This is a genomic window from Streptomyces endophyticus, assembly GCF_035798155.1.
Lineage (GTDB): Bacteria > Actinomycetota > Actinomycetes > Streptomycetales > Streptomycetaceae > Streptomyces > Streptomyces endophyticus.
Map to the genome: position 1 here is coordinate 54,805 of NZ_JAOZYC010000108.1, position 56,512 is coordinate 111,316.

At 72.1% G+C, this 56,512-nt stretch carries 52 protein-coding genes (2 of these 52 running past the window's edge); 23 read left to right on the forward strand and 29 right to left on the reverse strand.

Annotated features, from left to right (window positions below; translation table 11 throughout):
• The 5 genes from OKJ99_RS16430 to mdlC all read right to left on the reverse strand — a co-directional run.
• On the reverse strand, positions 1-1,522 hold the 5' portion of the coding sequence (locus OKJ99_RS16430) for an MFS transporter (RefSeq protein ID WP_326016968.1). 41 nt of this gene lie to the left of the window's left edge; the window shows 1,522 of its 1,563 coding nt (coding positions 1-1,522); its start codon is at positions 1,520-1,522; the stop codon falls past the left edge of the window.
• Positions 1,523-1,622: 100 nt separating this feature from the next.
• A complete protein-coding gene (locus tag OKJ99_RS16435; protein ID WP_326016969.1) occupies positions 1,623-2,108 on the reverse strand; it encodes a GNAT family N-acetyltransferase in 486 nt (161 codons plus the stop codon).
• Between the two features lie 67 nt (positions 2,109-2,175).
• On the reverse strand, positions 2,176-3,405 hold the full coding sequence (locus OKJ99_RS16440) for an MFS transporter (RefSeq protein WP_326016970.1): 1,230 nt from the start codon (positions 3,403-3,405) through the stop codon (positions 2,176-2,178).
• Between the two features lie 110 nt (positions 3,406-3,515).
• Complete coding sequence (locus OKJ99_RS16445) at positions 3,516-4,973, reverse strand: benzaldehyde dehydrogenase (protein ID WP_326016971.1); 1,458 nt, start codon at positions 4,971-4,973, stop codon at positions 3,516-3,518.
• Positions 4,974-4,975: 2 nt separating this feature from the next.
• Positions 4,976-6,559: a benzoylformate decarboxylase gene (gene mdlC / locus OKJ99_RS16450; RefSeq protein WP_326016972.1), complete on the reverse strand. Its 1,584-nt coding sequence runs from the start codon at positions 6,557-6,559 to the stop codon at positions 4,976-4,978.
• Between the two features lie 134 nt (positions 6,560-6,693).
• Between mdlC and OKJ99_RS16455 the strand changes: the two genes are divergently transcribed.
• Positions 6,694-7,602 (forward strand): LysR family transcriptional regulator, encoded by a 909-nt coding sequence (locus OKJ99_RS16455; protein ID WP_326016973.1) that lies wholly within the window; start codon positions 6,694-6,696, stop codon positions 7,600-7,602.
• A 37-nt stretch (positions 7,603-7,639) separates the two neighbouring features.
• On the opposite strand, the gene OKJ99_RS16460 is transcribed toward OKJ99_RS16455, so the two are convergent.
• The 4 genes from OKJ99_RS16460 to OKJ99_RS16475 all read right to left on the reverse strand — a co-directional run bounded on the left by OKJ99_RS16460 (position 7,640) and on the right by OKJ99_RS16475 (position 11,827).
• Complete coding sequence (locus tag OKJ99_RS16460) at positions 7,640-9,928, reverse strand: FtsX-like permease family protein (protein WP_326016974.1); 2,289 nt, start codon at positions 9,926-9,928, stop codon at positions 7,640-7,642.
• The gene (locus tag OKJ99_RS16465) at positions 9,925-10,620 is read right to left on the reverse strand and encodes an ABC transporter ATP-binding protein (protein WP_326016975.1); all 696 of its coding nucleotides are present in this window, start codon (positions 10,618-10,620) and stop codon (positions 9,925-9,927) included. The genes OKJ99_RS16460 and OKJ99_RS16465 overlap by 4 nt, the downstream gene beginning before the upstream one ends.
• Positions 10,620-11,141 (reverse strand): PadR family transcriptional regulator, encoded by a 522-nt coding sequence (locus OKJ99_RS16470; protein WP_326016976.1) that lies wholly within the window; start codon positions 11,139-11,141, stop codon positions 10,620-10,622. The genes OKJ99_RS16465 and OKJ99_RS16470 overlap by 1 nt, the downstream gene beginning before the upstream one ends.
• A gap of 98 nt (positions 11,142-11,239) precedes the next feature.
• Entirely contained in the window at positions 11,240-11,827 is a 588-nt protein-coding gene (locus OKJ99_RS16475; RefSeq protein ID WP_326016977.1) for a TetR/AcrR family transcriptional regulator, read from the reverse strand.
• Between the two features lie 115 nt (positions 11,828-11,942).
• Between OKJ99_RS16475 and OKJ99_RS16480 the strand changes: the two genes are divergently transcribed.
• Entirely contained in the window at positions 11,943-12,728 is a 786-nt protein-coding gene (locus OKJ99_RS16480) for an SDR family oxidoreductase (RefSeq protein WP_326016978.1), read from the forward strand.
• 206 nt (positions 12,729-12,934) lie between these two features.
• Positions 12,935-13,429, forward strand: a complete 495-nt coding sequence (locus tag OKJ99_RS16485) for a hypothetical protein (RefSeq protein WP_326016979.1) — start codon at positions 12,935-12,937, stop codon at positions 13,427-13,429.
• Positions 13,430-13,472: 43 nt separating this feature from the next.
• On the opposite strand, the gene OKJ99_RS16490 is transcribed toward OKJ99_RS16485, so the two are convergent.
• Entirely contained in the window at positions 13,473-15,869 is a 2,397-nt protein-coding gene (locus OKJ99_RS16490) for an excinuclease ABC subunit UvrA (protein ID WP_326016980.1), read from the reverse strand.
• 347 nt (positions 15,870-16,216) lie between these two features.
• Between OKJ99_RS16490 and OKJ99_RS16495 the strand changes: the two genes are divergently transcribed.
• A complete protein-coding gene (locus tag OKJ99_RS16495; protein ID WP_326016981.1) occupies positions 16,217-17,092 on the forward strand; it encodes an SGNH/GDSL hydrolase family protein in 876 nt (291 codons plus the stop codon).
• 22 nt (positions 17,093-17,114) lie between these two features.
• Here OKJ99_RS16495 and OKJ99_RS16500 read toward each other — a convergent pair whose 3' ends face one another.
• Positions 17,115-18,326 (reverse strand): alpha/beta hydrolase, encoded by a 1,212-nt coding sequence (locus OKJ99_RS16500; RefSeq protein ID WP_326016982.1) that lies wholly within the window; start codon positions 18,324-18,326, stop codon positions 17,115-17,117.
• A 282-nt stretch (positions 18,327-18,608) separates the two neighbouring features.
• Here OKJ99_RS16500 and OKJ99_RS16505 point away from each other — a divergent pair, with 282 nt between their 5' ends.
• The 5 genes from OKJ99_RS16505 to OKJ99_RS16525 all read left to right on the forward strand — a co-directional run bounded on the left by OKJ99_RS16505 (position 18,609) and on the right by OKJ99_RS16525 (position 24,316).
• Positions 18,609-20,807, forward strand: a complete 2,199-nt coding sequence (locus tag OKJ99_RS16505; protein WP_326017031.1) for an FUSC family protein — start codon at positions 18,609-18,611, stop codon at positions 20,805-20,807.
• 96 nt (positions 20,808-20,903) lie between these two features.
• Positions 20,904-21,671 carry a nucleoside phosphorylase gene (locus OKJ99_RS16510; RefSeq protein ID WP_326016983.1) on the forward strand — a complete coding sequence of 256 codons (768 nt, stop codon included), beginning with the start codon at positions 20,904-20,906 and terminating at the stop codon, positions 21,669-21,671.
• A complete protein-coding gene (locus tag OKJ99_RS16515) occupies positions 21,668-22,960 on the forward strand; it encodes an amidohydrolase (protein WP_326016984.1) in 1,293 nt (430 codons plus the stop codon). Before OKJ99_RS16510 ends, OKJ99_RS16515 begins: the two co-directional genes overlap by 4 nt.
• Entirely contained in the window at positions 22,957-23,568 is a 612-nt protein-coding gene (locus OKJ99_RS16520) for a sulfite oxidase-like oxidoreductase (RefSeq protein WP_326016985.1), read from the forward strand. The genes OKJ99_RS16515 and OKJ99_RS16520 overlap by 4 nt, the downstream gene beginning before the upstream one ends.
• On the forward strand, positions 23,561-24,316 hold the full coding sequence (locus tag OKJ99_RS16525) for a ferredoxin reductase (protein WP_326016986.1): 756 nt from the start codon (positions 23,561-23,563) through the stop codon (positions 24,314-24,316). Before OKJ99_RS16520 ends, OKJ99_RS16525 begins: the two co-directional genes overlap by 8 nt.
• A 3-nt stretch (positions 24,317-24,319) precedes the next feature.
• Here OKJ99_RS16525 and OKJ99_RS16530 read toward each other — a convergent pair whose 3' ends face one another.
• From OKJ99_RS16530 to OKJ99_RS16540, 3 genes are all read right to left on the reverse strand, one after another.
• Complete coding sequence (locus tag OKJ99_RS16530) at positions 24,320-25,642, reverse strand: S28 family serine protease (protein WP_326016987.1); 1,323 nt, start codon at positions 25,640-25,642, stop codon at positions 24,320-24,322.
• Positions 25,643-25,805: 163 nt separating this feature from the next.
• Positions 25,806-26,297 carry a peptidylprolyl isomerase gene (locus OKJ99_RS16535; RefSeq protein WP_326016988.1) on the reverse strand — a complete coding sequence of 164 codons (492 nt, stop codon included), beginning with the start codon at positions 26,295-26,297 and terminating at the stop codon, positions 25,806-25,808.
• A gap of 112 nt (positions 26,298-26,409) precedes the next feature.
• Positions 26,410-26,913, reverse strand: coding sequence for a DUF4188 domain-containing protein (locus OKJ99_RS16540; protein ID WP_326016989.1), 504 nt, complete (start codon positions 26,911-26,913; stop codon positions 26,410-26,412).
• Between the two features lie 76 nt (positions 26,914-26,989).
• Here OKJ99_RS16540 and OKJ99_RS16545 point away from each other — a divergent pair, with 76 nt between their 5' ends.
• Together OKJ99_RS16545 and OKJ99_RS16550 are read left to right on the forward strand one after the other, a co-directional pair.
• Positions 26,990-27,631, forward strand: coding sequence for a MerR family transcriptional regulator (locus OKJ99_RS16545; RefSeq protein ID WP_326016990.1), 642 nt, complete (start codon positions 26,990-26,992; stop codon positions 27,629-27,631).
• A 76-nt stretch (positions 27,632-27,707) separates the two neighbouring features.
• Positions 27,708-27,992, forward strand: a complete 285-nt coding sequence (locus OKJ99_RS16550; protein ID WP_326016991.1) for a zinc-ribbon domain-containing protein — start codon at positions 27,708-27,710, stop codon at positions 27,990-27,992.
• A 189-nt stretch (positions 27,993-28,181) separates the two neighbouring features.
• On the opposite strand, the gene trpS is transcribed toward OKJ99_RS16550, so the two are convergent.
• The 3 genes from trpS to OKJ99_RS16565 form a co-directional block, all read right to left on the reverse strand.
• Complete coding sequence (trpS, locus tag OKJ99_RS16555; protein ID WP_326016992.1) at positions 28,182-29,249, reverse strand: tryptophan--tRNA ligase; 1,068 nt, start codon at positions 29,247-29,249, stop codon at positions 28,182-28,184.
• Positions 29,250-29,442: 193 nt separating this feature from the next.
• The gene (locus tag OKJ99_RS16560) at positions 29,443-30,666 is read right to left on the reverse strand and encodes a cytochrome P450 (RefSeq protein WP_326016993.1); all 1,224 of its coding nucleotides are present in this window, start codon (positions 30,664-30,666) and stop codon (positions 29,443-29,445) included.
• 78 nt (positions 30,667-30,744) lie between these two features.
• Positions 30,745-31,785: an NAD(P)-dependent alcohol dehydrogenase gene (locus tag OKJ99_RS16565; protein ID WP_326016994.1), complete on the reverse strand. Its 1,041-nt coding sequence runs from the start codon at positions 31,783-31,785 to the stop codon at positions 30,745-30,747.
• A 322-nt stretch (positions 31,786-32,107) separates the two neighbouring features.
• On the opposite strand from OKJ99_RS16565, the gene OKJ99_RS16570 reads away from it, so the two are divergent.
• Entirely contained in the window at positions 32,108-33,103 is a 996-nt protein-coding gene (locus OKJ99_RS16570; protein ID WP_326016995.1) for a Dyp-type peroxidase, read from the forward strand.
• 5 nt (positions 33,104-33,108) lie between these two features.
• The gene (locus OKJ99_RS16575; RefSeq protein ID WP_326016996.1) at positions 33,109-33,933 is read left to right on the forward strand and encodes a family 1 encapsulin nanocompartment shell protein; all 825 of its coding nucleotides are present in this window, start codon (positions 33,109-33,111) and stop codon (positions 33,931-33,933) included.
• Between the two features lie 4 nt (positions 33,934-33,937).
• Here OKJ99_RS16575 and OKJ99_RS16580 read toward each other — a convergent pair whose 3' ends face one another.
• The 5 genes from OKJ99_RS16580 to OKJ99_RS16600 all read right to left on the reverse strand — a co-directional run bounded on the left by OKJ99_RS16580 (position 33,938) and on the right by OKJ99_RS16600 (position 38,882).
• Positions 33,938-34,441 (reverse strand): FBP domain-containing protein, encoded by a 504-nt coding sequence (locus OKJ99_RS16580; RefSeq protein ID WP_326016997.1) that lies wholly within the window; start codon positions 34,439-34,441, stop codon positions 33,938-33,940.
• Positions 34,442-34,497: 56 nt separating this feature from the next.
• Positions 34,498-35,376: a universal stress protein gene (locus OKJ99_RS16585; RefSeq protein ID WP_326016998.1), complete on the reverse strand. Its 879-nt coding sequence runs from the start codon at positions 35,374-35,376 to the stop codon at positions 34,498-34,500.
• Between the two features lie 30 nt (positions 35,377-35,406).
• Positions 35,407-36,699: a polysaccharide deacetylase family protein gene (locus OKJ99_RS16590; protein ID WP_407700711.1), complete on the reverse strand. Its 1,293-nt coding sequence runs from the start codon at positions 36,697-36,699 to the stop codon at positions 35,407-35,409.
• A gap of 206 nt (positions 36,700-36,905) precedes the next feature.
• Positions 36,906-38,291, reverse strand: a complete 1,386-nt coding sequence (locus OKJ99_RS16595; protein WP_326017000.1) for an FAD-binding oxidoreductase — start codon at positions 38,289-38,291, stop codon at positions 36,906-36,908.
• A 141-nt stretch (positions 38,292-38,432) separates the two neighbouring features.
• The gene (locus OKJ99_RS16600; protein WP_326017001.1) at positions 38,433-38,882 is read right to left on the reverse strand and encodes an ATP-binding protein; all 450 of its coding nucleotides are present in this window, start codon (positions 38,880-38,882) and stop codon (positions 38,433-38,435) included.
• A gap of 166 nt (positions 38,883-39,048) precedes the next feature.
• On the opposite strand from OKJ99_RS16600, the gene OKJ99_RS16605 reads away from it, so the two are divergent.
• From OKJ99_RS16605 to OKJ99_RS16615, 3 genes are all read left to right on the forward strand, one after another.
• On the forward strand, positions 39,049-41,007 hold the full coding sequence (locus tag OKJ99_RS16605; RefSeq protein WP_326017002.1) for a hypothetical protein: 1,959 nt from the start codon (positions 39,049-39,051) through the stop codon (positions 41,005-41,007).
• A 92-nt stretch (positions 41,008-41,099) separates the two neighbouring features.
• On the forward strand, positions 41,100-42,632 hold the full coding sequence (locus OKJ99_RS16610; protein WP_326017003.1) for an SDR family oxidoreductase: 1,533 nt from the start codon (positions 41,100-41,102) through the stop codon (positions 42,630-42,632).
• Positions 42,633-42,695: 63 nt separating this feature from the next.
• Positions 42,696-44,057 carry a cryptochrome/photolyase family protein gene (locus tag OKJ99_RS16615; protein WP_326017004.1) on the forward strand — a complete coding sequence of 454 codons (1,362 nt, stop codon included), beginning with the start codon at positions 42,696-42,698 and terminating at the stop codon, positions 44,055-44,057.
• Here OKJ99_RS16615 and OKJ99_RS16620 read toward each other — a convergent pair.
• Complete coding sequence (locus OKJ99_RS16620) at positions 44,032-45,048, reverse strand: MerR family transcriptional regulator (protein WP_407700712.1); 1,017 nt, start codon at positions 45,046-45,048, stop codon at positions 44,032-44,034. The two genes, OKJ99_RS16615 and OKJ99_RS16620, sit on opposite strands and share 26 nt — an antisense overlap.
• Before the next feature lie 152 nt (positions 45,049-45,200).
• On the opposite strand from OKJ99_RS16620, the gene OKJ99_RS16625 reads away from it, so the two are divergent.
• The gene (locus tag OKJ99_RS16625) at positions 45,201-45,803 is read left to right on the forward strand and encodes an RNA polymerase sigma factor (protein WP_326017006.1); all 603 of its coding nucleotides are present in this window, start codon (positions 45,201-45,203) and stop codon (positions 45,801-45,803) included.
• 173 nt (positions 45,804-45,976) lie between these two features.
• Positions 45,977-47,209, forward strand: a complete 1,233-nt coding sequence (locus OKJ99_RS16630; RefSeq protein ID WP_326017007.1) for a GNAT family N-acetyltransferase — start codon at positions 45,977-45,979, stop codon at positions 47,207-47,209.
• Between the two features lie 23 nt (positions 47,210-47,232).
• Here OKJ99_RS16630 and OKJ99_RS16635 read toward each other — a convergent pair whose 3' ends face one another.
• The 4 genes from OKJ99_RS16635 to OKJ99_RS16650 all read right to left on the reverse strand — a co-directional run bounded on the left by OKJ99_RS16635 (position 47,233) and on the right by OKJ99_RS16650 (position 49,052).
• Positions 47,233-47,601, reverse strand: coding sequence for a peptidase inhibitor family I36 protein (locus OKJ99_RS16635; protein ID WP_326017008.1), 369 nt, complete (start codon positions 47,599-47,601; stop codon positions 47,233-47,235).
• Between the two features lie 22 nt (positions 47,602-47,623).
• A complete protein-coding gene (locus OKJ99_RS16640; protein WP_326017009.1) occupies positions 47,624-48,142 on the reverse strand; it encodes a hypothetical protein in 519 nt (172 codons plus the stop codon).
• 7 nt (positions 48,143-48,149) lie between these two features.
• Positions 48,150-48,521 carry a hypothetical protein gene (locus OKJ99_RS16645; RefSeq protein ID WP_326017010.1) on the reverse strand — a complete coding sequence of 124 codons (372 nt, stop codon included), beginning with the start codon at positions 48,519-48,521 and terminating at the stop codon, positions 48,150-48,152.
• A 96-nt stretch (positions 48,522-48,617) separates the two neighbouring features.
• On the reverse strand, positions 48,618-49,052 hold the full coding sequence (locus OKJ99_RS16650; protein WP_326017011.1) for a hypothetical protein: 435 nt from the start codon (positions 49,050-49,052) through the stop codon (positions 48,618-48,620).
• Between the two features lie 245 nt (positions 49,053-49,297).
• On the opposite strand from OKJ99_RS16650, the gene OKJ99_RS16655 reads away from it, so the two are divergent.
• Complete coding sequence (locus tag OKJ99_RS16655) at positions 49,298-49,798, forward strand: mycothiol transferase (RefSeq protein ID WP_326017012.1); 501 nt, start codon at positions 49,298-49,300, stop codon at positions 49,796-49,798.
• A gap of 169 nt (positions 49,799-49,967) precedes the next feature.
• A complete protein-coding gene (locus OKJ99_RS16660; RefSeq protein WP_326017013.1) occupies positions 49,968-51,665 on the forward strand; it encodes a chitinase in 1,698 nt (565 codons plus the stop codon).
• 40 nt (positions 51,666-51,705) lie between these two features.
• Here OKJ99_RS16660 and OKJ99_RS16665 read toward each other — a convergent pair whose 3' ends face one another.
• Together OKJ99_RS16665 and OKJ99_RS16670 are read right to left on the reverse strand one after the other, a co-directional pair.
• Positions 51,706-52,233: an OsmC family protein gene (locus OKJ99_RS16665; protein ID WP_326017014.1), complete on the reverse strand. Its 528-nt coding sequence runs from the start codon at positions 52,231-52,233 to the stop codon at positions 51,706-51,708.
• Between the two features lie 250 nt (positions 52,234-52,483).
• A complete protein-coding gene (locus OKJ99_RS16670; protein ID WP_326017015.1) occupies positions 52,484-52,975 on the reverse strand; it encodes a cupin domain-containing protein in 492 nt (163 codons plus the stop codon).
• A 210-nt stretch (positions 52,976-53,185) separates the two neighbouring features.
• On the opposite strand from OKJ99_RS16670, the gene OKJ99_RS16675 reads away from it, so the two are divergent.
• The 3 genes from OKJ99_RS16675 to pgm all read left to right on the forward strand — a co-directional run.
• On the forward strand, positions 53,186-54,220 hold the full coding sequence (locus tag OKJ99_RS16675) for an aldo/keto reductase (RefSeq protein ID WP_326017016.1): 1,035 nt from the start codon (positions 53,186-53,188) through the stop codon (positions 54,218-54,220).
• A gap of 63 nt (positions 54,221-54,283) precedes the next feature.
• Positions 54,284-55,027: a Clp protease N-terminal domain-containing protein gene (locus tag OKJ99_RS16680; protein WP_326017017.1), complete on the forward strand. Its 744-nt coding sequence runs from the start codon at positions 54,284-54,286 to the stop codon at positions 55,025-55,027.
• Positions 55,028-55,114: 87 nt separating this feature from the next.
• Positions 55,115-56,512, forward strand: partial view of a phosphoglucomutase (alpha-D-glucose-1,6-bisphosphate-dependent) gene (pgm, locus tag OKJ99_RS16685; protein ID WP_326017018.1) — the 5' portion only. The gene runs 237 nt beyond the window's last position; the window shows 1,398 of its 1,635 coding nt (coding positions 1-1,398); it begins with the start codon at positions 55,115-55,117; its stop codon lies off the right edge, out of view.

Genomic DNA, 56,512 nt, shown 5'->3' on the forward strand with positions numbered 1-56,512 from the left:
CCGCGGCCTCGGCCTCCGGCTGCGCCGCCTGTTCCGCGCGGCGCAGCAGCGTGGCCGCCACCAGGCCTCCGGTCAACACGGCGGCCGCGCCCACGAGTTGACCGGTCTCCAGGGCGGAGCTGAAGGCCTGTGTCACCGTGTGCCGTTCGGCCGTCGAGTCGGTCGCGGCGAGGGCTGCGGGCAGCGAGGCCGCGGCCACCGGCACGAGCGCGGCGAAGCGGGCGCTGAGCACGGCGCCGAGAACGGCGACGCCGAGGCCGCTGCCGAACTCGGTGACCGTGCCCTGGATTCCGGCACCCGCGCCCGCCTTCTCCCGCGGGATGGAGCCCATCACGGCGACGGCCATCGCCGGGTTGGCGAACGCGCAGCCGACCCCCATGAGGACGAGCCCGACGAGCAGGCCCCCGTACCCGTCCACGACCCGCCCGGCGAGGGCGACCGCGGCGAGTCCGCAGGCGAGCAGGGTCATGCCGACGGCCACGGACCCCGGAATGCCGAGCCGCTTGCTCAGCCGGGCCGACACTCCGGTGAAGTTGAGCAGCACGACGGTGAGCGCGAAGGGCGCGGTGCGCAGTCCGGCCTCCAACGGCCCGTAGCCCAGGACGAATTGGAGCTGCTGCGTGAGCAGGAACAGCGCTCCCCCGCTGCCGAAGGTGATCAGCACGGCTCCGATCACGGCGCCGGTGAACGTCCGGTTCCGGAAGAAGCTCATGTCGAGCATGGGGGCGGTGACGCGCCGCTCCCACACCACGAAGGCGGCCAGCGCGCACACTCCGAGACCCGCGCCCGCGAGCACGTACGGGGAGGACCAGCCGTGGTCGGGCCCCGAGATGACGGCGTAGACGAGCGATGCCATCGCGACCGTCGACAGGAGCGCGCCGAGCAGGTCGGGGCGGTGACTCTGCTCGACCCTGCTCTCCGGCACGAGGACGCTGACGGCGCACAGGCCGAGCAGCACGACGGGCACGTTGACCATGAAGAGGGAGCCCCACCAGAAGTGCGCGAGCAGGACGCCGCCGACCAGCGGCCCCGCCGCGAAGCCGAGGGCGTTGACCGCGGCCCAGACACCGATGGCGCGGACGCGTTCGTCGTCGTCGAAGACCTGCACGGCCACCGCGAGGGTGGTGGTCAGCAGGAGGGCGCCGCCGACGCCCATGCCGGCGCGCGCGGCGATCAACTGGCCGGTACTGTGGGCGAGTGCGGCGGCGAGCGAGCCCGCGCCGAACAGCACGAGACCGGTCAGGAGCAGCTTCTTGCGGCCGTAGCGGTCGGCGGCGGCCCCGGCCGAGAGCAGCAGGCCCGCCTGCACCAGCACGTACGCGTTGATGATCCACTGGACGTCGGCGGTGCCGGCGCCGAGGTCGGCGGTGAGGGTGGGGACGGCGACGTTGAGGATCGTGTTGTCGAGGATGACGACGAGTTGCGCGAGGCAGATCACGCCGAGGATGAGCCAGCGGCGCGGGTCCCTCGGCCTGGTGAGCGCGGGGGCGGTGGGCTGCTCGGCGGCGGGCGTCGCCGTCATGCGGGCTCCTTGTGGGCAGGCGGAGAACACGGGGACCACCCCGCTGGTTAGGCAACCCTAACTCAACGGGTGACCCGCGTCCGCCCTACCCCACCTGGGCCTATAGCGCGCGGTGCATGATGTGCAGTCCGACCCTGCCGTGTCGCGGGTGGTCGTACGCCTCGGGCACCGTGCCGAGGATCGTGAAGCCGAGCGAAGTCCACAGCCGTACGGCCGGGTTGGTCTCGACGACGGCGTTGAAGACCATGGCGCGGTAGCCGTCCTGTTCGGCCACGGTCAGCACGTGTTCGGCGAGCGCGCGGCCGTGGCCGTGGCCGCCGTGGTCGGGGTCGACCATGAAGCCGGCGTTCGCGGTGTCCCGTGCGGGACCGCCGTAGTTGGGCTTCACGTAGGCCGTCGCGACGACGGTGCCCGCGTCGTCCTCCATGACGAGGACGCGCTTGCCCGCGCCCTCGGTCCACAGGGCGCGGGCCTCGGGCTCGCTGGTGTCGGGGTCCCAGGCGTAGGTCTCGCCCTCGCGCACGATCCGCCGCCAGAACGGCCAGATCCGCTCCCAGTCCCCGTCCCGGATGTCTCTGATCTTCATGGGGACGAGTCTGGCACGGGGTCCGGCCGCCCTGTCGGGGACGCCCAGTTGGTGAACTCGGGGCCGGTCAGCCGGTGAGCGCCGCGCTCGGTGTCCTGGCCCGGTCGTCGGTAGCCGGCGGGGCCAGGAGCAGCATCGCGCCGAGTCCGAGGGCCGCGACGCCCGCGAAGAACCAGAAGCCCCAGGGGTGGGCGATGCCCGCCGTGACCAGGGCTCCGGTGACGATCGGTCCGGTGATCGAGCCGAGTCGGCCCACCGCGGAGGCGAGGCCGAGTGCGGTGCCGCGGGTGCGGGCCGGGAAGACCTGGGCCACGTACCCGTAGATGAGGACCTGCGCGGAGAACACGAAGACGCCGGTGAACAGCACCAGTGCATTGAGCAGCAGGCTGCTCTCGATGCGCAGGCTCAGGACGGCGAGCAGCACGGCGCCCGCCGCGAACCAGATGCGGGCCACGCGCCGGATGCCGTACTTGTCGGCGACGATCCCGGCGACGATGAGCCCGATGACGGCGCCGACGTTGAGGATCAGCAGGAGCGCGATGGAGCGGGAGATGGGATAGCCCGCGCTGCGCATGAGCTGGGGCAGCCAGGTGTTGAGGCCGTAGACGAGCAGCAGGCCCATGAAGGAGCCGCCCCACACGGCGAGCGTGGTGCGGCGCACGCGCGGGCCGAGCAGGTCGCGCATGCCGATGCGTTCGGCCTCGGGCTGCTGCTTGGCGGCGAGGTACGCGGCGGACTCCGGCAGCTTCCACCACATCAGCGGGACGACGAGCAGGCCCGCGACTCCCCCGCCGTAGAACAGCCAGTGCCAGTCACCGGCCACGGCGAGCGCGAGCACCGAGGTGAGCACCGCGCCGACGTGGTAGCCGGTCATGGTGAACGTGCTGGCGCTGGCTCGGCGGCGTTCGGGCAGGTTCTCCGACATGACGGTCAGGGCGACCGGCATGCAGGCGCCGAGGCCGAGCCCGGCGAGGAAGCGCAAGCCGCCGAACACGGCCACGTTCGGGGCGAGCGGTGTCACCAGGGTGAACACCGAGAACAGCAGCACCGAGCCGATGAGCATGCCGCGCCGGCCGAAGCGGTCGGTGAGCGGGCCGAGCCCCGCGGCGCCGACCGCGACCCCGACGAGGGAGACGGTGGCGACCGCGGTGGCATCGGCGGCCGTGAAGCCGAGGTGGTGCGTCTTGAGCAGGGTCGGGATGGTGGCGCCGAGCGCCACCAGGTCGTACCCCTCGAGCAGAACGGTCAGCCAGCACAGCACCGCCGTGCTGGCTGCCCGCGTGGGAGACGTCGTCATTGGCGTGCTCCTTGCCGGATGAGCGGATGGGGACGGGGACAGGGACGGGGGACGCGCTGCTCCTGGGGGACGGGGGGACCTTCCGAAGGGACCGGCCTCTTCTGCGGGGATCAGAAGGGGTACGGCGCGATCTGCGGGCGCACGGTCACCCACTGCGTCTCGGTGAAGGCCTCGATGTTGGCCTGCGCGCCGCCGAACCGGGATCCGTTGCCGGAGTCGCCGACGCCGCCGAAGGGCGCGGCGGGCTCGTCCATGACGGTCTGTTCGTTGATGTGCACCTTGCCGGAGCGGATCCGGTCGGCGAGGGTCATCGCGGTGCCGACGTCGCCGAGGATGCCGACGGACAGGCCGTACGGCGAGGCGTCGACGATGCGGGCCGCCTCGTCGAGGTCGCGGTAGCTGCGCACGGGTGCGACGGGCCCGAAGATCTCCTCGCGCCAGGCCGGGCTGTCGTCGTCGAGGCCGGTGAGCACGGTCGCCGGGTAGTACGGGGCGTCGGCCTTGCCACCGGCGACGACCTGCGCGCCCGCGGCGACGCTGTCGGTCACCACCTTGTCGATGTGGGCGAGTTGCCGGCTGTCGATGATCGGGCCGAGCGCGACGTCGCCGGCGGCGGGGTCGCCGACGGGCAGCCGGTTCGCCTTCTGGGCGAGCAGCGCGACGTACTCCTCGACCTGCGACTCGTGGACGAGGTGGCGGCCGGTCGCCATGCAGATCTGGCCCTGGTGGAGGTACGAGCCGAACGCGCCGGCCGAGGCGGCGGCCGGGAGGTCGGCGCCGGGGAGGACGACGAGCGCGTTGTTGCCGCCGAGTTCGAGGTGGACCTTCTTGAGGTTGCGGGCGGCGGCCTCACCGACCTTGCGGCCCGCGGCGGTCGAGCCGGTGAAGGAGACGACGGAGACCTCGGGCGCCTCGACGACGGCGGCGCCGACGCTCGCGTCGCCGGGCAGCAGATGAAGCAGCCCCTCGGGCAGGCCTGCCTCCTCGAAGATGCGGACGATGGTGACGCCGCCGCACACGGCGGTGCGCGGGTCCGGCTTGAGGAGCACGGCGTTGCCGAGGGCCAGCGCGGGCGCGACGGAGCGGATGCCGAGGATCAGCGGGAAGTTGAACGGTGCGATGACCGAGACGACGCCCGCGGGCACGCGGCGCGCGAACGACCAGCGGGGCTCGCCGCTGCTGAGCACGTCGCCGAGCGGGTGCGCGGGCAGCGCCGCGTCCTCGTAGCACTCGGCGGCGGCGAAGTCGGTCTCGACGGAGGCCTTGGCGCGGGTCGATCCGGCCTCGCGGACGATCCAGTCCTTGATCTCCTCGGCGTGCTCGGTGAACAGGTCACCGGCCCGGCGCAGCACGGCGGCGCGCTCGGCGGGCGCGGTGCGGGCCCACTCCTGCTGCGCCTCGGCGGCGCGGGTCGCGGCGCGCGCGACGTCATCGGCGGTGGCGCTGCCGATCACACCGAGCCGCTGCCCGGTGGCGGGTTCGACGACGGCGGACGTGCCCCCGCTTCCCGCGGTCCAGCCGTCGAGGTGGATGCGCTCGTGCCATACGGGGTCTTCGAGGAGAGTCATGGTCACTCCGGTGAGGTGGGGTGGGTGTCGACCTGGATGAGGCGGGGTCCATCGGTCGGGGGTGTCTTCAACTGGTCGCGCAGTTCGGCGAGTTCGGTCACGGCGGTGGCGGGCACCCCGTAGCCCGCGGCGAGCGCGGTGAAGTCGAGGCCGGGGATCTCGGTGCCCGGCACGTCCGGGGTGCCGAGCAGCGTCCCGAACCAGCGCAGCGCGCCGTAGGTGCCGTTGCGCAGGATGAGGAAGGTGACCGGTACCCGGTAGTGGGCGGCGCTCCACAGCGCCGTGATCCCGTAGTTGGCGGAGCCGTCGCCGACGACCGCGACGACCGGTCGGTCCGGATCGCCCATCGCCGCGCCGACGGCTGCGGGCAGGCCGAAGCCGAGCCCGCCGGAGGCCGGGAAGAAGTAGGAGCCGGGGTGGCGCAGGTCCATCTGGCGCCACCAGGCACCGTTGGTGGAGGTCGACTCGACGACGTAGCGGGTGTCGGGTGGCTGGGTGTCGCGGAGCGCGGCGAAGACCTCCTCGGGGTGGAGGGCGGCGCCGGAGGCGGTGGCGGGTTCGGGCGGGGGCGTGAACTCCCTTGGCCCGCTTGCGCGTTGTGGCAGCCGGTCCGTCAGCGCCGCGAGCACCGGGCCCGGGTCCGCGACCAGCGCCTCCCCCATCGGCGCGCGGGCCGCGGCGCCCGCGTCGTCGGTGACCTGGATCAGGCGGGCGCCGTCCGGCAGGTAGGGGCCCGGCACGTGCTGGTGGTAGCGGAAGACGGGCGCGCCGACGACGAGCACCAGGTCGTGCCCGGCCAGCGCCGACGACACGGAGCCGATTCCGGCGGGCAGCACACCACGCAGCAGCGGATGCCGGTTGGGGAACGGAAGGCGGTGCGGCGAGGGCGCAACCCACACCGGCAGGTCGAGGTGTTCGGCGCAGGCCACGGCCCGGTCGACGTGTCCGGCGGCGTCGATGTCACCGCCGAGGACGAGCACCGGATTGCGGGCGGCGCCCACCTCCCGTACGAGGTCGTCGAGTTGCGCCGCGTCCGGGGTGAGCCCGCGCCGCACCCGCCGCTCCAGGACCTCGCAGGCCCCCGGGTCGACGTCGGCGTCCCAGTCGTCGTAGGGCACGGAGAGGTAGCTCGGGCGGCGCTGCAGTTCGGCCTCGAAGACCGCTTGGGCCAGCGAGCGCGGGACGTCGGCGGCGCAGGCCGGTTCGGCGGAGTGACCGACGAGCGGGCGCATCAGCTGCGGGGCGTCGACGTTGGCGAGCATCGCCTCCAGGCCGACGGCGGAGCGCACCTGCTGGCCCGCCGTGAGCACCAGCGGCGAGCGCGCGTACACCGCGTTGGTGAGCGCGCCCATCGCGTTGCCTGAACCGGCGGCGGCGTGCAGATTGACCAGCGCCGGGCCTCCTGTGACCTGCGCGTATCCGTCGGCCATGCCGACGACGACGCCTTCGTGCAGGCCGAGGACGTAGCGGAAGGACTCGGGGAGTCCCGCCAGGAAGGGCAGTTCGTTCGATCCGGGGTTCCCGAAGATCGTGGTCAGACCCTGGCGCTCAAGGAACGCGTGGGCGATCCGGCGTGCGGTCGGCATACGCAGACTCCTCCTGGACCGGCGGTGATGTGGTTGAGCCTAGAAATAAAGCCGACCGTGCTCCAATCAATGTTGGCTACCCGCTTCATAGACAGCATCGATAATGGGGGCACAGGTCACAGACGGGAGCCACCATGCGGGACTTCGACCTCAACCTCGTGCGGACCTTCGTGCTGCTCTACGAGACCCGGAGCGTGACGGCGACCGCCGAGGCGCTGCACGTGACCCAGCCGACGGTCAGCTACGGGCTGCAGAAACTGCGCCGCCGCTTCGAGGACGAGCTGTTCCGCCGCACGGGCGCGGGGCTCGCCCCGACGACTACGGCCCGCGCTCTGTACGAGCCGCTGCACCGCGCCCTCTCGGAGATCGAGACGACCGTCAGCGGTGCGCACTCCTTCGATCCGGCCACGGCGCGCGCCGCGTTCACCGTGTGCCTGTCGGACCTGGGCGAGGTCGCCCTGTTGCCGCGGCTGATGGCCGCACTGCCGCGGCAGGCGCCGGGCACCACCCTCACGGTGCGACCGCTCGACATCCGGGGCGCCGCCGATCAGCTGGGCCGCGGGGAGATCGACGCGTTCATCGCCTCGACGCCGCTCGGCTCGCCGCGGGTGGAGCGGATCCCGCTGTTCTCCGAGGGATACGTCGCCGTGGTGGCCCGCGACCACCCACGGCTGCGCGGCCGCTCCGTGGACCTGGCCGCGCTCGGCGCCGAACAGCATGTGACGGTCTCAGGACCCGCCGGGCACGAAGGGCCGCGCCGCGCCCTGGAGGCGCACGGGCTGCTGCACCAAGTGGTGCTCGACGTGACCCGGTTCGCGGGCCTGCCGTACCTCATCCAGGACAGCGAACTCGTGGCGGTGGCGCCCCGTTTGGTGGCCCGCATGTTCGCCGCCGACCACCGGGTGCGGCTGCTTGAGCTTCCGATCGACATCGAACCGGCGCAGGTCGCGGTCTACGCCCGGCACGCGCACGCCCGCACGCCCGCGCAGCACTGGCTGGTGGACTTCATGCGGGACACGCTGGTCGACGCGACGGAGGCGTGAAGTGCGGCGCCCGCCTTGAGGGACGGGCGCCGCGGCGTCAGTCGTTGCGCGCCGTCTCCGGGCCCGTGATCCTCCGCAGCAGCGGCAACGTGGAGGCGATGACGGCGAGCGAGACGACGATTCCGGCGAGGGTCAGGCCGTAGTAGCCGGCTCCCGGGGGCCGTATCGAGTAGCCGTACTGCGCTTGCAGGAACAGCTGCGCCGTCAGGAAGCCCATCCCGATGGCGAGCGCCGCGACGATCAGCAGCGGTGCGGCGCTCTCCAGGAGCACCACGCGGCGCAGCGTGCGCAGCGGTACTCCGCTCAGCCGCAACAGGGCGAAGGGGCGCTTGCGTTCGTTGAGCCCGCCGGCCACGGCGACCGCCAGGCTGCATCCGGCGATCGGGAAGCTGATCGCGATGACGACGGTGGCCAGTTGCCGGTATCCCGCGATGTCGCCCCACCGCTGCGCGTAGTCCTCGGCGACGGTGTACGGCGGCAGTTCGTCGGGGTACGCCGCGGTGAGCAGCGTACGGACGCGCTCGACTGCCGCGGTGGAGCCGTCCGTCGTCACCATGATCTCGCTCACCGGCAGCGAGCCGAGGCGCTGCGGACTGATCTTCACCGCGGGCCATACGGCGGGCCAGGCCCGGTCCTCCTGCATGCCGAAGCGGGAGAAGTCCGGTGGGATCGCGGCGGCTTCCGCCCCCGCCGGGCAGTCGTTGTGCGCGGGCATCCGCGCCAGCTCGGCGCAGGCAACCAGGCCCGCCAGGATCGGCCGCTCCCCCTTCGGTGGCGCCGGCTCGGCAGGGTCGGGGATGCCGAGCGGATTCGTGCGGACCACCATGACGCTGTGGACGCCGGGCACGGACACCAGCTCCGACCGGGTCGCGGCGGGCAGCGCCGCCGGGGGTTTCCGCGTGGGCCCGGCTCCGAACTGCCGCTCGTAGTCGCCGACCACCGAGCTGCCGAACGCCGCGTTGTCCTCGGGCACGCCGCTCTCCGCGACGACCGCGGTGATGATCCCGACCGCCGTACTGGTGACACAGAGCGCGAGTACGAGCCCGCTGACCGCGCGGAACCCGGCCTTCGGGTCGTCCGCGAGGCGCCGCCCCGCGACGAGCAGCGCCGGTCGGCGGGTGCAGCGGACCAGCAGCCGTGCCCCGGCCATCGTCAGCCACGGTCCCGCGAGGACGATGCCGACCAGGATCAGCAGGATGCCGGGGACGAAGGCGAGTATCTGGCCCGAACTGCCCTCGGGAACGCGTCCGATGACCCACCACAGCTGCCCGAGGCCGAGCGCCAACGGGATCAGGCGCCAGGCGCGCGGCGGGCGGGGCGTGGTCCGGCGGGTGACGCCGAGCGGCGAGACCCGTACGCGGCGCAGCGCGACACGTGCGGCGATCGCCGCGGCCACCGGCACGCCCACGGCGATGCCCAGCACGTCGACCACGCCGAGCGACATGTCCCCGGTGAAGAACGGGGTGCCGGTCAGGTCGGCCCGCGCCACCAGGGGCCGCAGGGCGTACCAGAGGGCGAAGCCCGCCGCCGTACCGGCGACGGCGGCGACCGCGGACTCGATCGTGGAGATCAGTGACACCTGGCCCGGTGTCGCGCCGACCAGGCGCATCGCGGCGAAGCGCTGCTCGCGGCGGGCGGCGGCGAGGCGGCTGGCCGTGCCGGTCAGGATCAGCACGGGGAAGATCAGCGCCAGGGCGACCACCGAGAGGACGAGCGCCATGCCTTCGGCGTTGATACCGGCGGCGACGTCGCAGTTGGGGCCGTTGCAGCTGCTGGGCGAGCGGGTCTCGATGGTCGTGACACGCCGGGCGCCCTCCTTCCCCGCCAGTTCGCCGGGTCGGTGTCCGACCACGACGATGAGGGAGTCGGGTCCGGGCAGCGCGGACCTGCCGATGGTGCCCGCCCGGCGGCCGGGGTAGCGGTCCGCCAACTCACCGGCGGGCGTGGCGCGCAGCAGTTCGGCGAGGGCCGGGGAGGCGTAGTACTCGCCGGGGCCCGGAAGGCGTGGCAGGCCCGGCGGCACCGGCGCGTTCGGCCCGGTGGCCGCCACGTCGACGCGGCCGATGAGCCCGCCGTCGTAGTGGTCGGCGCGCAGCAGCCACCACAGCGGGTCGGCGCCCGCGGCCCGCGCGTTCCTGCTCTGAGTGAACTCGGCCCCGGTGTTGAGCCAGGCGTTGCGGTCGTTCTGGGTCCGGGTCGCCCCGATGGCGGCGAGTGTGGACAGCAGCAGCGCGACGCCCACCGTCACCGCGGCGGCGATCACGGTCAGCCGCACCAGGGCCTCGCGGCCGCCCGCGACGGTGAGGCGGAGCGCCAGCCGGATCATGAGGCGGCCCGTCCGACGGAGAGCGGTGTCACCCTGCCGTCGCGGACGATGACCTCCCGGTCGGCGAAGGCGGCGACGCGCGGCTCGTGGGTGACGAGGACGACGGTGGTGCCCTGCTCGCGGGCGGAGCCGACCAGCAGGTCCATCACCTGTTCACCGGTGAGCGAGTCGAGGGCCCCGGTGGGCTCGTCGGCGAAGAGCACCCGCGGCCCGGCGACCAACGCCCTTGCCAGCGCGACGCGTTGGGCCTGCCCGCCGGACAACTCGCCGGACCTGCGCCCTTCGAGACCGGCCAGGCCGAGCCGCTCGAACCAGGCGCGGGCCTCGCGCAGCGCAGTGGACCGGCGGCCGCGCGCGAGGAGCAGCGGCAGCGCCACGTTCTCCTCGGCCGTCAACTCCGGTACGAGCTGGCCGAACTGGAAGACGAAACCGAAACGGTCGCGGCGCAGCGCGCTGCGTTCGGTCTCCCGCAGGGCGTCGATGCGCCGCCCGTCGTAGTGGATCTCACCCTCGTCGGGCACCAGGATTCCCGCGAGGCAGTGCAGCAGCGTCGACTTGCCGGAGCCGCTGGGCCCCGTCACGGCGACGATCTCGCCCTGCGCCACGGACAGTTCGGCGCCCCGCAGGGCGGGGGTGCTGCCGAACGACAGCACAACGTCGCGCGCCTCGACCAGGCTCGTCACCGCGCTCATCACCGCACCTCCGCCGCCAGGGCGCCGAGCCGGGCCACGGTCGTGTCGATCCAGCGCAGGTCGGCTTCGAGGTGGAAGAGACCGTGGTCGGCCAGCAGCCTGTCGACGAGTCCCCCGGTGCGGCGCAGTTCGGTCAGCTCCCGCATCCGCTCCATGTGGGCGGCGCGCTGGGTGTCGAGGTACGCCTGGGCGTCCCGCTCCAGGAGCAGGGCCAGGACGACCTTGGTGAACAGCACGGTCTGCAGGTGCTGTTCGGGGGCGACCGGCTCGGTGAGCCAGGCCTCGACCTGTGTGACGCCGCTGTCGGTGATCACGTACCGCTTGCGGTCGGGCCCCTCCCCCGGCTCGGACTCGCCGACCGCCACCTTCCCGTCGCGGGCGAGGCGGCGCAGCGTCGAGTAGACCTGGCCGTAGGGCAGTGGCTTGCCGCGACCGAAGTAGGTGTCGTAGTTCCGCTTGAGGTCATAGCCGTGGCTCGACTCACGTTCGAGGAGCCCGAGGAGCGCCAGAGGAACGGTCATGCCTTGGTGTATACGCCGGGTGTATACCCCCGGTCAATACGTCGATGACATGACCCATTTCGGATCAACTACCCTTCTGCAAGATGCAGTTGGGCCGATCAAGCCTTTCGCCTCGTGTACGGCAGCGCGTCCACGAGACCGGCCAGATCCGCCTCGGTCGGCGCGCTCTCGAGGAAGACCACGCGGTACAGCGCGTAGCCGAGCCAGCTGTCGATCACGGCCCCGATGTCGAGGGCTGCGGGCAGCTCGCCGCGTGCGATCCCGCGCCGCAGCAGCGCGGCCCCCGGTTCGCGCCAGGCCACCAGGAGATCCCGCAGCTCCGCGCGGCCCGCCTCGCCGCGCTCGACGAGCGCACCGGCCACGACGCTGGGGTCGCCGAGCAGCGTCAGTGTGCGGACGAGGTCGGTGACGTGGGCCCCGGCGTCCTCGCGCACGGAGCCGGTGTCCGGCTGCGGGCCCGGAGCCAGTTGATCGGTGACGGCCTCCGTGATCACCGCGGCCTTGTTCGGCCACCAGCGGTAGAGCGTCATCTTGGCGACGCCGGCGCGAGCGGCGATCCGCTCCATCGTGACCTTGTGATAGCCGAGCTCGGCGACGAGCTCCCGCGCGGCGCGCAGCACCGCCGCGTGCGCCTGCGGGTCCCGGTAGCGCCCGCGCCGGGGACGGGGGGCCTTCGACTCGTCCATGCCTCGCTCCGATCACCGCGTACGGGAATTTCTAGACAGTACGTATCGTCTATGAATAGTGACAGGCCCGTCGGGCTACGGCGGACCGCGACACAGTCCCCTCTGGAGGTCCGCAATGAACAACAGGTTCGACGGCAAGGTCGTCCTCATCACGGGCGGCGGCTCGGGTCTCGGCCGGTCCGCCGCGCTGCGGGTCGCGGCCGAGGGCGCGAAGCTGGCGCTCGTCGACGTGAACGTGGAAGGGCTCGCGCAGAGCGCGGCCGAGATCGAGAAGGCGACGCCGGGCGCCGAGGTCCTGACGCTCACCGCCGACGTCAGCGACGAGACGGATGTCACGCGCTACGTGGCCGAGACCACGCGGGCCTACGGCCGGATCGACGCCTTCTTCAACAACGCGGGCATCGAGGGCAAGCAGAACCTCACCGAGGAGTTCGGCAGCGACGAGTTCCAGCGCGTCCTCGACATCAACCTGCGGGGCGTCTTCCTCGGCCTCAAGCACGTCCTCGCCGTCATGCGCGCGCAGGGCAGCGGCACGGTCGTGAACACCGCCTCCGTGGGCGGCATCCGCGGTGTGGGCAACCAGTCCGGTTACGCGGCCGCCAAGCACGGCGTCGTGGGCCTGACCCGCAATTCCGGCGTGGAGTACGGCCGCTTCGGCATCACCGTGAAGGCCATCGCGCCCGGCGCGATCATGACGCCCATGGTCGAGGGCTCCCTCAAGCAGCTCGACCCGGTGAACTGGGAGGAGGCCGGTCGCCAGTTCGTCAGCACCAACCCGATGCAGCGCTTCGGGCGCCCCGAGGAGGTCGCGAACCTGGTGGCCTTCCTGCTCTCCGACGAGGCGTCCTTCATCAACGCCACGGTCGTCCCGATCGACGGCGGCCAGTCCGAGCAGTACTGACGGCCGCCCGCCGGACATACCGGCCGATCGGCGCCGGTCGTGGTGGACGGCCGGCGCCGGTCGGCCGGTACGGCGCCCGCCAGTGGTGACGGTCTCCGGTTCAACAACCCCACCCCGGATGTACCCACGTCATCTGATCGACGTAGGGTCCCCTTTTGTTCACCCGCAGGGTGGCATCAGGACCTCGACGACCAGGAGCTCTTCCCGTGCCCGCACCGTCCACTGCCCCGGCGCCCATCTACGATCGACTCGTCGACGAGCACGGCGATGTGCTCGCCGGCGCGCGTGAGGCCGCACACAAGGCCGAGCGCACCGCGGAAGGCGTGCTCGACTTCGGGCACGGGGAAGCCCCCCAGACCCAGCAGGCCCCGCAGGCCCCCCAGTCCCCCCAGGCTCCGCAGTCCTTCCAGGACCAGCAGGCTCCCCAGGCCATCGCCCCGGAGCAGACGCAGGCGCCGCAGGGCCAGCACGCACCTCAGGCCCAGCACACCCCCCAGGGCCAGCGCACCCCGCAGGCCCCGCAAGCCACCCCGGGCCAGCACGCGCCCCAGGCTCCTCAGCCCCCGCAGGCCACCCAGGGCCAGCACGCGCCGCAGGCACCGCAGGAGCACGCACCCCAGGGTCAGCACGCCCCGCAGGCCCCGCGCTTCCCCCAGGCCCGTCAGGCCCCGCAGCCCCCCGCCCCCACGCAGGAGGGCTGACCGCGACCGCGGCCGGCCCTCCCGGTCGGTCGGCGGCGCCCGGTCAGGCGCCGCCCACGTACCGCGCCAGGTGCTCGCCGGTGAGCGTGGAGCCGTCGGCGACGAGGTCCGCGGGGGTTCCCTCGAAGACGACCTTGCCGCCTTCGTGTCCCGCACCCGGGCCCAGGTCGATGATCCAGTCGGCGTGCGCCATCACCGCCTGGTGGTGCTCGATGACGATGACCGACTTGCCGGAGTCCACGAGCCGGTCGAGGAGCCCCAGCAGCTGCTCGACGTCTGCCAGGTGCAGCCCCGTGGTCGGCTCGTCCAGAACGTAGACGCCCCCCTTGTCGCCCATGTGCACGGCGAGCTTGAGCCGCTGCCGCTCGCCGCCGGAGAGCGTCGTCAGCGGCTGGCCGAGGGTGAGGTAGCCGAGCCCGACGTCCTCGAGCCGCTCCAGGATCTTGTGCGCGGCCGGAGTGCGCGCCTCCCCCGCGCCGAAGAACTCCACCGCCTCGGTCACCGGCATCGCGAGCACCTCGCTGATGTCCTTGCCCCCGAAGTGGTAGTCGAGCACCGAGGCCTCGAACCTCTTGCCGTCGCACTCCTCGCAGGTGGCGGCCGCACTCGCCATGATCCCGAGGTCGGTGTAGACGACACCCGCGCCGTTGCAGGTGGGGCAGGCGCCCTCCGAGTTGGCGCTGAAGAGCGCGGGCTTCACGCCGTTGGCCTTCGCGAACGCCTTGCGGATCGGCTCAAGGAGTCCGGTGTACGTGGCCGGGTTGCTGCGCCGCGAGCCGCGGATCGGGGTCTGGTCGACCGCCACCACGCCGTCGTCGGCGGGGATGGAGCCGTGCACGAGCGAGCTCTTGCCGGAACCCGCGACGCCGGTGACCACCGTGAGCACACCGAGCGGGATGTCGACGTCAACGTTCTTGAGGTTGTGCGCGTTCGCCCCGCGGATCGCGAGCTTGCCGGTGGGCTCGCGCACGGTGTCCTTGACCGCGGCCCGGTCGTCGAGGTGGCGCCCGGTGATGGTGTCGCTGGCGCGCAGCTCCTCGACGGTGCCCTCGAAGCAGACGCTGCCGCCCCCCGTGCCCGCGCCGGGGCCGAGGTCCACGACGTGGTCGGCGATGGCGATGGCCTCCGGCTTGTGCTCCACGACCAGCACCGTGTTGCCCTTGTCCCGCAGCCTCAGGAGCAGGTTGTTCATCCGCTGGATGTCGTGCGGATGCAGGCCGATGGTGGGCTCGTCGAAGACGTAGGTGACGTCGGTGAGCGAGGAGCCGAGGTGGCGGATCATCTTGACGCGCTGCGCCTCGCCGCCGGACAGGGTGCCCGCCGCCCGGTCGAGCGAGAGATAGCCGAGGCCGATCTCCTCGAACGACTCCAGGGTGTGCCGCAGCTTGGCGAGCAGCGGGGCCACCGAGGGCTCCTTGAGGGCGCGCACCCACTCCGCCAGGTCCCTGATCTCCATCGCGCACAGGTCGGCGATGCTCTTGCGCTTGATCTTCGAGGAGCGGGCCTGCTCGCTGAGCCGGGAGCCCTCGCAGTCGGGACAGGTCTGGAAGGTGACCGCCCGGTCCACGAAGGCCCGGATGTGCGGCTGCATCGACTCCCGGTCCTTGGACAGGAAGGTCTTCTGGATCTTCGGGATCAGGCCCTCGTAGGTGAGGTTGACACCATTGATCTTGACCTTGGTGGGCTCGCGGTGGAGGAAGTCGTGCCGCTCCTTCTTGGTGTACTTGCGGATCGGCTTGTCCGCGTCGAAGAAGCCCGAGTCCCTGATGACCCGCACCACCCAGCCGTCCCCGGTGTACGTGGGGATGGTGAACGGGTCCTCGTTCAGTGACTTGGAGTCGTCGAAGAGCTGGGCCAGGTCGATGTCCGAGACCGTGCCCCGGCCCTCGCAGTGGGTGCACATGCCGCCGGTGCGGCTGAAGGACACCTTCTCCGTCTTGGTCTTGTCGGCGCCCCGGTCGACCGTGAACCCGCCCTGCGCCGAGACCGACGCGACGTTGAAGGAGTAGGCGCCGGGTCCGCCGATGTGCGGCTTGGCGAGCCGGCTGTAGAGGATGCGCAGCATGGCGCTGGCATCGGTGGCGGTGCCGACCGTGGAGCGAGGGTCGGAGCCCATCCGCTGCTGGTCGACGGTGATCGCGGTGGTCAGGCCGTCCAGCACGTCGACCTCGGGCCGCGCGAGCGTCGGCATGAAGCCCTGGAGGAACGCGCTGTACGTCTCGTTGATCATCCGCTGCGACTCGGCGGCGATCGTGTCGAACACCAGCGAGCTCTTGCCCGACCCGGAGACCCCGGTGAACACCGTCAGACGCCGCTTGGGCAGTTCGATGCTGACGTCCTTGAGATTGTTCTCCCGCGCGCCGTGCACGCGGATCAGGTCGTGGCTGTCGGCGGGGTGCGACGTTGACGACGGTGTCCCCGTCCTCGCGACCTTGCTCATCATGTCTCCATCGTCCGGGGCCGCCGATGGGAGTACTCGGCGTCGTCTGTCTCGAATCGGTGTGTTCGATTGTCGCCGCCCACGCCGCCCCCGCCACCGCAATCGGTGAACACGCCGGGGCGGCCTGCCGACGGGCCGACCATCCGTCTGTGAGGCTACCGAGCACCACTGACACTCCGGTGTTGCACGACTCTCCCCTGGTCACGACCCTGTGCACACCTATTGACTCAAATTCAAACTCGTCGGTAGCTTCAACTACCAGCGCGCTGAACCCCCTTGCCTCAGACGGAACTTGGCCATGACCCGGCCCGGTTCCGCAGGTTCCGAAGGCTTCGAAGGAGCATCAGATGGCGATCCGCGCGTTCAGCGGCAGACTCACCGCCCTTGCGGCCACGACCGGCGCCGCCCTCGTCACCCTCACCGCGCCGGCACACGCGGCCCCCGAGCCCCTCTCCTACGTCGCCCTGGGCGACAGCTACAGCGCCGCATCCGGCGTGCTCCCGCTCGACCCGAAGGCCAGCCCGCTGTGCGCCCGCTCCACGGCCAACTACCCGCATGTCATCGCGAAGCGCACCGGCGCCGCACTCAAGGACGTGACGTGCGGCGCCGCGCAGACCAAGGACTTCGCCGGGGCGCAGTACCCGGGCGTGCCGCCGCAACTCGACGCGCTCGGCCAGGACACCGACCTGGTGACCCTCACCATCGGCGGCAACGACAACAACACCTTCATCAGCACGATCCTGTCCTGCGCCACCGCCGGGCTCGGCACCGCGGGCCAGGGCCATCCGTGCAAGTCCCTGTACGGCGACAAGTTCAGCGGCGACATCGACACCAAGACGTACCCGGCGGTGAAGTCCGCGCTCCAGGCGGTCAAGAACAAGGCGCCGAACGCGAAGGTCGCCGTCCTCGGCTATCCGTGGATCATGCCGCCGACCGCGCAGAAGGGCTGCTTCGTGAAGATGCCGATCGCGTCCGGCGACGTGCCGTACGTGCGCGACATCCAGACCCACCTCAACCGCGCCGTGCAGCGCGCGGCGAGCGAGACCGGCGCGACCTATGTGGACTTCTCCCAGTCCTCCGAGGGCCACGACGCCTGTCAGCCGATCGGCACCCGCTGGGTCGAGCCGGCCCTCTTCGGCACCAACTTCGTCCCCGTGCACCCGAACGCGCTGGGCGAGTCGGCGATGGCCGACGCCACGATGGGCGCGCTCGGGATGCACTGATTCCCGGGCCGCGGAGCCCGCTTCATATGAAGTCGATCTCCGGGTACCTCGGCGACGGCGCGTCCAGGAGCGCGCCGTCCCCGCCGCGCAGCCAGCGGTCGAAGAAGGCCGCGAGATACGCCCGTTGAGCCGCGACCGCCCGGTGGGTGGGCACCGTGCCCACCCATGTGGTCAGTGTCTCGCGCGGCAGATCGAGGCGGTCCGCGACCTGTGGCAGCAGGGTCGTCGCGTCCGTGTACGTGGCGTGCCGGGAGCCGCGCAGGGTCAGGTCGCGCCGCCATCCGCCGCTGTGCCGCCACAGCTCCCGCCAGGAGGGGACGGTCCTGCGGTCGTTGCCCTCGCTGCCCATCAGGAGCACCGGCCGGTCCACGCCCTCGGCCGCGACGGAGGCGAGGCCGCCCTCGTCGTGGTCGTCCTGGACGTAGGCGAGCACGCCGTCGAGGTTCGCGGCCGCGGCGAGCCGTTCGTCGTCGTGCAGGGTCTGCAGCGCGGCGAAGCCGCCCGCGGACTGGCCGAACATGCCGATCGGGGCGCGGCGCAGCCGGTGCGTGTCGAAGGCCCGCCCGACCGCGTCGAGGACGAAGCGAGCGTCGGCGACGCGTACGGACGCCGTCTTCTTCAGCAGCGCGGTCACCGCGGCCGGGCCGGACCGCTGCGCCTTCTCGAACTCCTGCGGGAGCAGCGAGGCGGCCACGCGCCCGCCGGGGAACTCCACCGCCGACACGTCGTAGGGGTGGTCGATGGCGATCACCACGTAGCCGCGGGACGCCAGGTCGTCCGTGAGCGTCGTGCCCAGGGAGCGCGGGTCCACGACACCCGGCGAGTACAGCACCACCGGGTGCGCCGCGCGGCGGTCGAGGGGCGCCGAGGTGTGGGCGAAGGTACGCGTGGCCGCCCAGTCGACCCGGCCCGCCGACAGCCCCTCGAAGTTGTTGAGGCGGTCGAAGCCCGCTGCCTCCCGTGCCGTCATCTGCGGCGCCCGCCCGTGCCCGGCCACCGTGCGCGCCGGGTAGCGCACGTCCACCATCAACTCCCGCGCGGGAGCCGCCGTCCACGGGTCGCGGCGGGAGCGGTCCACCAGCCGCAGCGCCACCCTGCCCACCGGGTGCGGGCCGCTCGGAGCCGGTAACCGAAGCCGCACCCGCCGCGGCGCGGCGGCCACCGCCGGGGCCGCGCCCAGGGTCAACAGCGCCGCGCCGGCCGCGAGTACGCCCCGCCGGGCCGGCCTTCCCATCGAAATCGTGCCGAGATCGTCCATGGCTCAAGATTCGCGGGACCGCGCCCGGCACACCATCCGGCCCGCCCCCACTTCTCGTTGGGGGCAATCCCCCAGAAGTCACCATGTGACCAGGTCGGGGCCGTCCACCTGTCGATACTCGTGTCAAGGGCGCGCCCACCTCCTCGTATGCTCGGGGGCGACGCCGACGGACCGATCTTGGAGTGAGTACTGGTGGCGCGACGGCCGAGGGACACCTGGGACCGCTTCATTGCATCCGATCCGGGTCTGCTGCGCCTGATGGCCGGGCTGCGGATCGTCGCGGCCATCGGGCTGACGCTCGCCGTGCTCGCGGTCATCGGCACGGATGTGACACACATGGTCGCGGGCGCGATGACCGCGATGGTGGGCACGTTCGCGATCCGTGAGAAGAACCTGCGCGGGCAGGCGATCACGCTCGCGTGGGGATTCCCGGTGGCACTCACCGCCGTGATCCTCGGGGCGCTGCTGCACAGCAGGGTCGTCGCCGGTGATCTCTTCTTCATCGCGCTGATCTTCGGCGCGGTCTACTTCCGCCGGTTCGGCGACCGGGGCACGGCCCTCGGTCTCATGGGTTTCCAGGTCTACTTCGTGTCGCTGTTCGTGAACGCGACGCCCGATCAACTTCCGGTTCTCGCGGGCACGTTGGCGGTGGCGTTCGTGTGCAGCGCGGTGGCCCGCTTCGCGCTGGTGCCGGAGACGCCGCAGCGCGTGCTCGATCGGCTGCGCGGGGCGTTCCGGGCGCGGCTCGCGCAGCTGGTGATCGCGCAGACGAGGCTGCTGGACGCCGCGCCGGAGGATCTGGACGACGTCCTGGACGATCTGCGGCACCACACCTCGCGCCTGCACGAGACGGCACTGATGATCCAGGGACGGCTGGAGGACGGAACCAGCGACGCGGCGACCGCCTCGCTGATCCAGCGCCGAGTGGCCGACGCGGAGATCTCCGCCGAGCGCCTCGGCATGCTGCTGTTGAACGCGCGCAGCTCCGAACGCGCCGACACCCTGACCCTGCATCTCCCCCACGCGCCCGCGCCCGCGATGGGCAAGCTGCTGCGCCAGGAGGACGAGGCCACCGCCACCCTCCGCCGCGATCTGGGCGCCCTGCACCTGATGGTGGCGCGCCCCGCCGACGCCAACCGGGGCGCGGCCGTCGCCCAGATCCGCAACCGTCTGCTCGGCTACCGCGACGAGGAACGCATGCCGCCGGGCGCCACGCTCGCCGTGCAGGACGTGTTCCGCGGCATCGGTGAGGCGGCCCGCGCGGTGATGGGCCTGCGGATCGCGCTCGACGGCCCGCAGGACGAGTCGGACGACTCCCCCGCCACCACGCGTTCGCGTGAGGAGCTGGAGGCGGAGGACATGTCCATCACCGGCACCGTCGCCCTGACCAGCACGGAGAAGGAGGACGACGAGGACGACCGCTCTGGACTCGACCGGCCCACCACCCGCGCCGCCTTCCAGGTCGCCGTCGGCTCCGCCCTCGCGATCGTCGGCGGCGAGTTCCTGTCCAGCCAGCGCTGGTACTGGGCCGTCCTGACCTGCTGGGTCGTCTTCCTCAACACCGCGTCCACGGGCGAGATCGTCATCAAGGGCTACCGCCGCGTCCTCGGCACGGTGCTGGGTGTGCTCGCCGGTGTGCTGCTCGCGGGGGCGGTCGGCAATCACACATGGCTGGCGTTCGTCCTCGTGCTGCTGTGCGTGTTCGCCGCGTTCTTCACCGCCCCGCTGTCGTACGCGCTGATGTCGTTCTTCGTGACCGCGATGCTGGGCCTGCTCTACACACTCCTGAACACCTACAGCTTCGACGTGCTGGTGCTGCGCATCGAGGAGACCGCGCTCGGTGCGGCGTGCGGCATCATCGCGGCGGTGCTGGTGCTTCCGGTGCGCACCGACCGGCGCACCGACGAGCTGCTCGCCACCGTCCTGGAGCGGCTCGGCGATGTCGTGTCGGGCGCGGTGGAGCAGCTCAGCGGCGGTCCGGCCGTGGACCTGCTCGACCGGGCGCGGGACCTGGACACCGCCCTGGACGATCTGCGCGCGTCCACCAAGCCGCTGACCCACGCGATCGCCCCGCAGCGCGAGCGGCGGCAGACCGTGCGCTATCTGGTGGCGCTCCTGGAGACGTCCGCGTACCACGCGCGTTCCCTGGCGGCGACCGCCGAGCTCGTCCCGTACAGCAAGCATGTGGCCGCCGATCCGCGGCTCGGCAGGGCCGCGCGGCGCATCGCGCACAACATCGACGTGCTGCTGGAGCAGGTGACCGCCACCGACGAAAGCGCCACGACGGGCACCGTCGAGTCCGGCGCGAGCATCGCGGCGATGCTGGAGACGGACGGCCTGGGGGTGCCGGCGGCGAACACCGTGACGTTCCGTGTGCTGCGTCACCTTCAGCGGCTCGACGAGGGGATCTCGGGTCTGGCCCGGCCCCTCGGCGTCCCTGTGGGACCGCGCACATAGTGGGGTCCTGCCTTCGGACCCGCTCCGACCTGGGGATACGATCCCGTGATCCCCTCCGAACCCGATGCCGCGCCGACGCATGACTGGAGCCACCTCGTGAGTGCCCCCGCACCCGGTCCCCATTCCTTGCTCCCGCTGAGCCGAGTACCGCGTACGGGGCTGCCGCCGCGCGCCGTCGTCGTGGGCGATCCGGAGCGCGCCGCGGCCGTCGCCGCGCTGCTCGACGACGCCGTGGAGGTGTCGTACAACCGCGAGTACCGCACGTTCAGCGGGACGTGGCGCGGGGTGCCGGTCGTCGTCGCCTCGCACGGCATCGGCGGGCCCGGCGCGATGCTGCTGTTCCAGGAGCTGGCCGACGCGGGCGTGAGGACGTTCGTGCGGTTCGGTACGGCGGGTGCGATGCGGCCGGGGATCGGTGACGGCGACCTGGTCGTCGCGGAGGCCGCGGTGCGCGACGACGGCGTGACCGGCCAGCTGGTGCCCGCCGAGTACCCGGCGGTGTCCACGCCGGAGGCCGTGCTCGCGCTGACCCGGGCGGCACGCGAGGCGGGGGCGCCGCACCACCGGGGAATCGTCTGGACCCGGGCGGCGTTCCAACCAGGACTCATCCCGCTGAACCAGTACGACGGCGCGGGCCTCGCGGCGATCGAGATGGAGGTGTCCGCGCTGTTCGTCATGGCGTCGCTGCGCGGCCTCGTCGCGGGTGCCGTACTCGTCGTCGACGGCGTGAACGCGGACGACCTGGTGGACCACGAGAGCACCGGCGGCTACGACCCGCACCGCGAGGTCGTCGCGGAGGGCGTCGCGCGCGGCGGCGTCGTGGCCCTTGAGGCGCTGCGCATACTTACCGAGGAGCAACTGTGACCGAGTCCGTCGATCTGCTGGTGCACGGCGGCACCGTCCTCACCGTCGACGACGCGTCGACGGTGCTCGCCGACGGCGCGGTCGCCGTGCGCGACGGAGAGATCGTGGCGGTCGGCCCCGCCGACGAGCTGCGCGCCCGCCACACGGCCGCCGACACCCTCGACGCGTCCGGCGGCCTCATCCTGCCGGGCCTGATCAACACGCACACGCACCTCGCGATGACGCTGCTGCGCGGCACCGCCGACGACGTGACGCTCCAGGACTTCCTGGGCCGTGTCGTCCCCGCCGAGGCCCGCCTCCTCGACCCCGGCACCGTCGCCTCCGCCGTCCGCGTGGCGATCGCGGAGAGCGTGCGCGCCGGGGTGACCTCCGCGCTCGACATGTACTGGTTCCACGAGGCCGCCGAGGAGGCCGCGCGCGCGGCGGGCTGGCGGCTGCACACCGGGCCGCTGTTCATGGACGTCCCCGAGCCGCCGGACGGCCGGCCGTACAAGGAGCGCATCGAGTGGGCGCGCCGGGACCTGGCCGCGCGCCCCGCGGGCACCCGCCCGGTCCTGTTCGCGCACTCCACGTACCTGCTCTCCCCCGAGCAGCTCGTGGAGTGCTTCGCGCTGGCCCGCGAGTTCGGCGCGCTCATCCATCTGCACGCGGCGGAGAACGCCGCCGAGGTCGCGGGTGTCGAGGTGGCGCACGGCCGGCGGCCCGTGGAACTCCTGGAATCCCTCGGCCTGTTGGGCCCCGACGTGGTGCTCGCGCACGCCGTCGACCTGACCGGCGGCGAGATCGCGGCGATCGCCCGCGCGGGCGCGTCGGTCGCCCACTGCCCGGTGTCGAACCTGAAGCTGGGCTGCGGCATCGCGCCGGTGCCGCGGCTGCTGAGCGCGGGTGTCACCGTCGGTCTCGGCACGGACGGCGCCGTCAGCTCGAACACCCTTGATGTGCTCGGCGCCGTGCGGCAGGCAGCGCTCGTGCACAAGGCGGACGGGGATCCGACGGCGGTCGGCGCCGAGCAGGCCGTGCGCATGGCGACCATCGAGGGCGCCCGCGCCCTGGGCCTCGGCGACGAGCTCGGCTCGCTCGAGGTCGGCAAGCGCGCCGACCTGGCCGTCCTCGACCTGAACCGGCCGCACCTCACCCCGCGCCACGACCCGTACGCGATGCTCGCCTACGCCGCGCAGGCCTCCGACGTGCGGGACACCGTCGTCGATGGCAGGGTCCTTATGCGCGGCCGTACGCTCACGACTCTCGACGAGGGCGCGGTCCTCGCCGATCTGGAGGCCCTCGCATGACCGGCCACGCGACCCGAGGCTTCGTCGGTCGCCCCCGCGTCCACAACCCCGGCCTGCCGCCGGGCCAGTACGACGCGGGCGACGACTGGCCGGTCCTGTCCGCCGAGGTGACGCCCCAACTCGACCGCGAGGACTGGACGTTCACGGTCGACGGCCTGGTCGCCGAGGAGCGCACCTGGACGTGGGACGAGGCGCAGGCGCTGCCCCCGGCTTCGTACAGCGGCGACATCCACTGCGTGACGACCTGGTCGAAGTTCGGGGTGCGCTTCGGTGGTGTCTCGCTCGACACGTTCCTCGATGCCGCAAGGCCCTCCCCCGAGGCGACGCACATCATGGCGTACTCGCACACCGGGTACTCGGCGAACCTGCCGCTCGCCGATGTGACGGGCGGCAGGGCGTGGCTCGCCTTCACCTACGAGGACGAGCCGCTGCCGACCGAACACGGCGGCCCCGCCCGCCTGTTGGTGCCGCACCTCTACTTCTGGAAGAGCGTGAAGTGGGTCGCGGGCCTGCGGCTCCTCGATCACGACGAGCCCGGTTTCTGGGAGCAGAACGGGTACCACGCGCGGGGCAACCCCTGGGAAGAACAGCGATACGCAGGTGACTGAGACCGTGCCGCAGACCACCACCTTCACTCCGCCGACCCGCTTCGCCGTGCCCGGCCGCATCGCCGCAGGGCAGGGCGCCGCCCTGTGGCAGCGTGCCGTGCTCACGGAGATCCGCCGGGAGACAGCGAACGCGTCGACGTTCCGCTTCGCGGTGCCCGGCTGGCAGGGGCATCTGCCGGGCCAGCACCTGATGCTGCGGCTGACCGCCGAGGACGGGTACAGCGCCCAGCGCCACTACTCGCTCGCGTCGGCGCCGGACGACTCGGGACACATCGAGCTGACCCTCGACCACGTCGTGGACGGCGAGGTCTCCGGCTTTCTGCACACCGAGGCGCGGGTCGGCGACGAGGTGGAGATGCGCGGCCCGCTCAGCGGCTTCTTCGCGTGGCCGGGCGACCGGCCGGCGCTGCTGCTCGGCGCGGGGTCGGGTGTCGTGCCGCTGATGTCGATGATCCGCCACCACCGGCAGCGTCAACTCGCCGCCCCGCTCAGGCTGTTCGTGTCGGCACGCACGCGTGCCGACCTGATCTACGCCGACGAGTACGGGGCCGAGACGACGCCGGTACTCACCCGTGAGGGCGAGCACCGGCGCCTGGCCGCGGACCATCTGGCGCCGTGCTTCACCGAAGGCGCGCCGCAGTGGGAGGCGTACGTGTGCGGCTCCAACTCCTTTGCCGAGCACGCCTCTCAGCTGCTGGTCGGCCTCGGTCAGCCGGTGGACCGGATCCGCATCGAGCGCTTCGGGTGACGCCTACCGGACTCCGGCCCACCGCTTGATCGTCGCCGTGGCCGCGTCCCGCTCGTTCGCGGGCAGGGCGGAGATCCGGGCGCCGTGGTTGGACTTCGGCACGATGTACTTGTACGAGTCGCGCTTGCTGGGCGTGAACTGCTCGGCGCTCCACGGGTCGTTCTGCCCGTAGACGAACAGCATCCGCTGGGACGTGGTGCGCACCCATTTGTCGACGCCCTTGATGACGGTGCCGTCGTAGGTGGTGCGCATGTCCGAGGGCAGCACCGAGTTCGGCTGGTAGATGTCCGGGTAGTGGCGCACACCCTTGAGGTTCTTGAACTTCAGGTCGGCCCAGCCGAGTTGGGCGGCGGCCTGCCGGTAGTAGGGGCCCGAGCTGTTGGCGCCGAGCGTGGAGTCCTCGTAGATCGACAGGCCGTGGTCGAGGGACCACTTGTACAGGTCGTCGTCGGAGACCTTCTTCGCGTCGGGCACGGTCGGGCAGTTGTCGACGGAGCCGGACTGCCAGAAGTTCCACACCTGGTCGAGGACGGCGAACTCGTAGGCCCGGTCGGTCGTCCCGAGGGTGTTGGTGAAGGTGTAGCCCTCGTCCTTCGCGGTCTTCTCGAACTTGGGCAGCAGGGTGTCGCGGCGCGCGAGCATCTCGCGCTGCACGGCGGCGAGCGCGTCGCGGCACTCCTGGGCGCCGACCCGCTTGAAGAAGTCCTCGTAGCCGCTGTCGTCGTCGTTGTTGGCGTCGTTCGGGGCGACGTAGGCGACGACGCCGTCGTAGTCCTTGGGGTAGAAGCGGTAGTGGTAGGTGGCCGTCATGCCGCCCTTGGAGCCGCCGGTCGCGAGCCACTTGGAGGTCTTCTCGTACAGCGGGCGCACCGCCTGCACGATGCCGTGCTCGTCGGCTGCCTCCTGCTGCACCGTCATCTTGTTCCAGGGGGTGCCGCCGGCCGGCACGGACGCTTCGAAGAAGCGGTGTTCGACGCTGAGTTGGTTGGCGTCGAGGAGGGTGGTGGGTTCGCGGGTCGAGGAGGACAGGCCGTAGCCGCCGGTGTAGACGACGACGGGCTTGGCCGTCGACTTGTGCCAGAGCGTGAAGCGCTGCTGGAACGTGCCCGCGCCGGGTCTGGTGTGGTCGACCGGCTGCGTGATCGACAGGGAGTAGAGCGGGAAGCCCTCCTTGTCGGTGACGCCGGTGACGCTCACTCCGGGCAGGGCCCGCAGCTGGTCCTCAAACGAGGCGGGTGCGGCGGTCGCCGGGGCCGCGGTGGCGGCGAGGGCGCCCGCCGTGAGGGTGGCGGACAGCAGCAGCGTGGGTATGGTGCGCAGGCGCACGGATGCCTCCCTGGGTCGAGGAAACGGTGCGGCGGATCGGTGATCCACCGACCGAGACCCTAACCCGCGGCGCCCGCCCGCGAGTTGGGCTCGCATCGAAAACGCGAGAAGCCGGGACCCCTGAACGGGGTCCCGGCTTCTCGGGCCGGATGGCCGGCCTGGATCAGAGCTGGCCGGACTCGGCGATCGTGATCTTGGCGGCGGTGGAACCGCTGCGCGAGCCGAGGGACTCGATCTTCTTCACGAGCTCCATGCCGTCCTCGACCTCGCCGAAGACGACGTGCTTGCCGTCCAGCCAGTCGGTGACGATGGTGGTGATGAAGAACTGCGAGCCGTTGGTGTTCGGGCCCGCGTTGGCCATGGACAGCTGGCCCGGCTTGGTGTGCTTGAGCTGGAAGTTCTCGTCGGCGAACTTCTCGCCGTAGATGCTCTTGCCGCCGGTGCCGTTCCCGGCGGTGAAGTCGCCGCCCTGCAGCATGAACTGCGGGATGACGCGGTGGAAGGACGAGCCGGCGTAGCCGAAGCCCTTCTCGCCCGTGCACAGGGCACGGAAGTTCTCCGCGGTCTTCGGGACGACGTCCTCGTAGAGGTTGAACGTGATCCGCCCGGCGGGCTCGTCGTTGATCGTGATGTCGAAGTAGGTCTTGATTGCCATGGACGCAATCCTTTCATCACGAACCCCGGATTGCCGATTCGGCCCGTCGGGATGGCCATTTTCGTACGCCATTCGCACGCTGCGTGACGCTCTGCTTGCGGGGCGGATACGTTCAGGCCGCGAGCCGGTCGCGCGCCTGCACGCCCTCACCCAGCGGCCGCACGCCGTACGCCTTGCCGAGGCCGTGCGCGGGCATGTCCCCGTAGATCGACTCGTAGGCGCCGGCGGGCACGACGTAGGTCTCGTGCCAGATGCCGACGTGCCCCTTGCTCTTGCGGGCGTACCGGTTGATGCGGGCCCACCAGGGCTGATGCCGCTTGCCCGCGGCGGCCGCGTAGGTGAGCAGCTTCTCCTTCGACTCCCAGTACTGGATCACGTAGTAGTTGCGCGGGTCGGACGTACCCAGGACGTGGTGGAGCAGTCCGGCCGTGCGATCCTTGCCGAGTTCCCGCAGCATCATGGGCATCGCGTACATCACCGGCAGCCAGCGGTGGACCGCCCAGAACCGGTTGATCCGCATGCCGACGACGAAGAGCACGACGTCGCCGTCGGCGGCCGCCGTCACCCGGCCCATTTCCAGTTTCGTGAACACAACTCCCCCAGTTCTGTCGGTCATTGGTAGGGAGTCAGGGGTCCCCCGATCCCCTGACTCGTGTTTGGATAGTGGCACTTTCCAAGAAGGGGCACAAGGGATGCGACTGGCGGAGTTGAGCGAGCGCAGCGGGGTGCCGGTCGGCACGATCAAGTACTACCTGCGCGAGGGCCTGCTGCCGCAGGGCGAGCGGATCAGTGCCACGCAGGCCGCGTACAGCGAGGCGCATCTGCGGCGGCTCGGTCTGATCAGGGCGATGATCCAGATCGGGCGGATCCCGGTGGCCACCGTGCGGGAGGTGCTCGGGCACGTGGACGACGAGTCGCTGGGCACGACCTTCCGCCTCGGCGCCGCGCTGTGGGCGATGCCGCAGCCGCCCGAGGCGCCCGCGGACGACCCGCTGACGGTGCAGGTGACCGAGGCGGTCGACCGGTTCCTCGGCGACATGGGCTGGCACAACGCGCGCGAGATCGGCGCCCTCTCCCCCACCTACCGCACCCTGGTCACCACGATCGTCACGCTGACCCGCCTCGGCTTCTCGCGCGGGGCCGAGACCCTCGCGCAGTACGCACACCTCATGGAGGAGGTGGCCCAGCTGGACCTGGACCAACTCGACACCTACGAGGACGACTCCGAGAAGGTCGAGCTGGCGGTCGCGTCGGCGGTCCTGTACGAACCCCTGCTGCTCGCGCTGCGCCGGCTCGCCCAGGAGGAGCACTCCACACGCCGCTACGGCTTGTGAGGCTCAGGGGAGCGCCACATACGATGACGGCGGGACGCCGGACGCTCTGCGGCGGACACACAACGGGAGGGACCCAATGATCATCTTCGGCACGCGGGGCTACGCGTACCAGCTCGCGATCCTCACCTTCGTCTGCGGCAGCTGCGGCAACCCCGCGGCGCACACGCTGCGGAAGTTCGTCACGAAGTTCACGCTGTTCTTCATCCCGCTGTTCCCGATCTCGACGAAGTACCAGGCGCAGTGCACGTTCTGCGGCGCCGCGCACCAGGTGCCCAAGGACCACGTCGACGGAATGCTCGCGCAGGCCGCCGGTCCGCAGGCCGGGTCGCCGCAGCAGCAACAGCAGCACCACCAGGGCTAGTTGCCCGGTCCGGGCGGCGACAAAAAAGGTGGCCCTGCCGCCTCCCAGGGGGGAGAGGGGGCGACAGGGCCACAGGCTCGAGCGCCCGGGGGGGGTGGGCTGCTTGAGCGTCTGTTCTCCTGCTGCCCGGGATCGGGACGGGCATGCATGCCGTAGGCAGAATCGTCCCGACGGCTTTCTCCGCCCCCGTCAGTAGTCGGCGTTCATGGCGGCCCGCACCTCCCTGAGCGTCGCGTCGGCGAGTGCGCCGGCGCGCTCGTTCCCGGCCCGCAGCACGCCCCTGACCAGGGCACGGTCCTGCGCGTAGCACTCCCGGCGGGCCCGGATCGGCGCGAGGTACTCGTTCACGGACTCGGTGACGCGCCGCTTGAGCGCGGCGCCGCCCCCGTCGCCGATCTCCTGCGCCACGGCGTTCGGTTCGGCGCCCTCACACAGGGCGGCGAGCAGGACGAGCGAGGAGACCTCGGGGCGGGTCCGCGGGTCGTACGTGATGTGGCGTTCGGCGTCGGTCCTGGCGCCGCGGATGAGGCGTGCGGTCTCGTCGGGTGTCGCGGACAGGGCGATGGCGTTGCCGCGCGACTTGCTCATCTTGGTGCCGTCGGTGCCGAGCAGCAGCGGCGCCGTGGACAGCAGGGCCTCGGGCTGCGGGAAGAGCGGAGTGCCGTTGCCGTAGCGGTCGTTGAAGCGGCGGGCGACGGTGCGGGTGACCTCCAGGTGGGGCAGCTGGTCCTGGCCCACGGGGACGAGGTTGGCCTTGCAGAAGAGGATGTCGGCGGCCTGGTGCACGGGATAGGTGAACATCAGACCGCTCACCGCGGACTGCCGGGAGTGGGCGATCTCGTCCTTGACGGTGGGGTTGCGGCTCAGCTCGGCGACGGAGACGAGGCTGAGGAACGGCAGCAGCAGCTGGTTCAGCGCGGGCAGGGCGCTGTGCGTGAAGATCGTGGAGCGCTCGGGGTCGATGCCGACGGCGAGGTGGTCGAGGACCAGTTCCTCGACGTGTTCGGTGAGGTTCTCGGCGATGTCGCGGTCGGTGAGGACCTGGTAGTCGGCGATCAGGACGAGGGTCTCGACGCCGAGGTCCTGGAGCCGGACGCGGCTCTGCAGGGTGCCGAAGTAGTGCCCGAGGTGCAGGCGCCCGGTGGGCCGGTCCCCGGTGAGGATGCGGAACTGTCCGGGGTCCTTGCGGATCAGCTGTTCCAGCTCCGCACTGCGTTCCTGCGCGGCCGAGGTGCCGAGGGCGTCGGTGCTGCTCATGGTCTTCTCTCCCCTGGGTCACGGGCGCCCTCGGGACGGCGTCGTGACCTCCGGTGGGAGGGCATGAGAAAGGGCCGTCCGGGGACGGCCCTTGTACGTGCTCGAGAGTGCGGCCGCCTCTAAGTGAGGCGCCACCAGTTCAGGCACGGAGATCGATGCATGACGCGATCGTACACCTGACGCACCGTGCGGGTCAGGCACCCACGGGCGTGAACCGCACCGGCAGCGCCTGCGGCCCGCGGGTGAAGACGCCCTGCTCGACCGGGTCGAAGCCCTCGGCGAGCCGCACGTCGGGCATCGCGTCGAGGAGCTGGTTCACCCCGGTCTCCACCTCCGCCTTGGCGAGCAGCGCGCCGACGCAGAAGTGCCGGCCCAGCGCGAAGGCGAGGTGGTCGGCGGCGGCCGAGAACGCGGTCGTGGTGGTCAGGTCCTCGCGGAACAGGTCGAAGCGGTCCGGGTCCTTGTACCGGCTCTCGTCGCGGTTGGCCGCGCCGATGAGGCAGGTGACGGTGGCCCCGGCCGGGACGGTGCCGCCGGTGAGCTCCACGTCGACGGCGGACTGGCGCATGATCATGTGGACGGGCGGGGTGACGCGCAGCGTCTCGGCGAAGGCCCGGGCGATCAGGGCCCGGTCCGCGCGCACGGCCGCCAGCTGCTCGGGATTGGTGAGCAGGTTGGCGAAGATGCTGGCGATCGCCTTGTCGGTGGTCTCGCCGCCCGCGGCGAGCAGCAGACTGCAGAAGGCCTTGATGTCCTCGTCGCTCATCCGCACGCCGTCGACCTCGGCGGCGCACAGCGCCGAGAGCAGGTCGTCGCCGGGGTTCTCGCGGCGCTCCTGGATGACCGGGATCATGTACTCGGCGAACTCGACGCGGGTCCGCTCCCCCGCCGCGGCGACGTCCGGGTCGCCCGCCAGGTTGCCGAGGAAGTTGATGACGGCGGTGTACCAGCCGTGGAAGCGGGCGTGGTCGGCCCTGTCGAGGCCGAGCATGTCGGCGATGACGTTGACCGGCAGGCGGGTGGCGTAGTCGGCGACGAGGTCGGCCGAGCCGGCGTTCCTGAACGCGTCTATCAGCTCACGGGAGTTGCGCTCGATGACGGGCAGGAACGTGTCCTGCAGTTCGCTGCCGCGGAAGGCGGGCGCGACGAGCGCGCGGCGCACCGCGTGTTCCCGCCCGCTCATCTGCAGGATGGTCCTGCCGTGCACGGGTTCGAGCTGCCAGTCGTAGTTGTCGGTGGTGAACGTCGCCTCTTTGTCCTTGAAGACGCGTTCCACATCGGCGTACCGCGACACGATCCAGCTCTGCGTCGCCTCGTGCCAGAGGAGCGGGGCGGACTCGCGCATCGCGCGGTAGGCGGGATACGGGTTCGCGGCGAACTCCGGCGAGAGGATGTCGGGGACCTGCGCGGTGGACATGGGGCTCCCTGTGGGGGTGTAACGGGCGGTACACCTCAGCCTATTGACCGCCCGTCAGCCCGTACAGCCCCTCCGGTGTCAGCCGTGCGGCAAGATCACCGCGCGTCCGTTGATCTTGCCGTCGTGCAGCAGTTCGTACGCCTTGGGGGCGTCGTCGAGCGAGAAGGTCTCGGTGTGCACGGCGACGGCGCCGGCCCGGGCCAGGTCGAGGACCTCGATGAGTTCGGCACGGCTGCCCCAGTACGGGGCGGTGACGTTGACCTCGAAGTTCGTCGCGCCGAACCCGACGGGCAGGGTGCCGCCGCCGATCCCGACGATCGTGACGTCGCCCTCGACGGCGGCGACGGCGCCCGCGGTCTCGACGGTGGGCTGGACGCCGACGAAGTCGAAGACGGCCTCGGCGCCGCGCCCGCCGGTCAGCTCCTTGACCTTCTCCGCGGCCGCCGCGTCCGACAGGACCGCCTCGTGGGCGCCGACGGACCGGGCGAGGGCGAGCTTCTCCTCGGACACGTCGAGCGCGATGACGCGGGAGGCGGTCATGGCGCGCAGCAGCTGGATGGCGACGTGGCCGAGACCTCCGGTGCCGATGACGACGGCGGTCGAGCCGGGCACCAGCTTGGGCAGTGAGCGCTTGATGGCGTGGTAGGGGGTGAGGCCCGCGTCGGTGAGCGGGACGGTCGCGACGGGGTCGAGGCCCTCGATCGGCGCCAGGTGCCGCGCATCGTCGACGATCATGTATTCCGCCATCGAGCCGGGGGCGCCGAGTCCGGGCGGGCGGATGCCGAGCTCGTCGGCGCGCAGGCAGTAGTTCTCCTTGCCCTCCGCGCACTTGGCGCAGGCGCCGCAGCCCCACGGCCCGTACACGGCGACCGAGTCGCCCTCCGCGAAGCCGGTCACCCCGGCGCCGAGTGCGGCGATGGTGCCGACGCCCTCGTGCCCGAGGGTCAGCGGGAGTTCATAGGGGAAGCTCTCGGCCGGCCAGCTCATCACGGCGATGTCGGAGTGGCACACGCCGGCGGCGGTGACCTTCAGCAGAACCTGCCCGGGACCCGGCTCCGGGTCGGGGACGGTGACGACCTCGGGCGCCGCTCCCACGGTTCGGTACTGGAGTGCCTTCATGTTCGGGCTCCTTCGTGGCTGACCCCCGCCACCCCATGCAACCCCAGGCACCCACCGTTTGCACGCCCACAGAGAAGCCCGCACAAAAGCCCGCACAAAAAAGGACCCCGACCGTACGGGGGAGAACGGTCGGGGCCTGGTTCAAAGTTTAACAGCATTCGGCCGGTGCCCGACGCCGGTTCGGCAGGGGTCCGACGTGAGGTCGGACACATCAGTTCATCTAGGCTTTATAACGCTCTTTTCGGGCGCGAGTGCCACGAGCCGCCACAGCCCATATGGTGACAACAGCCAACTGACGCCCTCCCTCGCCATCGGAGCACTCGTGGCCGAACCCCAACCCGTCCTCCTCACCCCGCCCGCGAAGGCCGCCGTCTTCCTGGTCGTCACGGTCGCGCCGGGCGGCGAACCCGCTGTGCGCGACACGCTCGAGGAACTGTCGGGGCTGAGCCGCTCCGTCGGCTTCCGCGACCGCGACGCCGCCCTCGGCTGCATCGTCGGCATCGGCTCGACCGCCTGGGACCGCCTGTTCAGCGGCCCCAGGCCACGCGAACTCCACCCGTTCCAGGCGCTCGCGGGGCCCCGGCACCTGGCCCCCGCGACCCCGGGCGACCTGCTCTTCCATCTGCGCGCGCGGCGCATGGACCTCTGCTTCGAGCTGGCCCGCGTGATCATCGGCCGGCTCGGCTCCGCCGTCACCGTCGTCGACGAGGTGCACGGCTTCAAGTACTTCGACGACCGCGATCTGCTCGGCTTCGTGGACGGCAGCGAGAACCCGACCGGGCGGGCCGCCGCGGAGTCCGTGTTCGTGGGCGAGGAGGACCCGGACTTCGGCGCCGGCTCCTACGTCATCGTCCAGAAGTACGTGCACGACATGGCCGCCTGGGAGGCGCTGCCCGCGTCCGAGCAGGAGAAGGTCATCGGCCGCACGAAGAGCGCGAACATCGAGCTGGACGACGACGTGAAGCCCGCCGACTCGCACGTCGCGCTGAACACCATCGTCGACGAGGACGGCACGGAGCGGCAGATCCTGCGCGAGAACATGCCGTTCGGCAGCGTCGGCCAGGGCGAGTTCGGCACGTACTTCATCGGCTACGCGCGCACTCCGGACGTCACCGAGCGGATGCTGCGCAACATGTTCCTCGGCGACCCGCCCGGCACCCACGACCGGATCCTCGACTTCTCGACCGCCGTCACGGGATGCCTGTTCCACGTGCCGAGCGCCGACTTCCTCGACGACCTGCCCGAGCCGCCGGCCGGCGCCGCCAGTGCCGACCCCGCCGTCGGCTCCCTCGGCATCGGCAGCCTCAAAGGAGCCTGAAGACCATGAGCACCGCCCCGAACCCCACCCCGAGCAACAATCTGCACCGCGAGCTCGCCCCGATCACGCCCGCCGCCTGGGCCGAGATCGAGGAGGAGGCGTCGCGCACCTTCCAGCGCCATGTCGCGGGCCGCCGCGTCGTGGACGTCACGGGACCGGACGGCGCCGACCTCTCGGCCGTCGGCACCGGGCACCTCGCCGAGATCGCGCCGCCCGCGCCGGGCGTGACGGCCCGCCTGCGCGGCGTGCAGCCGCTGGTCGAGCTGCGGGTGCCGTTCACGGTGAGCCGGGAGGCCGTGGACGACGTGGAGCGCGGCGCCAAGGACTCCGACTGGCAGCCGGTGAAGGACGCGGCGCGTGCCATGGCCTACGCGGAGGACCAGGCGATCTTCGACGGGTACGCGGCGGCGGGCATCGAGGGTCTGCGCGAACGCACCTCGAACCCGGTCCTGAGCCTGCCGGCCGAGCCCCGCGACTACCCCGACACGATCAGCCGGGCGCTCACCGCGCTGCGCCTCGCCGGCGTGGCGGGCCCGTACGCGCTGCTGCTCGGGGCCGACGCGTACACGGCGGTCAGCGAGACCTCCGACCACGGCTATCCGATCGCGAACCATCTCGGCCGGATCCTGGACGGCGAGCTGATCTGGGCGCCGGCGCTGAACGGGGCGTTCGTCCTGTCCAAGCGCGGCGGCGACTTCGAGCTGCGGCTCGGCCAGGATCTGGCGATCGGCTACAGCGGGCACGACGGGCGCGGCATCGAGCTGTACTTCCACCAGACCCTGACGTTCCTGCCCTACACGGACGAGGCCGTGGTCGCGCTCAAGGCCTGAGCCCTCAGCTTCCCTGGATCCTGGCGACGAACGCGTCGAGGTTGCCGAGGGCCCGGTCCACGCGCTCGTCCAGCGTGAGCGACTCCTCGTAGCGGCCCGCGCGCAGCTTCGGCTGCTTCTTGCCGCGCAGGTACAGGGAGCAGGCCAGGTCGGCGCAGACGTACAGGCCGACCGTGTTCCCGTCGCGGCCGCGGGCCCCGGCGAGCGGCGCGGCGAACAGGGACACGCCCGACGAGGCGTGTCCGGTGAGGCAGATCTGGCACAGGCTCGACTTCATCGCGCTGGTGCGCCCGCTCTGCGGCACGCGCAGGCTGATGCCGACCGGCCCGTCCTGCGTGGGGCGTACGAGGTGGGCGCGCAGCGGCGCGCCCGGGTCCACCCAGCCGAGGAAGTCCAGGTCGTGCCAGGGCAGCTCGGCGAAGTCGAGCGGCAGCCGCATACGGGTCGCCTCACCCTTGGTGCAGTTCACGAAGGACGAGCGGATCTGTTTGTCGCTGAGTGGTTCCACATCATGGACCTTACAAAGCCGCTCGCCGATCATGCATCCGGATATCCGCGCAGCGCTCAGCCGGTGTTCGGGACCACCGCCACCGGGCACGGCGCGTGGTGCAGCACCGCGTGGGCGACCGAGCCGATGCGGGAGCCGATCGCGGTGCGGCGCGCGCGGCGGCCGACGACGAGCAGCTGGGACTCGGGCGCGAGCGAGAGCAGCACCTGGCCCGCACTGCCGATCTCGACGTGCTCGCGGACCGGCACATCCGGGAAGCGCTCGCGCCAGGGAGCGAGCGCGGCGCCGAGGGCCTTCCTCTCGTACGGTTCCATGCCGCCCGCGTCGTCGAGCAGGGCGAACGAGCTGGGGCTGTAGGAGAACACCGGCGGCAGGCTCCACGCGCGCACCGCGCGCACGGCCACGCCGCGGGCCTGTGCGGTGGTGAAGGCGAACTCCATCGCGGCGGCGCTGTCCTCCGGTTCGCCCTCCTGGCCGACGATCACGTCGCGCGCGCTCGCCTCGCTCGGCGCCGCGTCGGCCGCGCGGACGAGCACGACCGGGCGCTCCGCCTTGGCGATCACCTGCTGGCCGACCGAGCCGACGATGAAGCCGACGATCACGCCGTGCCCGCGCGAGCCGAGCACCAGGGACTCCCCGTCGCGCGCGGCCGCCAGCAGGGACTCGGCGGGCCCGCCCCCGTCGAGGACGTCGGTGGTGACCGCGAGCCCGGGGTGGCGCTCGGCGATCTCGTGCTCGACGTCCGCGAGCAGATCTCCCGCCCACTGCGTGAGCGCCGACTCGTCCGCGGCGAGCACCAGGCTGTCGGGGGCCGGCTCGCCCACGTGCACCAGGCGCAGCGGCAGTCCGCGCCGCTCCGCCTCACGCGCCGCCCAGGCTGCCGCCGCCGCGCTCTCGGGGGATCCGTCCACTCCCGCGGTGATGGGCCGGGTCATCGCACCGCCTCCTCGTCTGTCCGGTCTCTTCTAGTGAGCTGTCTGTCCGGGAGCGCCCGTTCTACTCGTCGTACCGGGCGTCGCGGGGCTCTTCGACCCTCGCAGATACCGGTTCCAGCCGCCCGCCGGACGCTCCCCCACCTGGAGCGAGCGCAGCCGGTCGAGGACGGCGGGGTCCTGCGCGTCGAGCCAGTCGACGAACTGCCGGAAGGACACGAGCCGGACGTCGCCGCTCCCCGCCTTGTCGGCGATCCGCTTGAGCGCCTCCTCGACGGCGTCCATGTAGATGCCGCCGTTCCACTCCTCGAAGTGGTTGCCGATGAAGAAGGGCGCCCGGTTGGTCTCGTACGCGCGCTGAAACCCGGTGAGATACGCCTGTGTCGCCTGGGTGCGCCAGCCCGGATAGTTGTGGGCCGGGGCGCGGGTGGAGTTCTGCGACTGGTTGGCGAGGATGTTGTAGTCCATCGAGAGGACCTCGAAGCCGTGGCCGGGGAACGGGATGCCCTGCAGCGGCAGGTCCCAGATGCCGTGCCGCTTGTCCGGCCAGCGCTGCAGGCCGCCGGGCGACGAGGCGTCGTAGCGCCAGCCGAGTTCGCGGGCCACGGGCAGCAGGTTCTCCTGGCCGAGCAGGCAGGGCGTGCGGCCGCCGATGAGTTCCTTGTCGTAGTCGAAGGGCAGGGCCGGCTGGTCGTGCCAGCCGGTGTGGGTGCGCCAGGACTTGACGAAGGTGCGGGCCTGTTCGATCTCGCTGCGCCACTGCTTGGGGCTCCAGTTGGCGACGGAGCCGGCCCCGCCGCAGAAGTGCCCGTTGAAGTGGGTGCCGATCTCGTGCCCGTCGAGCCACGCCTGGTGGACGGAGCGCAGGGTCTCCTTCAGGTGCGGGTCGCTGAGGTAGCCGATGTCGGAGGCCCCGACGGGGTTGCCGGGCGGCTGGTAGCGGCGTTTCTGCGCCTCGGGCAGCAGGTAGAGCCCGGACAGGAAGAAGGTCATGCGGGCGTCGTGCTGCCGGGCAAGTTCGAGGAAGCGGGGGAACAGGCCGTTGCCGACCTCGCCCGCGCCGTCCCAGGAGAAGACGACGAACTGCGGCGGCGTCTGGCCGGGTTCCAGGGCGGTGGGTGCGGGGGGCTGCTTGGGCTGCCGGCCCGTGTAGGAGGTCGAGCCGTCGCCGATCAGTTGGGGCAGCGCCTTCTTCTTGGCGGGGCGCTCGGGATGGCGGGCGGGGCCTGCCGGGGGCCGGCTCTCCTTCTCGCCGCCGCTCGTCCCGCAGCCGGCGAGCGCCCCGGCCGCGGCGCCGAGACCGGCGCCGAGACCCAGACGTGCCACGCGTCTGCGACTGATTCCACTGGACCGACCGGCTTCTTCGAACTCCATGGGCAACCCAATCCGCGCCCCGGGCGGGGGCGTTGTGCGTCCCCCCGCACGGACACCGACCCCCGCACCGTAGGGCGGATAAACGGACAATTGCCTCATTTGGGACGGCGTGCCGCGCAAAGGGCTGCCCCACAGTGGGCTGCCAGGAGGTCGGGGTCTCAGTCCTCGCCGACGACCTTGCCGGGGTTGAACAGGTCCAGCGGGTCCAGGGTCTCCTTCACGGCCCGCTGCAACGCACAGACGGCGGGACCCAGTTCGCTGCGCATGCCGCCACGCTTGAGCAGGCCGACGCCGTGCTCGCCCGTGACCGTGCCGCCCGCCGCGATCGCGGCCTCCAGGAGTTCCTCGAAGGCGGCCTGCGCGGCGACGCGTTCCGCCTCGTCACCGGGCTCGGTGATCAGGAGCGGATGCAGATTGCCGTCGCCCGCGTGCGCGATGGTCGCGATGCGCACGCCGTGCCTGCGCCCGATCTTCTCGATGGTGGCGAGCATCTGCGGCACGGCGGACCGCGGCACGCACAGGTCCTCCGTGAGCACGGGCCCGAGGCGCTCGAGCGCGGGATACGCGAGCCGCCGCACGTCGAACAGGGCCTCGGCCTCGACGGCGTCGGTGGACTGCTCGGCCCACAGCGCCCCCGTCTCTTCGAAGGCGGCGGCCACCGCGCTCGCCTCGGCCTCGCCCGCGTCGCCCGGGGCGTCGATGCGGGCGAGCAGCATCGCCTCCGCACCCGGCTCGATGCCCAGGTGCTTCCAGTTCTCCACGGCCTCCATGCAGGCGCGGTCAAGGAGTTCGAGGGCGGCGGGGGCGAGGCCCCGGCTCGTGACGAGGGCGACGGCGGCGCCCGCGGCGACGAGGCTGTCGAAGTTGCCGACGACGGTCCGGGGGTCGGCCGCGGGCGCGGGCCGCAGCTTCAGCGTGATCTCGGTGATGACGCCGAAGGTGCCCTCGGACCCCACGAACAGGCTCGTCAGGTCGTAGCCCGCGACGCCCTTGGTGGTGCGCCGGCCGAGCCTGACCCGACTGCCGTACTCCCCCGCGGGTCCGCCCATGACGACTTCCATGCCGAGGACGTAGTCGCGCGTGACGCCGTACTTGAGGCAGCACAGGCCGCCCGCGTTCGTGGAGACGTTGCCGCCGATCGTGGACCAGGGGGCGCTGGCCGGGTCCGGCGGGTACCACAGGCCGTGCTCGGCGACGGCGGCCTTGAGGTCGTTGTTGACGACGCCGGGCTGGACGACGGCGATCAGGTTCTCGGTGTCGATCTCCAGGATGCGGTTCATCTTCGACACGTCGAGCACGAGGCAGCCGTCGACGGCGTTGGCCCCGCCGGACAGGCCGGTGCCCGCGCCCCGCGTCACGACCGGTATCCGCCGGGCCGCGCACGCCCGCACCACGGACTCGACCTCCTCGGCGGACGTGGCGCGCACCGCGGCGAGCGGCCGGCCCATCGGCGCCCACTCGGCGTCGTCTCGGCCGAGGGACGCGAGGACGTCCGGGTCGGTGACGAGGGTGCTGTCCGGGAGCGCGGCGGCGAGTTCGCCCACCGTGCTCCTCGTGTCTGCGGTGTCGATGTCGTCCTCCTGAACGGATGTCCCTGACCGGCGCGTTCACGGGTCAGGCACACCATCATGGAACACCGCCTCGCGCCGCCACACGGCGCGGGTCGCCCAGGAGACGGGGGTCGTTCAGGAGGCGAGGGTCAGCACGGCGCGCACGCGCTTGCCGACCGGCACCTGCTCCACGGAGACGGCGGCGAGCGCGTCCACGATCTCCAGGCCGTGCCCGCCCACGCGTGTCGGGTCCCGCGGGAAGCGCACCGGCACGGCGGCGCTGCTGTCGTAGACGGTGACGGCGACGTGCCGTGACGTTCCCTCGAGTTCCAGGACGTACGGGCCCGCGCTGTGCCGGTCCGCGTTCGTGATCAATTCGCTGACGACGAGCAGGACGTCCCCGGCCGTGCGCGGGTCGAGCTCGACGCACCACTCCTGGCGCAGCCGCGTGAGGAACACGTCGGCGAACCTGCGCGCGTCCGCCAGGCACCCCTCGTCGCCCGCGTAGTGGGTCGCCTGCATCAGTGGCCCGACTACCTCGTCGAAACCGGTGGGGATCACTGCCCCGTCCATGTACTCGGTCATTCATGTCTCTTTCACGCCTGCAGGACTCCGCGATGGACACCCGCAGCCTGCTGATACCCCGCTTCAGGCCACGCAGTCCTGCCGGATTCAACGGGGTGACCGACACCCCCGCTCGTCGTTTGAAGGACGACACCGCGTCCCTTCGCGCTTCCGGGAGAGGCCTGCCATGCCCCAGCTTCGCCGCGACAGCATTATCCCCCGCTCACGGATAGCCACTGACCAGGCGGAGGCGGCCCTGCTCGAGGAGTACACCGGCCTGGTACGCCTGGCCTACCTCACGCTCCCCGCCGCCTTCACCCGCCACCGACGGGTGCTGCTGGCCCACACCGCCGTGCAGCGCTCCCTGCCGGGGCGCCGGGCTTCCTTCGTGCCCGGGCCCCGCGTCCCCGACGGCGCCGCCGACACCGCCACCGACGCGCTGCGCGTACGGATTCTGCGGGCCGCTCTGTCCGTCGGACACCGGCCGACCGGCTGGCCCGGCGCGCTGCCGCCTCCCCGTACCCTGCTGCCCCGACTCCCCGTGGTCTGGGGACTGCGGCTGTTTCCGCGGGCCGGTGGCGCCCAGGAGGTCGCGCTCGTCCGTGCGCTCGCGGGCGCGTCGGCCGCCGCGCGCGCCGCGTTCGTGCTCCGGCACATCGACTCGATGGGCGCGGACCGGGCGACGGCGCTGCTGGCCGCTGCCGGGGTGGCGGATGCCGGCTCGGCCGTGCGGGAGTCCGTCGGGCTCGACGCCGAAGCAGGGCCCGCGGCCGCGGCGTTGCTGCGCTCCCAGGAGTTCGACGCCTGCTCGGTGCAGACGCGACCGACGGACCTGCTGCGCCGCGCACGGCGGACCCGTGCCGCCCTCGCGGTCGGGGCCGTCGCCGTCGTCGCCGCGGCCGCACTGCTCACCCCCGACTCCGCGCCGCGCCGGGAGACGACGGGCGGGGGCGACCCGGTCCGGGCCTCGTCCGTCGCCGGTGACCTCACCCGGGCCGGTCGCGACAGCTGGGCCGACACCTCACGGGTCGACTTCACGGCCTGGCCCGCGCGCGGCGACCGGAGCGGGGACACCTCCCTGCTGGACCGGGCGCTCGACGCGTGGGCCGAACCCTCCGGCGCCGTACGCGTCAGCAGGACCCCGGACACGCCCGCCGACGCACCGCCCCGTGCCCCGCAACTGCTGTTCGCGGGCGATGTCGACGGCCGCACCGTGGTCCTCCTCAGCGACGGCGAACGCCTCGCCCGCTACACCGCACCGGACGGCGACGGCCCCGCCGGCCTCGCCCTGGCCCGGGTCGACGACGCCGACGTGACCACGGCGGCGGCCGTCGTCCTCACCCGCGACCACGGCTCCGCCCGCTATCTGACGGCACCGTGGATCACCGAGGCGGCCACCCGGGACCTGCTGCGGCCCGACACTCCCGGACGGCCGCTGGAGGTGTCGCACGACGGGGTGACCGACCCCGTGCCCGTCGCGCCTGCGGACGGCTGCGCGCGCCGCCCCGTGCTCCAACTGCGGTCCTCGCCCCGCATCGTGGAGAACCACTCGTTCCTGCTCGCCGACCTCGGCGGCCTCTCGCCCGTGCACCTCACGTACACCCCGCCGCCCGGGCACGGCACGCCGCCGCCCCGGCAGCCGCGCGAGGCCACCGGCAGCCAGGCGCTGGTCGCCTGGGCGCGCACCGCCTGCCGGCTCCAGCCGTGGCGGGGCGGCGCCGTGCGCGCCGTGAACGCGTGGGACTTCGCCGAGCAGCGGCTGCCGAAGGACGCGGGCCGCGCGGTGTGGTCCTGCGTACGCGCCTCCACCTGGCGGGGTCCTGGCGATGTCGCTCTCCTGCTGCGCGCACCCGCCGCGGCCGCCGAACCGGCGCACCTGGTCGGCCGCGCCCGGGCCACGGCGGCCTGCAGCCGGTTCGGCCAGCACGTGGTGGCCGACACCCGGTGGAAGTCGCCGGACGGGCACTGGTACCTCCTGGCGGCGGGAAGTCGCGCGGTCACCCGGATCGAGGCGAGCGGCGCGGTGACCGCGTCCCACAAGGGCCGCACCCTGGCCGTCCGCGCGCCCGAACACGGCACGGTCCGGGTGGCGGCCCGCCTCGACACCGGGGAGCGGCTGAAGGAGGTGCCACCCGAGCGGCCCTGACGGTTCGGACCTGGTGCATCCGCCTGCCCTGTTGATGCGGAAGTCGGTCACGGGGCGGACGGTGGTGGACAGGGGGCGAGCGAGGGAGACGCATGACCGCAGAACGTGCCGGGCAGCGGTGCCTGGTCACCGGGGCGAGCGGCTACATCGGCGGCCGCCTGGTGCCGGAACTGCTCGCCTCGGGTCATCACGTGCGCTGCCTGGCCCGTTCCCCCGCCAAGCTCCGGGATCATCCGTGGGCCGGCGACGTCGAGGTGGCGCGGGGCGATGTCACGGATCGCGGCTCGCTCGGCGCCGCGCTGCGCGGCATCGACGTCGCGTACTACCTGGTGCACGCGCTCGGCACCGGCAGGGACTTCGAGCGCACCGACCGGGAGATGGCGACGTCGTTCGCCGAGGAGGCCCGCCGGGCGGGGGTGCGGCGGATCGTCTATCTGGGCGGCCTGACGCCCGCGGGCGTGCCCGAGCGGGAGCTGTCGCCGCATCTGCGCTCGCGGGCGGAGGTCGGGCACATCCTCCAGGCCTCCGGCGTTCCGACGACGGTGCTGCGGGCGGCCGTGATCATCGGTTCGGGCTCCGCGTCGTTCGAGATGCTGCGCTATCTGACCGAACGGCTGCCGGTGATGGTGACGCCGAGCTGGGTGCACACCCGGATCCAGCCGATCGCGGTCCGCGACGTGCTGCGCTGCCTCGTGGCCGGCGCGGCGATGCCGTCGCAGGTGTCCCGCTCCTTCGATGTCGGCGGTCCTGACGTGCTCACCTACCGCGACATGATGCTCCGGTACGCGGCGGTGGCGCGGCTGCCGCGGCGCGTCGTGGTCGGGGTGCCGATGCTCAGTCCCGGCCTGTCGAGCCACTGGGTCGGCCTGGTGACGCCCGTGCCCGCCGCCATCGCCCGCCCGCTCACCGAGTCGCTGCGCCACGAAGTCGTCTGCCACGAGCGCGACATCGAGGAGTGGGCGGCGTATCCGCCGGGTTCCCCGATCGGGTTCGACGAGGCGGTGCGGCTGGCGCTGCGCCGTGTCCAGGAGGCGCAGGTGGCTACGCGCTGGTCGTCGGCCGCGCTGCCGGGCGCGCCCAGCGATCCGCTGCCCACCGACCCGGACTGGGCGGGCGGCAGCCTCTACACGGACGAGCGGGAGCGGCTCGTCGAGGCCTCGCCGCAGCGGCTGTGGGACGTGGTGGAGGGCATCGGCGGGGAGCACGGCTGGTACTCGTTCCCCTTGGCGTGGGCGGTGCGCGGGTGGCTCGACCGGCTGGTGGGCGGCGTGGGGCTGCGGCGCGGGCGGCGGGACGCGGCGCGGCTGCGGGTCGGCGACTCGCTGGACTTCTGGCGGGTGGAGGAGATCGAGCCGGGGCGGCTGCTGCGGCTGCGCGCCGAGATGCGGTTGCCGGGTCTGGCCTGGCTGGAGCTGTCCGTGGAGGCGGCGGACGGCGGGCGTTCGCGCTATCGCCAGCGGGCGCTGTTCCATCCGCACGGTCTGGCGGGCCAGGCGTACTGGTGGAGCGTGGCGCCGTTCCACTCCGTGGTGTTCGGCGGGATGGCGCGCAATATCGCGGCCACGGCCGAGCGCGGGTCCGACGGGGGCGCCCCGCCCCGTGCGGGTGACGGTGCATCCGTGTGAGCCGTCGGCCGGGAAGGCCTGACACAGCCTGCTTGCCCCTCCCTCTCCATCAGGAGCCCTTCCGTGCGTGTCCACGTCGTCCTGTTCACCTCCGATCTCCGGGTGCACGACCACCCGCCGCTGCGGGCGGCGTTGACCGCGGCGGACGCCGTGGTGCCGCTGTTCGTCCGGGACACGGGGGTCGCCGGGTTCCTCGCCGCGAACCGGGAGGCGTTTCTCGCCGACTGTCTGCGGGACCTGGACGCGGGTCTGCGGGAGCGGGGCGGGCGGCTCGTGGTGCGCTCGGGCGCCGTGGTCGACGAGGTGGCGAAGGTGGTGACCGAGACGGACGCGTGCGCCGTGCACGTGGCGGGCGGCGTCTCCGCGTACGCGCACCGCAGGGAGGACCGGCTGCGGGACACGCTGCGCCGCCTCGGCTGCGATCTGGTGGCGCACGACGGGGTCGTCACCTGCGTTCCGCCGGGCGCCGTCACGCCCGACGCCCGGGACCACTTCGCGGTGTTCACGCCCTACCACCGGCACTGGGCCCGGCACGGGCCGCGGGCCGTCGTGCGGGCGCCGCGCGCGGTCCGGGTGCCCGACGGCGTCGGCGGCGAGGTACTGCCCGAGCGGGCGGACGTGGCGGGGGTGTCGCCCGGTCTCGCCGAGGGCGGGGAACGGGCGGGCCGGGCGCTTCTGACCTCCTGGCTGCGTTCGGGGATCGGCGCGTACGAGGACCGGCACGACGACCTGGCGGGCGACGCCACGTCGCGGCTCTCCCCGCATCTGCACTTCGGCACGATCGGCCCCGTCGAGGCCGCGCACCGGGCGCGCGCGGCGGGCGGCCCCGGCGCGGAGGCGTTCGTACGGCAGCTGGCCTGGCGGGACTTCCACCACCAGGTGCTCGCGGCGCGCCCCGACGCCGCGCACGCCGACTACCGCACGCAGCACGATCATTGGCGCAGGGCACCTCGGGAGGTCGAGGCGTGGCAGGAGGGGCGTACGGGATACCCGGTGGTGGACGCGGCGATGCGGCAGCTGCGCCACGAGGGCTGGATGCACAACCGGGGCCGGCTGCTCACCGCGTCGTTCCTCGTCAAGACGCTGTACGTGGACTGGCGGGTCGGCGCGCGCCACTTCCTGAGCCTGTTGGTGGACGGCGACGTCGCGAACAACCAGTTGAACTGGCAGTGGATGGCGGGCACCGGCACGGACAGCCGCCCGAACCGGGTGCTCAATCCGCTGACCCAGGCCAAGCGCTACGACCCGGACGGCGCCTACGTACGGCGCTGGGTACCGGAGTTGGCGGATGTCGAGGGCTCCGCGGTGCACACGCCGTGGAAGGCGGCCGGCCTCGATCGGGCCGCGCTCGGCGACTATCCGGACCCGATCGTGCACCTGCCGGACGGGCTGGCCCGGTTCAAGCGGGCCCGGAACCTCGACTGACCTCCGGGTAGTGGCGCCCGATCTGGTCGAGGGCCTGCGGCAGCGTCACCGGGTGCAGCGCGCCGCGCACCCCGCGCCCCGCCCAGCCGGGCCCGGCCAGCATCACGGCGGGTTTGCCGCGGGCGCCGCGCACGCCCCACTGCGTCTCGGCGAGGTGCCGGGCCAGCGGCAGGCTCGCGGTGGAGCGGGCCTGCGCCCACAGCACGACGACGCGCGGACCGATCCTGCGCACCGCGGCCGACACCGCCTCGACGGGCACGGCCGCCCCGAACATCCGCTGCGGTACGCCCAGTTGGCTCAGCCCGGTACTGAGCGCCTCCAGGGCGAGCACGTGCTGTTCGGCGGGGACGCAGGCGAGGACCAGCGGCGGCAGCGCGAGGGTGGACTCGGTGGGGGCGGCGGCGCGGTGCAGGGTGCGCGAGACGTGCCAGGACAGCAGGTGCTCGACCTCGACGTACCGGTCGCCCGCCTCCTCCCACTTGCGGCCCACCGCGTGCAGCACCGGCGCCATCACGTCCTGCCAGGCGGTGACCAGGCCGTGCTGCGCCACGGCCTCGGTCAGCAGGTTCTGCACGGTCGGCGCGTCCATGCGGGTCGCGGCGCGGGAGATGCCCCGGCACTGGCGCTCCAGCGTGGCCGGCGAGGCGGACGCGATCAGTTCGGCCGGTGCGGTCGGTGCGGGGCGCTGGAGCGGCAGCCCGGTGGGCTCCGTCGCCAGTCGCTTGCCCGCGAGGAGCGCGGCCTCGGCGGGCGGCAGGCCCGTCGTGGTCAGCCGGCACATCTCCTCGACGACCGCGACGTCATCGGCGGTCCAGCGCCGGTGGTGTCCCGCCGAGCGCTGCGCGGGCCCGAGCCCGTAGCGGCGGTCCCAGCTGCGCAGGGTCGTCGGGGAGACCCCGAGCCGCCTGGCGAGGGCTCCGGTGGTGACGCCCGCTTCCTGTGGTGCCGCATGTGACCGTGCCACGTCGCTTGCGTGCTGCCCCTCGTCCATCGGCCCACGATACGACGCACAACCGATGCGGGTTGTCGTGCGGCGGGAGTCGTTTCCAGGATGACCGGGCCGTGACCCGGCGAGCGCTGCGCGCGTCCGGTCCTGGCCATCACCGGTCGAGTTCAGGATCGTTTCGAGGAGTTGACGGGGCATTGAGGATCCCAGGGTCGCCGACGCGGGACGTCGATCCGCGCGAGGCGTCGGAGACCGCCCTGGCGGCCGGACTCGCCGCGGGTGACGTCGCCTGCCTGGCCGAGGTGTACCGGCGGTGGGCGCCGCTGGTGCGCGGCCTGGCGCAGCGGGCACTCGGCGACCGCTGCGAGGCGGAGGACGTGATGCAGCAGGTGTTCCTCGCTGCGTGGCGCGGCCGGTACGGGTACCGGCCCGAACTGGGGCCTCCGTCCGCCTGGTTGACGGGGATCGCGCGGCACCGGGTCGCGGACGCGCTCGCCGCACGGAGCCGTCGGGCGGCGCTGGTCGAGGCGGCGGCCGGGCGGCACGCGGTCTCGGTCGGCCGCGAACCCGCGGGCGACGCCGGCATGGACGCGGTCGTAGAACGGCTGATGCTGTCCCAGGAGTTGGCGCGCCTGCCGAGCACGCAGCGCACGGTGCTGTGCCTCACGTTCTACGAGGACCTGACGCAACCCCAGATCGCCGCCCGCACCGGCTGGCCGCTGGGCACGGTCAAGAGTCATGCCCGGCGCGGCATGCGGCGCCTCGGCGACCGGCTGCGCGGCCGGGGCGAACGCGGGTGAGATTCGTCGGCCTCTGATGCATCCGTACGCGCCCTTCGGGCCGAAGCTCCGGTGTGCGGCGCACGAACACGGCCGCACATGTACGGGCGGCCCGGACCCCGCCGCCCGCCCACCTCAACGGAGTCGGTGCCGCTGAGGTGGGTACGGGCGGGGCGCCACTACAGTCGATGATCATGAACATTGGTTCCGTCAGCCTCCGCGACGTACCCGAGTCCGACATCGAACGAGCCCTGGCGCTCGCCTGTCTCGTCTTCCACGAGTCGCCCGACGACGAGCGCCGCGAGCAGCAACAGCGGACGCTGTCCGGCTGCCTGCGGATCGGCGCGTACGACGGCGAAGAACTGGTCGGCTTCGCCGCGGCGCATCCCTTCACCGTCTCCGTGCCGGGCGGTGGTGACCTCTCCTGTCCCGGCCTCTCGTACGTGTCGGTCGCACCCACGCACCGCAGGCGCGGCGTGCTGTCGGCCATGATGGCCGAGCTGTTCGCCCGCTGCGCCGGGCAGGGCGCGCCGTTGGCCGCGCTGTGGGCCTCGGAGGCGTCGATCTACGGCCGGTTCGGCTTCGGCCCCGGCACGTACGGGGCGACCGTGGAGATCGACTCGCGGCGCGCGCTGGCGCTGCGCATCTCGCCCGACGAGCGTCCGCTGCACCTGCTCGACACCGACTCGGTGCCCGCCGTGCTCGCGCCGTACTTCGAGACGACGCGCGGGCCGCGGGCGGGCCGGCACGCGCGCACGCAGGCGTGGTGGCGCGAGCAGTGGCTGACGCGCAAGGACGAGGAGGACGAGGACCTGTCGCCGCCGCGCGTGGTGACGCTCGGCGACCCGCTCGCCGGTTACGCGATCTACCGGACCAAGTCGGGCGACTGGGCCAGGGACGTGCCGGGCCTGGTGAGCGTCGAGGAGCTGGAGGCCGACACGCCGGAGGGTGCGGCGGCGCTGTGGCGGTATCTCGCGGACATCGACCTGACCGGCACGGTGCGCGCACACGGCAGGCCCCTCGACGATCCCCTGTTGCTGTTCGCGGCGGACCGCGACCAGGTGGGCGTCAAGAGCGTCGAACCGGCGCTGTGGGTGCGCCTGGTGGATGTGCGCGCGGCGCTCGCGGCCCGCGCTTGGGCGGCGCCCGTGGATGTGGTGCTCGCCGTCCGTGACGCGCGGCTCCCGGCGAACGCGGGGACGTTCCGTCTGATCGCTTCGCCGGACGGCTTCTCGTACGCGCCCACGGACGACGCGCCCGACCTGAGCCTGGAGGCCCGCGACCTGGCGACCGTGTACATGGCGGCGACGCCGGTGGCGGCGCTGGTGCGCGCGGGTCTGGTGGCGGAGCACACGCAGGGCGCGGCGTCGATGCTCGACGCCGCGCTGCGCACGGAGCTAGTGCCGCACACCGGCGACACGTTCTGAACTCACGTCACTGATACGGGAGTTCAGCACTCCATCTTCCACGTGTGGGAGTCGCCGCTGTCGTTGGCCCAGCCGTTGGACGGGATCTCCTGGCCGGGCGCGAGACAGACGGTGCCGAGGCCGAGGAGGCCCGGGTTCTCGTAGACCTGGACGTGGTCCTTGATGCCTGGTCCTGAGATTCCGTGGTTGGCCCAGGAGGAGTCCACGTCCTGGATGCCGTCCTCCCAGTCGTGGTCGTCGCCCGACCAGTTCCAGCGCATTCCGCTGTAGTCGGCGTCGGTCCAGGCGCAGAACTCTCCGCTGGGGCACTGGGCCGCGAAGGCGGTGGCGGGGAGCGCGGCGCCGCCGAGGGCGAGGACCGCGGCGGTGACCAGGGCGATCGGGTGCTTCATGAGGTCTGTTCTCCTTGCTGGGTCAGTGGGTGGGGGTGTGCAGCACGCGGGTGGACGCGTCGAGCGCGCGGGCCCGCAGGCGCTGCCAGTCGGTGAGTTCGGCGCGGTGCCGTGCGCGCACGGAGGCGAGGCTGAGGTCGCGGTGGGCGGCCTCGGGCTTGAGGTTGTTGACGACGGTCGACACCCGGAACCAGCGTTTCTGGTCGCCGTAGAGGGTGCGTTGGGCGGCGGCCAGGCAGCCGTCGGTGTGGGCGCGTACGGGGATGCCGTTCGCGAGGGTGAGGGAGAGTTCGGCGGGCGGACTGCCGAAGAGGGCTGCCGCGACGCGCTGTTCCTCCGCCCGGTTCGCCGGGCGCTTTCCCGGCCGGGGCGGTGTGAGGCCCTGGCGGGTGAGGCAGCGGTCGGTGAGGGCCAGGGTCGCGGCCCTGATGGTGTCGTCGGGTGTGCGGGCGGTCCTGTTGGTGTGCTCCGTGGCGCAGCCCGCGAGCGGGAGCAGCAGGGCGCAGACGAGGACGGTGAGAGCGCGGGTTCGGCGGTTCATGGCGCGCTCAGCCCTGCTCGCACCCCATGGTGGTGTCGGAGACGCCGTCGAGTTTTCCGGCCCACTCCCAGTTCTCGGAGTAGTCGTCGCGCCTGATCTCCCGGTAGACGCAACCGGTCGCGGTGTAGCTGATGGCGTAGACGGTCCCCGCGACGCGGGAGTCGAAGGAGGCGGCGTGGCGCGCCGTCCCGTTCTCCGCGTCGGCGTAGCCGGGCGGCCCGTAGCACCACGCCTGGCCGTGCATGCCGATCTCGGTCCAGAAGCAGACCTGGCCGGGCGGTACGGCGCCGGGCGCGGCGAAGGAGGTGGGTGCGAGGGCGGTCGTGGCGCCGCCGAGGAGTGGGAGGGCGAGGGCGAGCAGCACGGATCTGTGCTTCATGAAGGGCTTCATTTCGGTGACCCCGGAGTGATCGTTCTTACTGAGCGTGATCAGACTGCCCCGGAGTCGGCGCGATCAAGCGCCGTGTCACTCTTGTCAGTGACAATTGGTGACCGTAACGCGCCGCCGCGGGCCGCGGCAGCGCGGCTGGGTGCGGGCCATGCGGACCGCGTCGACGGACTCGGCGAGGAGTTCGTACTCGGTGGTGTCGTCGCGTGTCGCGATCCTGACGAGCCGCCCGGAGGCCAATTCCTCCGCGACCTTCTCCTGTTGGTCCGGGTCCGCGCACCAGGTCCGCAGCTGTTCCGGTACGTCGGGTGCGTCCTCGGCCACGGGCGTCAGCGCACCCTCGGGTAAGTGGCTCAGGCCGGGGCGCGGGTCGAGGCGCTCGGCCATCCACATGGCCCGGTCGCGCAGCCACCACAGGGCCAGCGCGAGGGTGGGGGCGCGATATGTGCCGAGCGGAACACCCACGCGCCGCCCGCCGCAGATTCCGTACGCGGTGACATGGCACAGGAATTCGTCGTGCACGGTCTCCCCCATTGCCTGGCGCCCGACTGCATTGACTGTTGTGCCAAACGATCAGTGATCCACCGCAACGGCGAGAATTGCCCGGGCAATTGGCCCGCGGGACGCCGCCTAGGAACAACGTTCAACCGTTCCTCTGTCAAGTATCGGCACTTGGGAAACAGAGTCACCATGGCTTTCACGCCAGTCTCCGGGCATATTCACGGCGCTCGTTGGCCGAAATCCCCCGCGTCGGAGAGACTGCACGCATGCGCTCACATGACGTACTCATGGACGGTTACAGCCGTATTCAGGAGGAGGTGCACGCGGCCGTCGAGGGGCTTTCCGTCGACGCGCTGCACGAGCGCCCCGAGGGCACGGCGAATTCCATTGCCTGGCTGATCTGGCATCTCACCCGTGTTCAGGACGACCATGTCGCCGATGCCGCGGGACTCCAGCAGGTGTGGCTCGCGGGCGGCTGGGCGGAGCGGTTCGATCTGCCGCTCGCCGAGGCGGACACCGGGTACGGACACACACCGAAACAGGTCGGCCAGGTGCGGGTCGCCTCGGGCGACCTTCTCGTGGGCTATTACGACGCGGTGCACGAGCAGACGCTCGGGTACCTCGGCGGCCTGAAGGACGCCGACCTCGACCGCGTCGTCGACGAGGGCTGGGATCCGCCGGTGACGCTGGGGGTCCGGCTCATCAGCGTGCTCTCGGACGACCTGCAGCACGTGGGGCAGGCCGCCTACCTGCGCGGACTGAGCTGACCCTGTCAGCCTTCCCTCTTCGTCAACGGCGCCGGACCTCTCGTCCGGCGCCGTTCTCGTGCGTGCCGGAGGTCTTGACAACTCCATTGGTCTGAACCAACTTTGGCGCACACAGCGGTGGCCACCGTTCACATCCGCAGCATCCCCACCTCTTCCCAGGAGGCTCCCCGTGGACCGTGCACGCCATCGCAGACGCAGACCCGGCCTCGCACTCGCCGTCGTGGCGGCCGCCGCGCTCGGCGTCACCACGCTCGCCGCGCCCGCGCAGGCCGCCGACGTCAACGTGGCCAAGAACGCCGGCTTCGAGTCGGACCTGAGCAACTGGACGTGCACGGCGGGCAGCGGTTCCGTCGTGACCTCCCCCGTGCACGGCGGCGCGAAGGCCCTCAAGGGCGCCCCGTCGGGCCAGGACAACGCCAAGTGCAGCCAGACCGTCAAGGTGTCGCCCAACTCGACGTACGCGCTGAGCAGTTGGGTGCAGGGCGGCTACGCCTATCTCGGCGCGAGCGGCACCGGCACCACCGACGTGTCCACGTGGACACCGGGCGGCTCCTCCTGGCAGCAGCTCACGACGAGCTTCAAGACCGGCGCGAACACCACCTCGGTGACGATCTACACGCACGGCTGGTACGGACAGAGCGCGTACTACGTCGACGATGTGTCCGTCCTCGGCCCCGACGGGGGCGGCGGCTCGGACCCGGTCGTGGTCCCGGCCACCCCCACCGGGCTCGCGGCGGGCACGGCCACCTCGTCCTCGATCGGCCTCTCCTGGTCCCCGGTCTCCAACGCGACCGGCTACAACGTCTACCGGGACGGCGCGAAGGTCGCCGCCGTCACGGGTGCCTCGACGACCGTCACCGGGCTCGCGGCCGACACCTCGTACGGCTTCCAGGTCACCGCGACGAACGCGGCGGGCGAATCCGCGAAGTCCACGGCGGTGACCGCGAGGACCGCCACGTCCGGCGGCGACCCCGGCGGCGGCACCGTGCCCAAGCACGCGCTGACCGGGTACTGGCAGAACTTCGACAACGGCGCGACCGTGCAGAAGCTGCGCGACGTGCAGTCGCAGTACGACATCATCGCGGTCTCCTTCGCCGACGCCACCACCACGCCCGGGCAGATCACCTTCAACCTGGACCCGGCCGTCGGTTATGCCTCGACCGCCGACTTCAAGGCGGACATCGCCGCCAAGCACGCGGCGGGCAAGTCCGTGATCCTCTCGGTCGGCGGCGAGAAGGGCACCATCTCGGTGAACAGCGACGCCTCGGCGACGGCGTTCGCGGACAGCGCGTACGCGCTGATGCGGGAGTACGGCTTCGACGGCGTCGACATCGACCTGGAGAACGGTCTCAACTCGACGTACATGTCGAAGGCGCTGCGCCAGCTGTCGGCGAAGGCGGGCGGCAAGCTGGTCCTGACGATGGCGCCGCAGACCATCGACATGCAGTCGACGTCCGGCGAGTACTTCAAGACGGCGCTGAACGTGAAGGACATCCTCACGGTCGTCAACATGCAGTACTACAACAGCGGTTCGATGCTGGGCTGCGACGGCAAGGTCTACAGCCAGGGCTCCGTCGACTTCCTCACGGCGCTCGCCTGCATCCAGCTGGAGGGCGGCCTCGACGCCTCGCAGGTCGGGCTCGGTGTGCCGGCGTCGACGCGCGGCGCGGGCAGCGGCTACGTCGCCCCGTCGGTCGTGAACAACGCGCTCGACTGTCTGGCGCGCGGCACCGGCTGCGGCACGTTCAAGCCCGCGAAGACCTATCCGGGGCTGCGCGGCGCGATGACCTGGTCCACGAACTGGGACGCGACGGCGGGCAACGCCTGGTCGAACGCGGTGGGCCCGAAGGTGCACGCGCTGCCGTAGGACGCCGAGCCGGTGGCGCACCGCCACCGGCTCGGCCCGGTCAGCCGCCCATGAAGAGCATCGTGCCGTCCGGGCCCAGCGCCTCGACGCGCGCGCCGTGTTCGACGGTGCGGCTGACCGTGCAGTACTTCTCGTGAGTCATGCGGATGCCGCGTTCGAGCGCTTCGGCGGCGTGCTTGTCCCCCTCGGGCAGGTCGATCTCGTAGGAGACACGGACGGAGCCGACCCGCCCATCGTCCTCCGGCCGTGACACGGACTCGACGGTGATGCGCAGCTCGTCGTGCGGCACGGTGCGGGCCGTGCGGTCGACGACGAGGCCGCCGCAGCCGCCGAGCGCGGCGAGGAGGAGTTCGACGGGGGTGAAGGACGGCTGAGCGCCCTCGCTGTCGGCGGGGGCGATGCGGACCTCGGCGCCGCGGTCGTTGCGGGCGGTCCAGTCCCGGTCGCCGTTGCGGACGGTTTCGATGCGGTAGTCGGCCATGCCGGAACCGTAACCAGAGGCGGGCTCCGCGGCGCGCAGCGCCTCCGGGGTGTCGGGGCGGCGGGGCGGGGAGTCCGCGTGCCCCACGCCCACGGACTCCCCGATGGTGCTCCCTCCCCTGGCGACCGCTGCCCGAGCGTGCGGCCGCCGTGGTGCAGAGTCTGCCGGGGACGGCCGCGGAGTTCATCCCGGACCCCCGGATTTCGGTAACTTCACGTGTTGAATCAGTGGCGAGAAGTGACGGGGTGGTGGCACCACATCCCGTACATACGGCCGGAGTCGAGGCGCGGACCGCACCGTCTGGCGTGATCCCTTCGCCTCAAGGACGGCCGGATCACTACGCCTCTGCCCACCCCTCCAGGCGCTCCCCGCAGCGGGCGCAGTACAGGGCGCCGGCGTCGTCGGCGGCCCGGCCGCAGGACGCGCACACCCGGGGCAGCAGGCAGGGCGCCTCGCCGCCCTCGGCCGTCACCTGCGGTTCGGCGCGGCGGATGGCCATGCCGGGCCGCCTGCGGTGCGCCGTGAGGTAGACGAGCCCGTCCTCGCCCGCGCTGACCGCGCGCCGCTCGCCGCGCGGCACGAACAGGAGCGCGCCGGGCGCCACCTGCTCGTCCACGCCCGCCCGGTGGAGCGTGCCGTGGCCCTCCACGACGACGAGGAGCACGTCGAGTTCGGCCTCCACGTACGCGTCGCCGCCCCCGCCCGGCCGCAGGCGGACGACGTTGGCGTCGAGCTGGCGGGCCGCGCCGTCGAGCCGCCACAGAGCGCCTGTCGCCCCCGGTGCGGCAGCGTTCAGGACGTCGGCGAGGGTGACGTGGGCAGCGGGCATCGGTCTGGTTCCCCTGACGTGGCGCGGCGGGTCGTGACCGTTCGATTCTCCCTCACCGCAATTCTCTCTGGCGTGCCAGCCGTTGCGGCGCAGGCCACGGGCCGACCCGCAAGCGGACCTAAAGGAACCGGGGTTCCATTACCGCCCACCCCTTGCTAGAGTCGCGGCACGAGCTAACGGGACTTGAATCCCATTAACGAGGAGATCGCCATGGAGTACCGCCAGTTGGGGACGTCCGGCCTGAAGGTTCCGGCGCTGAGTTTCGGGGCCGGCACCTTCGGCGGGCGCGGCCCGCTGTTCTCCGCCTGGGGCACCGCCGGCGTCGACGAGGCGCGCCGCATGGTGGATCTGAGCCTGGAGCACGGCGTCACCCTGTTCGACACGGCCGACGTCTACTCGGACGGGGCTTCGGAGGAAGTGCTCGGCGCGGCGCTCAAGGGCCGGCGCGACCGGGTGCTGATCTCGACCAAGGCCGCACTGCCGACCGGCGAGGGGCCGTACGACGCCGGAGTGTCGCGGTCGCGGCTGATCGCGTCCGTCGACGACGCGCTGCGGCGCCTCGACACCGACCACATCGACCTGTTCCAGCTGCACGCCTACGACGCGAGCACACCGGTCGAGGAGGTGCTCGCCACGCTCGACGACCTGGTGCGGGCCGGCAAGGTCCGCTACACCGGTGTCTCCAACTACGCGGGCTGGCAGCTGATGAAGGGGCTCGCCGAGGCGGAGAAGCACGGACGGCCACGGTTCGCCGCACACCAGGTCTACTACTCGCTCGCCGGCCGGGACTACGAGTGGGAGCTGATGCCGCTCGCCAAGGAGGAGGGCGTCGGCGCGGTGGTGTGGAGCCCGCTCGGCTGGGGGCGGCTCACCGGGAAGATCCGGCGCGGGCAGCCACTGCCCGCCGATAGCAGGCTGCACCGGACGGCGCAGTTCGGGCCGCCCATCGAGGACGAGCACCTCTACCGGGTCATGGACGCGCTCGACGAGGTCGCGGAGGAGACCGGGAAGGCGGTCCCGCAGATCGCCATCAACTGGCTGCTGCGCCGGCCCACCGTCTCCACGGTGCTGATCGGCGCGCGCAACGAGGAGCAGCTGACGCAGAACCTGGGCGCCATCGGCTGGGAGCTCACACCGGATCAGGTGGCGAGGCTGGACGCGGCGAGCGAGACCAAGGCCCCGTATCCGTACTACCCGTACCGGACCCAGGACGGGTTCCGGCAGCTGAATCCTCCGGTGGTGTGAACCGGACGGGCGGAGTGTCAACTTCTGGTTGACACCCAGGTGCTGTCAACCTACGGTTGCATCATGACGAATTCCGGCGGCGACACGCCTTCCATCCGGCTCGACGACCTGATCGACGCCATCAAGAAGTCGAACACCGACGCACTCGACCAGCTCCAGAACGCCGTCATCGCGGCGGACCACCTCGGCGACGTCGCCGACCATCTGATCGGCCACTTCGTCGACCAGGCCCGCCGCTCCGGCGCCTCCTGGACGGACATCGGCAAGAGCATGGGAGTCACCCGGCAGGCCGCGCAGAAGCGCTTCGTGGCCAAGGGCTCCGATTCCGACCTGGACCCCAGCCAGGGCTTCAACCGCTACACCGACCGCGCCCGCAACGTGATCGTCTCCGCACAGAACGAGGCCCGCGCCGCGAGCAACGCCACCATCACCCCCGCGCACCTGGTGCTCGGCCTGTTGCACGAGCCCGAGGGCCTCGCGGCGCGGGCGATCGTCGCGCAGGGCGTGCTCCTGGACACCGTGCGCCAGGCCGCCACCGCCGAACTGCCCGCGAAGTCCGAGGACATGCCGGCCCTGGTGCCGTTCGACGCCGACGCCAAGAAGGCCCTGGAGCTGACGTTCCGTGAGGCGCTGCGCCTGGGCCACAACTACGTCGGCACCGAGCACATCCTGCTCGCGCTCCTGGAGCACGAGAACGGCTCGGGACTGCTGACGGGCCTCGGCATCGGGAAGGACCAGGCGGAGTCGCAGGTCCTCGCGGTCCTCTCGGAGATCGTGAAGAACCAGCAGGAGTCCGGGGAGGGCTGAGCGCCACCCCGCAAACGAGAGTCCGGAACCTGTCTCCCACCTGTGCCGCCCACTTTTCTTCATAGGCGCAGGTGGGAGACTGCATCCATGACTGCTGAGCGCTCAGGAACCCCCGCCCTGCCGGGCGATCTCGTCGACGTCGACGAGCTGATCGAGGCGTATTACACGCGCGAGCCCGACCTCACGCGCCCCGAGCAGCGCGTCGTCTTCGGTACGAGCGGCCACCGCGGCTCCAGCCTCGACGGGGCCTTCAACGAGAAGCACATCGCCGCGATCACCCAGGCGATCGTCGAGCACCGCACCGCGGAGGGCATCACGGGCCCCCTCTTCATCGGCCCGGACACGCACGCCCTGTCGCACCCCGCCCTGAAGACCGCCCTCGGTGTCCTCGCGGCGCACGGCGTGCGGGTGCTGGCCGACGCGCACGAGGACTTCGTGCCGACGCCCGCACTCAGCCACGCGATCCTGCGCTGGAACCGCGAGAAGGCCGACGACGCGGCCGACCGTGCCGACGGCATCGTGATCACGCCGAGCCACAACCCGCCCCGCGACGGCGGCTTCAAGTACAACCCTCCGCACGGCGGCCCCGCCGACTCCGCCACCACCTCGTGGATCGCCGATCGCGCCAACGCGCTTCTCGAGGACGCCAGTTGGACGCCGCGCACGGCCGACGGGACGGCCTGGGAGCCGTACGACTTCCGTGAGCGCTACGTCGAGGACCTCAAGGACATCATCGACATCGACGCCATCCGCGCCTCCGGCGTGCGGGTCGGCGCCGATCCGCTGGGCGGCGCGAGCGTCAACTACTGGGCGCGGATCGCCGAGATGTACGGGTTCGACCTGACCGTGGTGAACCCGGAGACCGACCCGACGTGGCGGTTCATGACGCTCGACTGGGACGGCAAGATCCGGATGGACCCGTCCTCGGCGCCCGCGATGGCCTCCGTGCTCGCGCGCCGTCACGACTTCGACTTGCTGACCGGCAACGACGCGGACGCCGACCGGCACGGCATCGTCACCCCGGACGCGGGCCTGATGAACCCGAACCACTTTCTGGCCGTCGCCATCCACTACCTGTTCAGCCACCGGCCCCGGTGGTCGGCGTCCGCGGCCATCGGCAAGACGCTCGTCTCGTCCGCCGTCATCGACCGGATCGCGACCACACTCGGCCGCGAGCTCGTCGAAGTCCCCGTCGGGTTCAAGTGGTTCGTGCCGGGCCTGGTCGACGGCTCGGTGGCGTTCGGCGGCGAGGAGAGCGCCGGGGCGAGCTTCGTCCGCAAGGACGGCAGCGTGTGGACCACCGACAAGGACGGCATCCTGCTCGCCCTGCTGGCCGCCGAGATCACCGCCGTCACCGGAAGGACGCCTTCCGTGTACTACGCCGAACTCGCCGCCGAGCACGGCGCGTCGGGCGCCGCGTACGCGCGCATCGACGCCAAGGCGACAAAGGAGCAGAAGGCCCGCCTCGCGAAGCTGACCGGCGAC

Coding starts and splice junctions, on each gene's coding strand:
- OKJ99_RS16480 (WP_326016978.1), top strand. CDS start 11,943: ATGAACAACAGGTTCGACGGCAAGGTCGTCCTCATCACGGGCGGCGGC.
- trpS (WP_326016992.1), bottom strand. CDS start 29,249: ATGAGCAGCACCGACGCCCTCGGCACCTCGGCCGCGCAGGAACGCAGT.
- OKJ99_RS16445 (WP_326016971.1), bottom strand. CDS start 4,973: ATGACTCTCCTCGAAGACCCCGTATGGCACGAGCGCATCCACCTCGAC.
- OKJ99_RS16475 (WP_326016977.1), bottom strand. CDS start 11,827: ATGGACGAGTCGAAGGCCCCCCGTCCCCGGCGCGGGCGCTACCGGGAC.
- OKJ99_RS16460 (WP_326016974.1), bottom strand. CDS start 9,928: ATGATCCGGCTGGCGCTCCGCCTCACCGTCGCGGGCGGCCGCGAGGCC.
- OKJ99_RS16585 (WP_326016998.1), bottom strand. CDS start 35,376: ATGACCCGGCCCATCACCGCGGGAGTGGACGGATCCCCCGAGAGCGCG.
- OKJ99_RS16620 (WP_407700712.1), bottom strand. CDS start 45,048: ATGGACGAGGGGCAGCACGCAAGCGACGTGGCACGGTCACATGCGGCA.
- OKJ99_RS16550 (WP_326016991.1), top strand. CDS start 27,708: ATGATCATCTTCGGCACGCGGGGCTACGCGTACCAGCTCGCGATCCTC.
- OKJ99_RS16490 (WP_326016980.1), bottom strand. CDS start 15,869: ATGAGCAAGGTCGCGAGGACGGGGACACCGTCGTCAACGTCGCACCCC.
- OKJ99_RS16440 (WP_326016970.1), bottom strand. CDS start 3,405: ATGACGACGTCTCCCACGCGGGCAGCCAGCACGGCGGTGCTGTGCTGG.
- OKJ99_RS16540 (WP_326016989.1), bottom strand. CDS start 26,913: ATGACCGACAGAACTGGGGGAGTTGTGTTCACGAAACTGGAAATGGGC.
- OKJ99_RS16605 (WP_326017002.1), top strand. CDS start 39,049: ATGCCCCAGCTTCGCCGCGACAGCATTATCCCCCGCTCACGGATAGCC.
- OKJ99_RS16470 (WP_326016976.1), bottom strand. CDS start 11,141: ATGACCGTTCCTCTGGCGCTCCTCGGGCTCCTCGAACGTGAGTCGAGC.
- OKJ99_RS16655 (WP_326017012.1), top strand. CDS start 49,298: ATGCGCTCACATGACGTACTCATGGACGGTTACAGCCGTATTCAGGAG.
- OKJ99_RS16635 (WP_326017008.1), bottom strand. CDS start 47,601: ATGAAGCACCCGATCGCCCTGGTCACCGCCGCGGTCCTCGCCCTCGGC.
- OKJ99_RS16435 (WP_326016969.1), bottom strand. CDS start 2,108: ATGAAGATCAGAGACATCCGGGACGGGGACTGGGAGCGGATCTGGCCG.
- OKJ99_RS16535 (WP_326016988.1), bottom strand. CDS start 26,297: ATGGCAATCAAGACCTACTTCGACATCACGATCAACGACGAGCCCGCC.
- OKJ99_RS16600 (WP_326017001.1), bottom strand. CDS start 38,882: ATGACCGAGTACATGGACGGGGCAGTGATCCCCACCGGTTTCGACGAG.
- OKJ99_RS16680 (WP_326017017.1), top strand. CDS start 54,284: ATGACGAATTCCGGCGGCGACACGCCTTCCATCCGGCTCGACGACCTG.
- OKJ99_RS16495 (WP_326016981.1), top strand. CDS start 16,217: ATGGCGATCCGCGCGTTCAGCGGCAGACTCACCGCCCTTGCGGCCACG.
- OKJ99_RS16545 (WP_326016990.1), top strand. CDS start 26,990: ATGCGACTGGCGGAGTTGAGCGAGCGCAGCGGGGTGCCGGTCGGCACG.
- OKJ99_RS16520 (WP_326016985.1), top strand. CDS start 22,957: ATGACCGGCCACGCGACCCGAGGCTTCGTCGGTCGCCCCCGCGTCCAC.
- OKJ99_RS16630 (WP_326017007.1), top strand. CDS start 45,977: ATGAACATTGGTTCCGTCAGCCTCCGCGACGTACCCGAGTCCGACATC.
- OKJ99_RS16505 (WP_326017031.1), top strand. CDS start 18,609: ATGGCCGGGCTGCGGATCGTCGCGGCCATCGGGCTGACGCTCGCCGTG.
- OKJ99_RS16575 (WP_326016996.1), top strand. CDS start 33,109: ATGAGCACCGCCCCGAACCCCACCCCGAGCAACAATCTGCACCGCGAG.
- OKJ99_RS16610 (WP_326017003.1), top strand. CDS start 41,100: ATGACCGCAGAACGTGCCGGGCAGCGGTGCCTGGTCACCGGGGCGAGC.
- OKJ99_RS16465 (WP_326016975.1), bottom strand. CDS start 10,620: ATGAGCGCGGTGACGAGCCTGGTCGAGGCGCGCGACGTTGTGCTGTCG.
- OKJ99_RS16455 (WP_326016973.1), top strand. CDS start 6,694: ATGCGGGACTTCGACCTCAACCTCGTGCGGACCTTCGTGCTGCTCTAC.
- OKJ99_RS16675 (WP_326017016.1), top strand. CDS start 53,186: ATGGAGTACCGCCAGTTGGGGACGTCCGGCCTGAAGGTTCCGGCGCTG.
- OKJ99_RS16565 (WP_326016994.1), bottom strand. CDS start 31,785: ATGAAGGCACTCCAGTACCGAACCGTGGGAGCGGCGCCCGAGGTCGTC.
- OKJ99_RS16560 (WP_326016993.1), bottom strand. CDS start 30,666: ATGTCCACCGCGCAGGTCCCCGACATCCTCTCGCCGGAGTTCGCCGCG.
- OKJ99_RS16645 (WP_326017010.1), bottom strand. CDS start 48,521: ATGAAGCACAGATCCGTGCTGCTCGCCCTCGCCCTCCCACTCCTCGGC.
- OKJ99_RS16500 (WP_326016982.1), bottom strand. CDS start 18,326: ATGGGAAGGCCGGCCCGGCGGGGCGTACTCGCGGCCGGCGCGGCGCTG.
- OKJ99_RS16640 (WP_326017009.1), bottom strand. CDS start 48,142: ATGAACCGCCGAACCCGCGCTCTCACCGTCCTCGTCTGCGCCCTGCTG.
- mdlC (WP_326016972.1), bottom strand. CDS start 6,559: ATGCCGACCGCACGCCGGATCGCCCACGCGTTCCTTGAGCGCCAGGGT.
- OKJ99_RS16670 (WP_326017015.1), bottom strand. CDS start 52,975: ATGCCCGCTGCCCACGTCACCCTCGCCGACGTCCTGAACGCTGCCGCA.